The following is a 55,887-nucleotide window of genomic DNA, read 5'->3' as shown; positions in this document are numbered from 1 at the left end:
CCAGGTCCGGCGGTGTTGTGGTGGAGAACATCATGTCCAATGAGACCCGCGACGGCTTCTTCCAGGCCATTGCGCGGATGGGCGCAGGTCTCGGCGCCGAAGAGATCGGTGACGGCGCGGGAGAGCGTCTGATCGACCTCCAGGCCGCCACAAGCCCGCTCAAGGGCTGCGAGGTGCCTGAAACGCTCGTTGCTTCCATGATCGATGAATTCCCGATCCTCGCCGTTGTCGCCGCCTTCGCGAAGGGCGAAACCCGCGTCACCGGCGCCGATGAGCTGCGTGTGAAGGAAAGCGACCGGATCAGCGCCATTGTCGCCATGCTGCGCGTAAATGGCGTCGAGGTCGAGGAGCACGAAGATGGCTTCACCGTTATGGGCTGCGATGGCCCGCCCCCCGGCGGTGGTCTGGTCGAAACCCGCCACGACCACCGTATCGCGATGAGCGCGCTCGTCATGGGCACGGCAAGCCAGAAGCCCGTCTCCATCGACAATGCCGCCATGATCGCCACCTCCTATCCCGATTTCATGGATCATATGCGTGAACTCGGCGCGGATATCCGCGAAAGCTGAGCTGGCTGGAGAGAGAATTGTTGGCACCTCGCGCGGCCTGCCCGCGTTAGGCTGTCAGCAAATCAAGGGAGGCCCTCATGAAGGGAAGGATCGACCTCTACCGGGGCGACATCCTCGATATCGACTGCGATGCCATCGTGAACGCCGCAAACAGCTCGCTCATGGGCGGGGGCGGCGTCGATGGCGCCATCCATCGCGGCGCAGGCCCGCAGCTCAAGGAAGCGTGCAAACCGCTTGCGCCCTGCCCCACAGGCGAGGTGCGGGTGACCGAAGGGTTCGGTCTGGCGCCGCGGCTCATCTTCCACACGGTCGGCCCCGTCTGGCGGGGCGGCGATCAGGGCGAGGCGGAGCTTCTGAAAGCCTGCTATCGCCACGCGCTGGAAGAGCTTGTCGCCCGGGACCTCTCCTCGATTGCCTTTCCGGCCATTTCCACCGGCGTCTATGCCTATCCGGCCAATGAAGCCGCCGGCATTGCCGTCAACACCTGCCGGGACTTTGCTGAAACGCATGACGTGGAAATCACACTCGCCGCCTTTGACGACGCGAATGCCAAAGCAATCGAAGCCGCGCTGGGGCAGCCCTAGCCGGCAAGCGCCTCGACCTGTTCGCGGTGGGGTACAAGGTCCAGCCCCTGCGCAGCAAGCCAGTCGGGATTGTAATAGGTGTCGAGATAACGCTCGCCCCCATCGCAGATGAGCGTGGCAACACTTCCCTCGCGCCCGCCCTCCCGCATCTCCGCCATCAGATGCAGCGCGGCCCAGACATTGGTACCCGTCGAGGCACCGCACCTGCGCCCCAGAACACCTTCCAGCCACTGCATCGTGGCAAGGGAGGCGGCGTCCGGCACCTGCATCATCCGGTCGATCACGCGCGGCTGGAAGGACGCCTCGACACGCGGCCGCCCGATCCCCTCGATCCGGGAGCGGGCATCAAGGCGGAGGCTACGGTCACCTGAAACGTAATAGTCATAAAAGACAGAGTTTTCCGGATCCGCGACGCAAAGCTGTGTCTTGCCGGAAAGGTCGCCGCGATAGCGGATGAACCGGCCAATCGTTGCCGATGTCCCGCCCGTCCCGGCGCTCATCACCACCCAGTCGGGAATGGAATGCTCTTCCAGCGCCAGCTGCGCGAACAGGCTCTCGGCGATATTATTGTTGCCGCGCCAGTCGGTGGCCCGTTCGGCAAAGGTGAACTGGTCCATATAATGGCCGCCGGTTTCACGGGCGATCCGTTCGGCCTCGTCATAGATCTGCGAAGCGGGCACGGCGCGGGTCTCGCCGCCATAAAAGGCAATCTGGTCGATCTTCTTCTGGGCGGTCCCTTCCGGCACCACGGCAATGAAGCGCAGGCCGAGCAGCTTGGCGAAATAGGCTTCGGAAACCGCCGTCGACCCGGAGGAGCTTTCCACGACCACCGTGTCTGGCCCGATGGCGCCATTACAGATGCCATAGAGATAGAGTGAGCGCGCCAGCCGGTGCTTCAGGCTGCCGGACGGATGGATGGACTCGTCTTTCAGATAAAGGACCTGGCCTGGAAAGCCTGGCAGGTCGACCCGGATGAGATGGGTATCCGAAGACCGGTTGAAGTCGGCGTTCAGCCGCCGGACCGCCTCGCACACCCATTGGCGCTCTGCGCAAAGATCCTCCATGCCGCCCTCCTCTTTACCAGCCTTGAGACCAGCCGCCTCAATGGCAGGCGTGTGCCCACCTTGGCAAGGCTGGTTGACGCTTTGGGTGCCATGCAGCATCTCTGCGCGCCATGATTATCGCAATCGACGGAACGCTCGCCTCCGGCAAGGGCACAATCGCCAAATGGCTGGCGGCCCATTACGGCCTGCCGCATATGGACACGGGCCGGCTCTATCGCGCGACGGGTGTGGCGGCCCTTCAGGCCGGCATCGACCTCGCCGACGAAGCCGCGCTCGCCGATCTTGCCGCCGGTCTGGAGCCTGAGCGTTTTGTGGAAAGCGAGCTGCGCACCGCTGCAGCCGGCGCCGCCGCCTCGCAGGTCGCCGCCCTGCCCAAGGTGCGCGCCGCCCTGCTCGACCTGCAGCGCCGCTTTGCCCACCAGCCCGCCGGCGCTGTCCTCGACGGGCGCGACATCGGAACCGTCGTCTGCCCGGAGGCGCATGCAAAGCTCTGGGTCGATGCCGATGTGGAGGTGCGCGCCGCGCGCCGTCACAAGGAACTGCAGGCAGCCGGCGACCCCATCACGCTGGAGGAACTCACCCGCCAGCTGCATGAGCGCGACACCCGCGACCGCAGCCGGAAGGACGCCCCCATGAAGGCCGCCGCAGACGCGATCTTGATCGATACGACTGATCTGACTATAGACGCGGCTGTGGATAAGGCACGGGCCGCCGTCGAAGAGATGCTGGCCCGTTCAGAGTAGCAGGTTCTGGCGCTTCAGGGCGTCAAATCCAAAAACCCGCCTCGGCCCTGTCCTGATCAATCCTGACCTTGCGCTCACGCCAGCAATCCCGCTTGCGCGTCTTAAACCCGTACGGGTCAGTTCTGGAGTAATTATGTCAACTGAAACCATGAACCCGAGCACCGACGACTTCGCAGCAATGTTCGAAGACTCGACGGCTGCTTCTACCCTGCAGGAAGGCCGCGTGGTCCCTGCAACGGTCGTTGCCGTGAACAATGACCAGCTCATCCTCGACGTCGGCCTGAAGGTCGAAGGCCGTGTCGCCATGAAGGAATTCATGCTCGAAGACGAGCAGCCAAAGCCAGGCGATATCGTCGAGGTCTTCCTCGAGCGTATCGAGAACCTGATGGGCGAAGCCGTTCTCTCGCGCGACAAGGCACGCCGCGAAGAGAGCTGGATCAAGCTCGAAGACAGCTACAACAAGGACGAGCCTGTCAAAGGCGCGATCTCTGGCCGCGTGAAGGGCGGTTTCACCGTCGATCTCGGCGGCGTCAACGCCTTCCTTCCCGGCTCCCAGGTCGATATCCGTCCGGTCCGCGACGTTGGCCCGCTCATGGGCGAAGTTCAGCCCTTCGCGATCCTCAAGCTCGACCGTGCCCGTGGCAACATCGTTGTCTCGCGCCGTGCGATCCTCGAAGAGAGCCGTGCAGAACAGCGCGCTGAAATCGTCGAAGCGATGAATGAAGGCGATGTCCGCGAAGGCGTCGTGAAGAACATCACCGATTACGGTGCATTCGTCGATCTCGGCGGCATCGACGGCCTTCTGCACGTCACCGACATGAGCTGGAAGCGCATCAACCACCCGAGCCAGGTCGTCAATGTCGGCGACACGGTGAAGGTCCAGATCATCAAGGTGAACGAAGAGACCCAGCGTATCTCGCTCGGCATGAAACAGCTCGAAGCCGATCCGTGGGAAGGCATCGACAGCAAGTATCTCGTCGGCACCCGCCTGCCGGGCACCGTCACGAACATCACCGACTATGGTGCGTTCGTTGAGCTGGAAGATGGCGTCGAAGGCCTCATCCACGTTTCCGAGATGAGCTGGACCAAGAAGAACGTCCATCCGGGCAAGATCGTGTCGACCTCTCAGGAAGTCATGGTCGAGGTTCTCGATGTCGACGCCGAAAAGCGCCGCATCTCGCTTGGCCTCAAGCAGACCCAGGACAATCCGTGGTCGGCTTTCCTCGGCGAGCATCCTCCGGGCACCGAAGTCGAAGGCGAAGTTCGTGGCATCACGGAATTCGGTCTCTTCATCGGTCTCGGCCCAGAGCTCGACGGCATGGTTCACATCAACGACATCTCCTGGGATGTGCCGGGTGAACAGGCCATCGCCAACTTCAACAAGGGCGATCATGTCCGCGCCAAGGTGCTGGACGTCGATACCGAGAAAGAGCGTATCTCCCTCGGCATCAAGCAGCTCTCTGGCGACCCGATGTCCGATCTCGACGTGCGCCGCGGCGACACGGTGACCTGTACGGTCTCCGAAGTCACCTCGGGCGGTATCGAGGTTCAGTTCGGCGATCCGGCCATGACGGCCTTCATCCGCCGTTCGGATCTCTCGCGCGACCGCTCCGAGCAGCGCCCCGAGCGTTTCTCTGTCGGCGACAAGATCGACGCCAAGGTCACCCAGATGGACAAGGCTTCGCGCCGCGTCTCCGTCTCGATCAAGGCGCTCGAAATCTCCGAGGAGCAGGAAGCCGTCAAGCAGTACGGCTCCGCAGACAGCGGTGCCTCGCTCGGCGACATTCTTGGGGCCGCACTCGCTTCCGGCGACGACAAGGAGACCTCCAACAAGGTCACCGAGACCCCGGACGAGTCCGAAGAAGACGAGAAATAGGGCTTATTCGAAGCTTAAATATTGGTAATTCCGGCGAAATCGGAAGAAACCTGACATTGTTTGGGGCGGAGCCACTGGCTTCCGCCCCAAATTTCATTTACAAACAAAGCCATGCTCAGGTCAGAACTGATTGCCCGTCTGGCAGAAGAATATTCGCATCTCAAACACGATGATCTTGAGAAGATTGTCGCGGTGATCCTTGATGAGATCGCCGAGGCACTCGCTGAGGGTAATCGGGTTGAGCTTCGCGGCTTCGGGGCCTTCTCGGTCCGCGAGCGCAAGCCTCGCGTGGGCCGGAACCCGCGCACTGGCGAAAAGGTCGAGGTCAGGGCCAAGCGTGTCCCCTTCTTCCGTCCAGGCAAGGAGTTGCGCGCCCGGGTCAATGGCGGCGACGACCCCGAGGCTCGGTAGACACCCTCGCGGGGGAACCTTCCCGATTACAAAAAGTTGACGCGTGGATCGAAGGCGGGAATATCCCCCTACGCAAAACGCCTGCGCGGCAAAGTCTGGAAGGAGCCGTCAATGTTCAAGGAATTCAAGGAATTCGCCATGCGGGGGAACCTGGTCGATCTGGCCGTGGGTTTCATTCTCGGTGGCGCATTCTCAACCATCGTCAAATCGCTTGTGAATGACATCGTAATGCCGCCCCTCGGCCTTGTCCTCGGCGGTGTGGACTTTGCCGACCTTATCTACCCGCTGGACGGCAACACCTATGAATCGCTGGAGGCAGCCAATGAAGCCGGCGCCCCGGTCATCGCCTATGGCCTCTTCATCAACAATGTCATCTCCTTCCTCATCATGGCGCTGGCGCTCTTCTTCCTCGTGAAGGGCATCAACAGCATGAAGCGCAAACAGGAAGAGGCTCCGGCCGAAGTGCCTCCGCCGCCACGTCAGGAAATCCTGCTGGAAGAGATCCGCAACCTGCTCGCCAAACAGCAAGGCTGATCGCGGGTCCATCTCTCGGACAAATAAAAAGGGCGGCTACAGACGGGCCGCCCTTTCTCGTTTCTGCTGGCCGAAGCGCCGCCTAGTACTCGTAGATTTCCCAGCCGGTCATCTCGATCGTATAGGCCGCATCGGCAAGGTCCGTGTCCTGGCGCGCCGTGCGCAGCGTGCCCTCGATCCAGACCGCCTGCGACAGGTCCCGCAGCTTGATCTTGTCTTCTGTTTTGACAAACACCGTCTGGTTCGGCGGCGGTGGCGGCGCGTGCAGGCAGGCGCCATAATAGGGCACCAGCAGGAATTCCGAAATCTGGGCCTCAGAGCCATAGTCGAACGGCACCGTATAGCCCGGCAGGCGTACTTTCATGCCGTCCATATCCTCGACGACATTGAACGTGCCGATCTGGATGGCCTGGTCGGCCGCAGAGCCTTCGGCGATCCCGCCGCCGGAATAGAGCCGTGCCATCTGCGCCTGATACATCTCGGCAATGCGCTCTTCCTCGCCCTCCGGCATCAGCTCTTCCCAGCCAATCTCGGTGACGCCGCGCGCGGCAAGCTCCTCGTCACGTGCTGCCTGCTGGGCAATTGAATTGTCCTCAGGCTCGGGCACCCGGTCGCCAACCTGCGGCTCCTCGGATTTGGTCTGTGTGGCTGGCTCTTCCGCCGCAGGCGTTTCAGGCTGCGGCTGGGCTGCGTCACTCGTTTCGCCAGTGCAGGCCGCAAGGACCAGAATACTGACAGCTGAAAGGAAAGGATGGATTTGTTTCATACGCCTAAAATAGCGCCCCATGCATCGCGCTGCCACAAGCAACTTCACGAAAGGGCGCTTTGCCTCCTGACTGACTAGAGCTTCACCGTAAGACCATCGGCCAGTGAACGGCGCAGCGCCATTACCGCCGGTATTGTGCCAATGAGCGTGGCGGCGGCAAAAACAGCCAGAACCGTCCAGCCATCAATGGCCGAGAGGCCAAGCCCGCCAATACCGATCCCATAGGCTGAGGACAGTAACGGACCGGCAACAAGCAGCCCGATTTGAACCAGCAGCACCCCGGCGACAGCGCCGAGCAGGCCGAGCAGCGCCGCTTCTGCCACCATGAGGAAAAAGATATGTCCCGGCCGCGCCCCGGTCGCGCGCAGGATCGCCATTTCGCGACGGCGCTCATTCAGGCTGGTCAGGATACTGGTGAGGACGGAGACCAGCCCGACCGCGATCACAAAGACTGACACGGCGATGAGCGCGCGCTCCACAATGCCCGTCACCTGCCACAACTCGCCCAGCGCCATGCCCGGAATAATCGCCAGCAGGGGCTCACCTGATTGCGTGTTCAGGGCGCGCTGCGTGCGCAGCAATGTGCCGCGCCGCTCCAGCCCCACAAAGACGGCCGTCACAGATTTCGGCGTCAGATCGAACCCGCGGATCATTTCCTCGCTGATCGTGTCGGCAAAGGGGCTGCGTGTGCCGCTTTCCCAGCCGACATGGATCGCGGTTATGCCCTCCAGAGAGACGTGGATGGAGCGATCCACCGGCGTACCCGTCGGGGCCAGAATTCCGCTGACGACGAAAGGGCGGTTCTCATGGTCGGTCAGGCCGCCCGCGCCCAGTCCATGTGTCAGGACAACCTCACTGCCCACCTCATAGCCAAGCTCCCTTGCGACATCGGCGCCAAGGACGGCCTCATAGATATCCGTGAACAGCTTGCCCTCGGCCAGGCGGAGCTTCGTGCCGTCGCCATGGCGATAGTGTTCGAAATAGGAGTCGTTCGTGCCGACCACACGAAATCCGCGATGGCTGTCACCAAGGGAAATCGGCACTGTCCAGGCAACATCGTCGCGGTCCGCTATCGACTGATAGGTGTCCCAGCTTATCTCCGCCGTGGCGCTGCCCAGCCTGAAAACAGAATAAAGGAGCAGATTGATCTGGCCCGTCGGCGCCCCGACGATCAGGTCCGTGCCGGAAATCGTGTTCTCAAAACCGGCGCGCGCGCCATTGCGAACCTTGTCGACCCCCAGAAAGAGCGACACCGACAGGGCGACCGCCAGTATGGTCAGAAGCGCAGAGCCGCGCCGGTTCATCAGGCTGCGCCAGGCGAGACCCAGAATGGACAAGCCCATCAGACGCCTCCTTTCGCACGGTTGATCTCTTTCAGGTCGACGCTTCTGTCGAAATGTCCTGCCAGCGAGCCATCATGGCTGACGAAGAGAAGGGCAGAGCCGGACCGGGCCGCCTCTTCATTCAGAAGCTCGATAAACCGGTCGCGGGCTTCCGCATCGAGGGCTGAGGTCGGCTCATCCGCGATCACGATATCCGGGCCGCCGATCAGCGCCCGCGCCACCGCAACGCGCTGCTGCTGGCCGACCGAAAGCTCGGTCACGGGCCTCTCCAGCATCTTCGGATCGCTGAGACCCAGACGCGACAGGAGCCGCTCTGCCTCGCGCGTCATGCCATCGCCGCCGCCCGCCGCCTTGCGCCGCGCGGAAGAAAAACGGCATGGCAGCGTCACATTCTGGACCAGCGACAGATAAGGCACGAGGTTGAACATCTGGAAGATGACGCCCAGCCTGTCGGCCCGCAGGGCATCACGCTTTGGCCCGCTCAGCTGCGTCATGTCATGCCCCAGCACCTCGACCTTCCCGGCTTGCGGTTCGAGCACGCCCGCAATCAGGCCCAGAAGGGTCGACTTGCCGGACCCGCTCGGCCCGCGCAGGAAGACGCGTTCGCCGGGCAGGACGCTGTACTCGGCAATATCGAGCAGCGCCGGGCCGTCGTCCCAGGCAAAGCGCAGATCGCGAATGTCTATAACGGGCATGCTGGACAAGACCGGACCCTACTGGATTTTGAGTTCGGGGGAAGCAGCGCTGAGCTCGGTAGCCATCTGCTGGGTGTCGGAAACAAATACCGCTTCAATACTCAGGAGCGCCGGATACTGATCGAAGCCGCCAAACCGGACCCCTTCGAGCCCGCCGGCATTCTCGCAATCGAAATCATAGTCCAGCTGCATTTCTCCATGGCCGGAGACCAGCCGCGTGCCCGTAGACGTGGAAACGATTTCACAGCCCGCATCGCCCTGCAGGCTGATGATGGTCTCATCATTCCTGAAGTCTTCAAGCATAGCTTCGATCCTGGCTTCATCCTCGGCATTTTGCGGATCCTCCGGCGCGCCGAGCGAAGACAATGGCGCCTCGAACGACACACTCAGCATGCTGTCCTGCAGGGTCACAGCCAGCATGGCATGACCGTGCTCATGGCTCTCCAGCCGGCCACCTTCAGCAGCCTCATGCGCATGATCGTCGTCCGCCTCCTCATGGTCGCCACTGGCTTCACCGGTCTCTGCCGGCGCTGTATCCGGCATGTCATTCGATGCCGGCCCGGCCGCATCCTGTTCAGCCGCCTCTGGCGATGGGGCTTCGCTATTGTCTCCGTCCGGTCCGCCGCAGGCAGAAGCAAGGGCCGCGCAGGCGAGAAGGAGGATGCTTTCACTGCGATATTTCATGGGAGTCCCTTTTCTGCGCGCTCCAGCCGGTGTAATGGCACGTCTCTTCAAAATGAGATAATATTACATCTCAAACAGCAGTCCCGCCTTTTTTGCAAGGCCCCGCGCCCGGAATGGGCCAGTTTTCTCAGGAAGATCTAATATCATGTGGTCATTCCTCCAGGCGCCGCTTTTCTTCGGCCTGATCGCCGCGCTGGTCACAACGGCCGGCTTGGTGATTGTCGCCCAGCGCGCCTCATGGAGTGAGCGTAACGCCACCATTCTGGGCCTCGCCGCCGCCGGCATGCTTTCAACGCTCGCCTTCGTGCACATCATTCCAGAAGCGTTTCACCTTTCCGGCCGGGCAGGGCTCTGGCTCGCGACCGGCTTCTTCGGCGGCCTGCTTCTGCACAATGGTGTCGGCCTGCTCACAGCGGCGGGGCGGGCACGGCTGCCTGCAACGGCGGCCGTCACCCCCATCTTCGCCATCGCCTTTCACTCCTTCCTCGACGGTGTGATCTATTCGGTGACCTTCGCCACCAGTTTCACCTCAGGCGTCTACGCGTCGATGAGCCTCATCCTTCATGAGTTTCCCGAAGGCGTCATCGCCTTTGCCATCCTCAAGCGCGGCGGCCTCAGCAACACAAAGGCCTTCTGGCTTGCCTTCCTCGCCGCCGCCGCCACAACCCCAGCGGGGGCGCTTGCATCTGCGCCCATCCTCTATCTGCTCGACCCGGATATACTCGGTGCGCTATTTGCAATGTCTGCCGGCCTGCTTGTCTTTGTCGCGACCGGTCCGCTGATGGCGCCGCTGCGTGAACTGAGGCCCGTGCCCGGTCTTGGCGCCCTTGGCGCGGGGGTCTTGACTGCCACGCTTCTCCTCGTGGCCCCGATACATAACAACCATCACCATCTTCACGATCATGCGCGCCCGAACTTCCAGAACCTCTCCGCGCCGGCCGAAAAATAAACACCGCAGAAACACCGCCCAGACACCGTCCATGCACCGTCCCGGCACCGTGTTTGCACCCCTCTCGCCGGATTAGCAGAGGGCGGCCAGATGCGGGACAGAATAGGAAGATACGCCAGCGCCCTCCTCGTCTCCGCCATCGCCACCCTCTGCGGTTTCGCCCGGCAGGGCGTCGATGCACGCACAGCCGAAGCCCTGCTCATCGTCTTCTCGGAAGGCAGTCATATCGGTCAGGACCCAGCGGAAAGTCTGGCCCGGCGCACGTCCAGGCTATTGACCCGTCAGGGCCGGCAGGCTGATTAAGGGCGGGAAAAAAGGCGGAGTTTCCCCAACAGCCCATGCCCCCTGTCCTACGTGTTCCGCTTTTGCTGACCGGCGCAATCCTCATCTGCGCCCCGCTCATCGTCTATGGTCTCGACTCTATAATCGGCCTCGGACGCCTTGATCCGCTGACACTTTCCACCCTGCTCGGCACGCTCGGCGCCGGACTGCTTGGCTTCAGCCATGGCGACCGGTGGGGGCACTTCCTCCTCGCCCTGATCGGGGGATTAATCCTTGTTATCCTGCAGGTTTACGGGATCGCATTTCTGGTGCTTGCGACAGGTTTCTAGGCCCTGCGGAAGGCAAACCGCCCATAGCCGGCATAGGAAACCAGCATGGAAAGTACCGAGGCAATCCCGGTCGCAAGGACGGGCGGGCACGCCGGCACGAGAAGCAGGATGGCCGCATAGATCAGATAGTTGAGCCCCGCCACACCAAGCGCGACCAGAACATAACGCGCCCCTTCGGACGTCTGACTGCCTGTGCTGGCCCCGAAGGTGAAAGCCCGGTTGAGACGCCAGGTGACGAGCATGGCCAGCGCGATGGAAACGATACGCGCAACAAAAGGCCCGGTGCCAGCGGAGATCAGTAGAAGCAGCGTCCCGGCATCCACCAGAAAGCCCACGCCACCGACAGCGGCGAAGCGCAGGAATTTTGCAATCAGACCCTGGTGGGTCACGCCGTCCAGTCCGGCGCGGGATAACTCAGGAAGACCGACCGTTTCGCCTCCACCCGGGCGCGCGCCAGACTGTCCAGGATGAGCCCGCACACCGCAGACACGGTCGCGATGATCACAAGTCCCATCGACAGGATGGCGGTCGGGAAACGCGGCACCAGTCCCGTTTCCAGATAGGTGGAAAAGAGGGGCGCGGAGAGGCCAAGCGCGACCAGCGTGAGGCCAAGCCCGATCGCGCCGAAAAAGGCCGCCGGCCGGGTTTCCTTGGCGAGCACCATGAACATGCCGAGGATACGCAGGCCATCCCGGAAGGTGCGCAGCTTGGAGGCTGAATCCTCATGCCGCACCCCATAAGAGGTTGCCCGCTCCAGCGTCGGAATGCCGATCTGGCAGGAATGGACGGACATCTCCGTCTCGATCTCGAATCCACCGGATACAGCCGGGAAGGATTTCACGAAACGGCGGGAAAAAACGCGGTAGCCAGAGAAGATATCGGTAAACTGGCGCCCGAACATTGTGTTGAAAAGCCGGTTGAAGATCTGGTTGCCGAACGCGTGCCCGCCGCGCCCGGCATCCTTGGTAACATTGGCGCGCGTACCGACCACCATGTCGACATTATTCTTTTTCAGAAGCTCGATCAGGACGGGTGAAAACGATGCGTCATAGGTGCCGTCGCCATCGGCCATCACATAGATATCGGCCTCGACATCGGCGAAGATGCGGCGCACGACATGCCCCTTCCCCTGCCGGATTTCCGTGCGGACAATGGCGCCTGCGTCCCTCGCAATCTGCGCTGTGCCGTCGGTCGAGTTGTTGTCGAACACATAGATATCGGCGCCTGGCAACGCGGCGCGAAAGTCGGCGATCACGCGGGCGATGGTCGAGGCTTCATTGTAGCAGGGCAGTGTCACGGCGATGCGCGCTTCAGAAGCCTGCGCAAGCGGCCCGGAATTGATCGTTTCGACAGCCGCGCGCTTCATTGCGTCACCTTTCTGTAACCACAATCAACGCATATCAGGACGTGGTGAACAGCTGGTTACGCCAGCCAAGGCTTCAGACGAGACGTAATGCAACCTTCCCGACCTTCGCGTGAGACACCGCTCTGGCCGCTTGTGCTGCTTGGGGCGCTCGCCGTGCTCATATTTGCCCTTCAGGCTGGTCCCGCGCTTGGCGGAGACCTGCGCGGCAATGACGACATGATGCGCATGCAGCAGGTCCGCGACCTGATGACAGGCGAGCGCGGCTGGTACGATGTCAGCCAGCGCCGCCTCCTCACCCCCGAAGGCGGCGCCATGCACTGGTCACGCCTGCCGGATCTTTTCATCGCCGGCATTGTCTTCCTGCTTCAGCCGCTGATCGGTACGCGCATGGCCGAAGGGGTCGCCGCGACCCTCTGGCCGCTCGGCCAGCTCGCCTGGACCCTTGGCGCGGTTGCTCTCTGCCTGCGTCGTCTCGGGGCCAATCTTGCAGGCCAGATGGCCGGGCTGTTTTTCTTCTGCATTTCATTCGCCGTCTTCAACGTCATACCCGGCCGCATCGATCATCACGGGCTTGGACTCGCGCTGACCCTCACCGGCTTTGCCGCGCTTCTGTCACCGGAAAGATCGTCCCGGTCCGCGATCATCGCGGGTCTCTGTATTCCGCTCATGCTGAGTGTGGCGATAGAGAACCTGCCCGCTGCCGGATTGCTTCTGGGGGCTTTCGGTCTGGCCTGGATCGTGCGCGGCGAGACAGAAACGAACCGGATCCGCGTGGCCGGATCGACGCTCGTTGTAGGCGCCCTACTGACCTATGTTTTCGACGCGCCCGGTGCGGGCGGCGTGCGGGCCGTCTGCGATGCCTATGGCCAGTCCCATTTCGTCGCCCTTCTTGTGGCGGGGGCCGGCCTCTTCGCCATATCGACCGTCATGCCGCATGCCCGGGAATGGCAGAACCGGCTTATCCTCATGGCCGTGGCCGGTATTGCCGCGCTGGTCTCATTCATTGCGATCAATCCGTCCTGCCTTGGCGATCCATATTCCGGCATCGCCGAAACGATACGCTCTGGCTGGCTGAGAGGGGTCGGCGAGGCCCGCAGTGCGCCCACTGTCTTTGCCGACAATCTGCCTCTGGCGATCTTCTATTTCGGCTTCGGCGGCGCCGGGGTCGCCGCGTCGGTATATGCGGCCGTGAAGGCACCTACGGGCGGTCGCTTGCCCCGCATCTTTCTTCTCGGCTTCTGTCTCGCCGGTTTCGCCCTCTCTCTCTGGCAGCTGCGTGCGGCCATGCTTTCGCATAGCTTCGCCGCGATCGCAGGCGGGCTCGTAACCGGTCTTGCCTTCAGCCACTGGTACACACGCCGGGGCTCGCAGGCGGCGCTCATCTTCGTGCTGACGGCCCTTCTCGTATCTCCGGTCGGCTGGCGCCTGCCCCGCCTGATCGCTGCCGACGATGCGTCCAGCGAAACGAAAACCGACTGCACATCAGCAGCCGCCTTCGCCCAGATTGGCGCGGCGCCGCGCATGGTGGTCTTTACACCCATCGATCTCGGCGCGCCGCTGATCTATCACACCCGCCATTATGCGACCGCAGCACCTTATCATCGCAATCCAGAAGCGCTGGGGCGGGCCCTCAACATCTATACCGGCCCCGTCGATGTTGCGCGCGAGAAGATGGCCCGCACGGGCGCGACCCACCTTCTCTACTGTCCGGGACTGAATGAGCTGGAAACCTATGCCGAGCGGGCCCCTGACAGTTTCGCCGCCGCGCTGGAGCGCGGTGACATTCCCAACTGGCTGGTCCCCATGACACCGCCGGGGGACCGGCAGGGCGATCCGGTCCTCTACACCATTGCCTTCGACCGCAATTGACCTCGGCGGCACTTTGCGGCAACGGAGGGCATGTCAAAACTCGATACACCAGAACAGGTCGTCGACGCGCTAGAAAAGCTCTATGCAGACGCTGTCGAGACCCTCACCAACTGCCTTGATGCCTATCTGAAGGATGGGACGCCCCCCTCCGGGGAGCTTCGCACCTCGCGAGCCTTCTGTTATCCGGCGCTGATCCTTCGCTACGACCCTGAAGGTCCGCCGCCGCCTATCTCCCGGGCCTTCGGCAAGATGTCTGAAGCGGGCACCTATATCGCGACCATCACGCGGCCCGACTATTTCAGGCCATACCTCATCGAACAGCTCACGCCCCTGATGCGGGACTATCCGGTCGAGGTCGAGGTTCGCCCCTCTGGCTCTGAAATCCCCTATGCCTATGTCTGGGACAAGGCGGAATCCGGCGGCCTCGATGAGGTGAGCCCGGCCGAGCTTGCCCGCTGGTTCCCGTCTCCCGCCCTCAGCTCGATTGGGGACGAGGTCGCGGACGGCCAGCTCTATTCGCCGGGCGACACACGCCCGCTGGCCCTGTTCGACGGGCCGCGCACGGACTTTTCCCTGAAGCGCCTGCAGCACTATTCCGGCACGCCGGTCGAAGACATGCAGCGCTATGTCCTGTTCACCAATTACCATCGCTATGTGGACGCCTTCTGTGACTGGGCGCTGGAACAGCTTGGCGACGAGAACTCACGCTATACCGGGCTCTCCGTCGCCGGCGGGTTGAAGATCGATGGGAATACGCCGGACGCGAAATCGGCCATCGATGCAGCCCCCTGGCGCCGTTTCCAGATGCCGGCCTATCACCTGATGGCTGAAGACCGCACCGGCATTACGCTGGTCAATATCGGCGTCGGTCCGTCCAATGCGAAGACGATCACCGATCACCTGGCTGTGCTGCGGCCTGAGTGCTGGCTGATGGTCGGCCATTGCGGCGGCCTTCGCCATTCCCAGCAGATCGGCGACTATGTCCTCGCCCATGCCTATCTGCGCGATGATCATGTGCTGGACGGCGTGCTGTCGCCAGACATTCCGGTACCGCCTATCGCCGAAGTTCAGGTGGCTCTGCAGCAGGCCGCCGCGGATGTCACAGGCGAGCAGGGCGACAGGCTGAAGAAACGTCTTCGCACCGGCACGGTCGTCACGACCGATGACCGCAACTGGGAGCTTCGCTTCACAGAGACCGCGCAGCGGTTCAACCAGTCGCGCGCGATCGCCATCGACATGGAAAGCGCCACCATCGCGGCCAATGGCTACCGCCTGCGGGTGCCTTATGGCGTGCTGCTCTGCGTCTCCGACAAGCCGTTGCATGGGGAAATCAAACTCCCGGGCGCGGCCAACCGCTTCTATGAGCGGGCCATTGGCGAACATATCCGGATCGGCATCGAGACGCTGGAGCGGCTTGCCCGCGACGGCGGGGCGGCCCTGCATTCTCGCAAGCTGCGCGCCTTTGACGAGCCGCCTTTCCGCTAGGGTGCGGGTGGACGCCATGGGCCGATCAGCCTAGCTGAGACCTGAGGAAACCGCACGCAGAGGGCAGGTAATATGGATAACCGGGTCAAACCGCTTGAGGGCGTTCGAAACTTCCGCGACTTTGGCGGCTATGAAGGCGTTGATGGCGCGCGGATCAGGTCCGGCAAGCTCTACCGCTCGGGTCATTTCGGCGAGGCGTCCGACAATGACCTTGCCGCCATCGACCTGTTCAACATCACGCTCCAGGCCGACCTTCGCCGCCCGGATGAGCGCGAGCGCCATGGCGACAAATGGCCGGTAAAGGGCGTGCACCAGCTCTATTCCGATCTTGGCCGCGAAACCGATGCCCCGCATGTGAATTTCCTGCGCCAGGTCGCCATCGATGCCGACAGTTCGCGCGGCTGGATGCGGGACTATTATATCAACGCCCCCTATCGCCCCGCTTTGGTGGAGACCTACACCGCCTGGTTCGATCGCCTCGCGGGGCTCGATGCCGACAAGGCGGCGCTCGTCAACTGCGCAGCCGGCAAGGACCGGACCGGCATTCTCTGCGCGCTGACACATCACGCCCTCGGCGTGTCGATGGACGACATCTTCATCGACTATGAGCTGACCAATACAGCGGCCAGTGTCGAAGACCGGCTCCCCGAAGCGGCCGCCTATTTCAACGACATGCTGTCGAAGAATTTCGACGATGCCGTCTACCAGCCATTTGTCGGCGTCGACCGGGAATTTCTTGAAGCCGCGATCGCCGCCATCAAGGACGAATCCGGCGATCTCGACACCTATCTTGCCACAACGCTCGGCGTCGATGCGGCCAAGCGCGAGACGATCCGCAAAAAGCTGCTCGTCTGAGCCCCGCTGCCGCGACGGCAGCGACAAGCACCGCTTTTCAAATCCGGATTTTTGGCAGAGGCTGGCCCGAGAGCATCATAAAAGATGCCATCGGGAGGAGCCGAAATGACAAGTCAAGCAACGCCGCCGCCAGCTGAAACACTGGTAGCCGAACCTCGGATCGACCTCGGGGGCGCCCTCGACCGGCGCGGCTTTGCATGGGCAATCTTCGAATGGGCCCGCAACCCCTATTACATCCTGGTGATCATCTATCTGTTTGCGCCCTATTTTGCGGGAATCATCGGGGCCAATCTGATCGCCAGCGGCGCTGTCGATGGTCTGGACGGGGCAGCCCAGCGGGCCGCAGCCAATGCCGAAGGCCAGGCCACGATCTCGTCTCTGGTGAAATATGCGGGCTTTATCGCCGCCTTCACCGCCCCCTTCCTTGGTGCAGCGCTTGACCGCGGCGGGCGGCGCAAGCCGCTCCTTGTCGTCTTCCTCGCCCTGGTCGCGGCGATGTCCTTCTCGCTCTGGTGGATCAAGCCCGACGGCAGCGGCATGCCGATCTGGATGGGGATGAGCGCCCTCGTGATCGCCGCGCTCGGTTACACCTATTCAGAGGTGACGCACAATTCGATGCTGAATGTGAATGGGCGGGCGAGTTCCCTGCCAGCTATTTCCGGGCTTGGCCTCGCTCTGGGCAATCTTGCCGGCGCCATCCTGATGCTTTTCATCGTGCTCGCCTTTGCCATGCCGGCTCTGGTCGGCTGGCCGTTTGAGGCCCCGCTTTTCGGGATCAATGTTGCCAATGGCGAACATCAGCGTCTGGTCGGCCCGCTCTGCGCGGTGTGGCTTGTCGTCTTCTCCATCCCCTTCTTTCTCTATTCCGACGATGGCGGCACGCGCGGTGCCAACTGGATGGCGGCCGCGAAAAATGGCGCGGCCGGCCTCTTCAGGACCATGCGCAACGCGTCCGACAACAAGGAAATCCTGAAATATCTCGGCGCCCGCATGCTCTATGCCGACGGGATGCAGGCCCTGCTGGCGCTCGGCGGCGTATTTATCGGCCTTTATCTGGAATGGAATGTGGTCGAGCTCTCAGCCTATGCGATCCTTGCCTCTTTCTTTGCATTTGGCGGCGGGATCGTTGGCGGGTGGCTCGACGGGCTGGTCGGGCCGAAGCGCGCGCTGATGATCGAAATTACCGGCATGATCGCGACCCTGGCCTTCCAGCTTTCGATCACACCGAATGCCATCCTCTACGGCCTCGTCCCCGGTTTCGAGATCTGGGACGGGCCGATCTTCAATACACTGTCGGATGTCGTGTATCTCAGCACGGCCGTCTTCATTGCGGTCACCGCCACGGCCAGCATCTCCTCCAGCCGCTCCATGCTGGTCCACCTCGCCCCCAGCGACCGGGTGGGTGAGTTCTTCGGCCTCTATGCCATTGCGGGCACGGTGACCGTCTGGCTCGGCCCGCTTCTGGTGGAACTTTTCACCAAATGGTCAGGCGACCAGCGTGTTGGCATGAGTGCGATCGGCCTGCTCTTCGTGCTCGGCCTCATGGTGCTGACGACCGTGCACTCGCCGCATCACCCTGCCGTCGACAAGGACAGCTAGCTCGTCTCACGGCCGACGCGGTCGGTACGGCGCGGGCGAAGATAGAACTCGTCGGAAAGCGTCTTCGTCGTGGAGAAGAAATAGCCGAGCCTGGAATTGTAGTCATATTCCACCTCGGCAAAGATCACCGATCCGTTTTCCGGAACGATGCCCTCTGGCACGACCATGACTTCATCTTCGGTGTAAGGCGTCATGTTCCGCCCTTCGCTCCAGGCGACCTTCGTTGTGCCGTCATCATCGTAGAGGCTCGACACACGCATGCGCGCTCCGGAGATCGGATTGGGCTGGAAGATCATCCGCGTCGCTTCGAAGACATCATCCATCTCCGCATCGCTTATCGTCGCCGAACGCGCGACCAGATCCCCGAGCGAAGAGGCAGAACTCGTCACCTTGCGGTCGAGAATCATCATGAAGGAAAGCTCGATACAGGCGAAATAGATAAGGACCATCACCGGCGCGATCAGCGCGAACTCAATCGCCGAGACACCCTTGTCCTCAGACCGGAACCGGCGGACAGCATCCAGAATACGACGCATCTCTAGTCTCCGAAGGGCTCGTTGCGGAAAACGACGGTCGACTGGAGAAGCCGGCGGTTGCCGCTGAGATTGGCCAGCGGCGCGCTCAGGAGCGGCGTCATCAGGTCCCATTCATAGAAGGCGCGCACAACGACGATGTCGTTTGATCCGCCCGGGTCGAACCCGAAGTCTTCGGTATCCAGATTGCCATCCTCATCGATGGCGGATGGATTGGAGGTCGAGGCAAAGTCGTCAAAGGTCTTCACATCGAGCTGAACCTTGCCTTCGCAGGCGAAGAGATCGAATACCTCGGCACATAGCACTTTCTCAAAGGCGGCCTTGTCAAAGTCCTCAGTGGCCTGCAGCTGGCCGGTGCGAATGCCCCGGGCTGCCTCGTTAAGGCCGTGCTCCAGGACCGATGACATGATGAAGATCACGCAGATCTCCAGAAGGCCGAAAATCAGGAAGAAAAACGGCATGGCAATCATCGCGAACTCGACAGCCGCGACGCCCCGCCTGTCGCCCGCCCATGCGCGCAAGCGCTGCATCAGCCTGGGGGCCAGAAGACCGGGACAGATGGGTGAGAACATGAAACTACCTGATAGCAACGTGAAATGGCGGAAACCGACATCACCTGTGCTAGCCGGTTGTAGTTTCAACCGCGTTCAGCGGGTCTGTGAAATTTGAAACGTCGCGGCTGCCCTGCGCGCGGTCCATCTCAGCGTCCTGCCTTTACCTCGCCATGATGATTGACCACATAGAAGGCGAAGAGCGGCCTATTGAGGTAGAGCGATGAGCCACAATCCGGTCAGGCCCTGGCGGTCGATAGACAGGCGCAAGTCCCGAAAGATCAAGGTCGGTCCGGTCGAGGTCGGCGGGGACGCCCCCATTGCCGTTCAGACCATGACCAACACGCCGACAGAGGATGCAGCCGCAACGATTGCCCAGATCGAGCGCTGCGCCGAAGCGGGGGCTGACATTGTGCGCGTCTCCTGCCCCACGATGGAAGCCACAGCGGCCATGCCGGAAATCTGCCGGAACAGCCCAGTGCCGATCGTCGCTGACATCCATTTCCACTACAAGCGCGGCATTGAGGCAGCGGACGCAGGTGCCGCCTGCCTGCGGATCAATCCCGGCAATATCGGCAGCCAGGAGCGCGTCAAGGAAGTCGTCAATGCGGCGCGCGCCAATGGCTGCTCTATACGTATCGGCGTGAATGGCGGCTCGCTGGAGCGCCATCTGCTGGAAAAATATGGCGAGCCCTGCCCGGACGCGATGGTGGAAAGCGCGCTCGACCATGCGCGGATCCTCGATGATCTGGGCTTTCACGACTACAAGATTTCGGTGAAGGCGTCAGACATGTTCCTGACCGTGGCAGCCTATCAGCAGCTTGCCGAGGCTACCGATGCACCGCTGCACCTTGGTATTACGGAAGCCGGCGGCCTGCGCACCGGCACCGTCAAATCCTCCATCGGCATGGGCAATCTGCTTTGGATGGGGATTGGCGACACGATCCGTGTCTCGCTCTCGGCAGACCCGGTCGAGGAGGTGAAGGTCGGTTTCGACATGCTGAAATCGCTCGGCCTGCGCACCCGCGGCGTGAATATCATCGCCTGCCCCTCCTGTGCGCGTCAGGGCTTTGACGTCATCAAGACGGTGGAGACGCTGGAAGACCGGCTCGCACACATCTCAGAACCCATCTCGCTGTCGATTATCGGCTGTGTCGTCAACGGCCCCGGCGAGGCGGCGATGACCGATCTCGGCTTTACCGGCGGCGGCAAGGAAAGCGGCAAGATGTATGTCTCCGGGCGCCCGGATCACAACGTCTCCAATGCCGACATGGTCGAACACATTGTCGAGCTGGTCGAGAAGAAGGCCGAGCGACTGAAAGCCCAGCGCGAGGCGGATGAAACTGTCGCTGCCGAGTAGGCTCAGACCTCAGTCGTAAAAGCACCTTTCAGTGCCATCGCCCTGATTATAGCAGCGTGGCTCGTTCGACGTCGGCGGGCGATAGGCTGGCTGCGGCATCGTCCCCTGATAGCCAGCATTATACCCGCTATCCTGATCCGAGTACGTGCCATTGAAAGTCTGGCTGCCGCCCCCGGTATAAGGGTTTCTGCCTGACGGAATATTTTCCAGCACGGGAAATCTGTTGGCTTCTGTTCATCTTCACTGCGCTAGGAACATTGGCCGAAACGCAGGCTGAGTGGGACGACAGGACATGCGCAAGATTATGCAGGTGGGGATCGCTGCGATGGCGCTCAGCGCAGCGGCCTGCACGACAGGCGAGCTTGAGGCGATTTCGCAGGGGCTGGCGCAGGCCTCCTACGATCTCCAGCAGACCAATTACAATTCTGCCGGCTATTATGGCTCGCCCTATCAGAGCCCCTACCGGATCGGCGGCACGGGCGATCTTCGCACCGGCTACAATCAATGCGTCAATTCGGGCACGCTCTACCAGTGCGACACCAATGGTGACGGCTATGCCGACATGTTCGGCGATACGTCGGACGGGTCGATGACATCCTCCAGCCTCAAGGTAAATGGCAAGGGGGAGGGCTTTACCTGGGACGCAGACTGCAATTGCTGGCAGCGTGAGCCCGCCTACGACACGAACCAGCGCGATGATTATCACCGTTGCCACCGCTACCATGATTGAGCGGCACCCCTTCAGAAGGCCGAATTCGAGACTCGTCTAGGGCTCAGCGGTCCTGAATCTTTCGCATGCCGATTGATCGACAAGCTGCATTGCGGCCCCGTGGGTGGCCTCATCAGGCGCCAGACGCCGGATCAGCGCGATCCCCCTTCCCCCCATGGCAAGCGCTTGCCGGGTGGTGTCGTTCGGCCTCTCGCCCGGCGCATGGACGATCACCCCGTTGAAATCGCTGCCCTTCTGAAGGCTGGCAACGAAGACATTGTTCGTCCGGGCATCGAAAATCGAAAGCGAGCCATAAGTGTCCGAAACCGGTGCCGTCAGCAGGACCGGCCCGTCAGCGACGTCGAAACGGCAGATGGCATAGGCAAGATCTGGCGATGGGCGAACAATGGTCTGGCTCTTCGGCGTCATACGGTCAGCTGCGACCCATCGGTACATCCCCACACCGCGCTCGACCATCCTGTCCTGCGCGGCCGCCATGATCCGGGTCGGGATCGAGTTGAGAATGGCGAGATGGCCGATCAGGGCCATGACAAGAAAAGTGGCGGCGGCGGCGGTCCAGTGCATCAGGCAGCCTCGTCGCAATAAAGCTCATCGACCACCGGTGGCTGGAGCGTGGCCTGAGGGTGTTCCAGCAGGGCATCGGAGGGCAGATATAGACGCAGGGTCAGATCGAAGCGTCCGGCATTGCGGCTCGACACCCACAGCTCATCGGGATGGCCGTTCTGGTCCCGGCTGACACGAAAGCTCCAGGCACCGCCTGTGCCCGTTCGCGCCGCATCAGTCGCGTCGAAGGAAAGGGCCCCGTCCTCATTCATGGGCAGACGGCTGTCACGGTCATAGAGCGTGATTGACCACCAGTCGGACGGCATGGTCCCGCCCGTGACCTGATAGATGCAACGGTCGCTAAGACGTTTGCCATCCTTGTCGCGGGCCGTGGTGAAATAGACCGCCTCTTCCCTGCGCAGCGCTAGCAGGCCGAACCGGGCGACGCGGGCGCGAACATAGGGGTTGGCGGCCTCCGCGCCGATGGACCAGTCGCTGGTCCACCCATTTATTCGGACAGCATCTCCCAGCTGAGGCCCCGACCGCGTCAAGCCGCCCATCCAGAGAGCGGACGCCCCGCCTGCGCTGAGCCCCAGACATCCCGACAAGAGAAGAAACAGGAAGAGTTTCATCCCGCCTGCCATACGACGCGACCCCGGAGGGACGAAAGGGCATGGAAACAGATCGTCCCGCCCACCGCGGAGCCAGACCTCAGGCGACAGTCGAAGATGCCCGTTCTCCCTGTCCACTTACCTGTTTGGCAGACGCCGTTTCGCTGTTAGGGATTTGGCATCGACCCGGAGGGCGTCCTGCGTGAAAATCATTCTTGGAGTTGCCGGCTGGACGTTTCGACTGATTGTGCTCGCCATCCTTCTCTTCCTGATGACGAACTGCACCATGCTCGGCCTGAACTATGCGAGCCTGGAAGTCGGCAACAAGCCGGACGCGCGCCCTGAGATCGACGCCGCCTCGCTTGCAGAATGGGAGGCTGGGCGCGAAGGGCTGGTGCAGACATTTGAGGCGCTGGTCTATGGGCCGTGGCCGGAGGGGCAGGATGTCCAGCTTGTCGGCCGGCGAATGGTGGATGACACGCTGGCCGGCGGGCGCGGCACGCTTGAGGAGCTGAAGATACGGGTCGGGTCCGGCAAGGGCGCACGCAGCTTTCACGTCGCGCTTGCCCTGCCGAAGAGCGATCGCCCGGTCCCTCTCATTATCAGCCAGACCTTTGCCAGCAATTGCGGCGCCTTTCCCGGTGCACCGCTGACCGCCCCGGATGGCGGTGATTGCGCAGATCATGAGGGCGTGCCCGGCTTCATCGAGGCGATCTTCGGGGAGTTCATCGCGCTTGTGCCCATCGAGCAGTATTTCGCCCATGGCTATGGCTATGCGACCTGGCAGGCGGGCGAATTCATTCCTGACCGCCAGGAAGAGGCGAGAGCCATTATGGAGGCCATGGCGGGCGAAGGCGTCACCGCACCGACCGGTACACTTGCGGGATGGGCCTTCGGCTTTTCAGCCATTATCGATGTGCTTGAAGATGATCCGGCCATCGACAGCGCTCGCGTCGCGGTTCTCGGCCATTCGCGCCACGCCAAGTCGGCAATGGTTGCGGCGGTTCATGACAGGCGGATTGCGGCTGTGGTGTCGCACCAGTCTGGCTTTGGCGGAGCCGCCTCATCACGGTCGCAAACCGGAGAAACCGTAGAACGGATGGTCGACGGCGCCGACCTCTTGGGCTTTCTTCAGATGCCGGGTTATCCGCACTGGTTCGCGCCGGCCTTTGCAGATTATGCAGGTCGGACCGAAGACCTCCCCGTCGACCAGCACCAGTTCATCGCCCTCGTCGCGCCAACGCCGATGCTGCTCGGCAATGGAAGGCGTGATGTCTGGTCCGATCCCAACTCGACCTATCGCATGGCTGAGGCGGCGGACCGCGTCTATGAACTCTATGGCACGGATGGGCTGGACCAGTCCGGCATGCAGGATTTCGATCCGGCCGCGCGTCTGAGCTATTTCCTGCGGCCAGGCGGGCACTCGATCACCCAGCGCGATATCGACGCTTTCCTTGCTTTCCTCGACGCCGCCCTGCCGCGGGGAAATGAGATGCCGGACCGGGCGAATGAGGATAGTCTTTCCCCATAACAAAATGAGGGAGGGCACTCATGCTATTTCAAACCGAAGACCTTTTGCCAGTTCTGGCGCTCATTGTCTGGACGCTTGTCATGTTCGTCTGGATGTATGCCACACGCCTGCCAGCCTTTCAGAAGGCCGGCATCGAGCCCAATGAGGCGCGCCATCCCGACGCCGGTTATAATGCGAGAATCCCCGCCAGCGTCCGGTCCGTCGCCGACAATTACAACCATCTGCACGAGCAGCCGACGCTGTTCTACGCGCTCGTCTTCTTTGCCGCGCTCACAGGCGGCGGCGATAATGTCTTCATGTATCTTGCCTGGGCCTATGTGATTCTGCGTGTGATTCACTCCTTCATACAGGTCCTGTCCTCAAAGGTGGAACAGCGCTTCCTTGTCTTCGCGCTCAGCACGCTTGTTCTCATGGCCATGGCACTCAAGGAAGTTCTGCGCCTGTTGCTTTAGGCAAAGCTGCGGGTGAACGGCGGCAGGGTGCTTCCCCCGCCACACATTCCGGGATAGATGCGGGCCCATGGCATCTATCCCTCACTCCCGGCTTGAACAGGTCATCGACCGTTTTGACGAAGTTGAAGCGCGTATGGGCGCGACGACGGACAGCGACGAGATCGTGGCGCTGTCGAAAGAACATGCTGACCTGAAACCCGTCGCCGACAAGGCCAAACTCCTCCTCGACCTTCGCACAGAACTGAAGGACGCCGAGGCGATGATGGACGGGCCTGACAAGGAAATGGCCGAACTCGCCAGCGACGAATATTACGACATCAAGGAGCGCCTGCCCGCCCTGGAGAAAGAGGTCCAGCTTCTGCTCATTCCCAAGGATGTCGACGACAAGGCTGACATCGTTCTGGAAGTGCGCGCCGGCACGGGCGGCGACGAAGCAGCCCTTTTCGCGGGCGACCTGTTCCGCATGTATTCGCGCTATGCCCAGCTTCAGGGCTGGAAGGTGGAGGTCATCTCCGTTTCCGAAGGCGATGTCGGCGGCTATAAGGAAATCATCGCAACCATTTCAGGCGACGGCGTCTTCGGCCGGCTGAAATGGGAAAGCGGTGTGCACCGGGTCCAGCGCGTGCCGGAAACAGAAAGCGGCGGGCGCATTCATACATCGGCCGCAACCGTGGCCGTCCTGCCCGCGCCTGAAAATATTGAGATCGAAGTGCGCCAGGAAGACATCCGGATCGACACGATGCGCTCCTCCGGCGCTGGCGGCCAGCACGTCAATACAACGGACTCGGCCGTTCGCATCACCCACCTGCCGACCGGGATCGTGACGACGAGCTCTGAAAAGTCCCAGCACGTGAACCGTGAAAAGGCGATGGAGCAGCTGAAGATCCGCCTCTATGAGCGCGAGCGCGAGGAGAAGGACTCCGCACGCGCCGAGGCGCGCAAGGACCAGATCGGCTCCGGCGACCGGTCCCAGAAGGTGCGCACCTATAATTTCCCGGAAAACCGTGTCTCCGACCACCGGATCAATCTGACGCTCTATTCGCTCGACAAGATCATTGCCGGCGACAAGCTGGACGAGGTGATCACCTCGCTCATCGCAGAAGACCAGGCCCGCAAGCTGGCGGCGATGGACGAGAATGCATGAGGCGCGGACCTTCCAGACACAGCTCACCATCGCGGCCGCGAGGCTGAAATCGGTCGGCCTGGAGCGTCCGGGCCGGGAGGCGCGCCACCTGATGCAGCATGTCTGCGGGCTGACGGCCACGCAGCTCATCAATTGCGAGAACGACCTGATGAGCGATGGTCAAAGCGAGGCGTTCTTTGACGCCGTCGAACGGCGGGCCTGCGGAGAACCTTATGAATACCTCACCGGGGAAGCCTGGTTCTGTGGGCTCGCCTTTGCCTGCACACCGGACACGCTGATCCCGCGCGGCGACAGCGAGGTCGTGGTCGACGAGGCTCTGGCGCGTCTGCCTCTTGGCCGCGAAGCGAAGGTCGCAGATCTCGGCACCGGAACCGGGTGTCTTCTGATCGCGCTGATGAAACAGCAACCGGGCCTCTCAGGCGTTGGCATCGACCGCTCGGCTGGCGCGGTTGAGGTGGCCCGACGGAACGTCCGAACACACGGGCTGGAGGCGCGCGCTGCCATGCTGGCCCTCGGCTGGGCCGAATGGGAGGGCTGGGACGAGATGGATCTCATCATCTCCAACCCGCCCTATATCCGAAGCGATGTCATCGGGACGCTCGATACCAGCGTCAAGGCGTATGAGCCCCACAGCGCGCTCGACGGGGGCACAAGCGGGCTCGACGCCTATCGCGAGATCATTTCCCTGGCCGCAAGACATATGAAGAAGGACGCATGGCTGGTCTTCGAAATCGGGTTCGATCAGGCAGACGAGGTGCGGAAACTGCTTGAAATGGCGGGGTTTGAGGCCATTTCCGTGGCTCAGGATACCGGCCAGCGTGACAGGGTTGTAACCGCCCGGCGCTGATCCACAGCTAGGGGCTTGGCGAAGCGGGAAATGCACGCTAAGGCTGGTGTCGGGCAGGAGGCTGATGACATTATCACAGCCCCGCCACGAGTAAGCGCAACATCACCGAGATAACCCAAACCGGGATGAGACGCACAGGGTCTGGATAACGGACATAATGGGATCAGGAATTTAGCGTATGCAACGCAAGCGCGGACGCGGCCGCCGTTCAGGTGGCAACAACAATAATCCGAACCGTCACTATGAGAGCACCGGCCCCGACGTGAAAATTCGCGGGTCCGCGCAGCAGATTCTGGACAAGTACCAGCAATATGCGCGCGACGCGATGACCGCAGGCGACCGGGTGAAAGCCGAGGCGCATTATCAGCATGCCGAGCATTATGCGCGCATCGTTGCGAGCTTCCAGAAGGACAAGCCGCGCAACAAGAATGACGATAATGATTCCGACGACAATGATGACAATTCGTCGGACAATGAATCGGATAATCGCGGCGACAACTCCTCCAATGACCGCAATGACAACCGCTCCGACAACAAGTCGGACAGGAAGTCCGGCAAGGACAAGTCTGACAACAACGACAATCAGAATGAGTCGGGCGGTAATGACGAGAAAAAGCCGCGCCGCGGCCGCAAGCCCAAGCAGCAGAGTGAAGATGATCCGATGAAGGTCATCGACGCGGACGCAGGCGACGACAAGTCATCCGCCTCCAGTGACGAAAAGGCGGAAGCCAAGCCCAAACGGCGCACCTATCGCAAGAAAGCCGATCAGGACGCCGAACAGGGTGAGGAAGCGGCCGGCGTCATGTCGACCCTCGCTCGCGGACGTCGTCGCAAGGCAGACGCGGAAGAGACCACTGGCGATGATGCCGGTTCGTCGAAGACGGAGAAAACAGCGGCCGAATAGAGGCTGCTGCGAGGGCCGCTTACGCGACCTGACATATCTTCTGGCTGCCACTCGCCGTTTGCAGAAGCGTCGGGGCCGGACGGCCAAGATAGTAACCCTGCACCATATTGCAGCCGATCTCGGCAAGGCAGTCGAGCGTTGCCTGATCCTCAACGCCTTCTGCCACCGTCTTCAGGCCAAGCCGCTCGGCCATCAGCAGCGTTGAGGCGACGATGTCGAGCGAGCGGCGCTCCGATGTCATCCGGCTGACAAAGGAATGGTCGATCTTCAAACTGTCGAACGGGAATTTGTGGAGCAGCGCCAGAGACGAAAAGCCAGTGCCGAAATCGTCCAGGGCGATCTGCACGCCGGCCTGACGAAGCTTGCGAAGCGCAGCGGCCGCCAGTTTCTCATTTGCGATCATCGCCGTCTCGGTAACTTCCACCTCAATGTCTTCCGGTCGCAGGCCCTGACGGTCAATTTCCCGCAGGAGCCGCTCGGGCAAGCTCGCATTATGCAGCTGTCTGGCTGACACATTGAAAGCCAGCCGGGTCCGGACTTCGGCCCTTCTCACGCCATTGCATGCCTTGGCGAAGACCAGCCAGAACAGGTCATCGATCAGGCCTTCGCGCTCTGCCAGCGCGATAAAGTTATCAGGCCGGCCAAGCGGGTCGCCACCAGAAGGCCAGCGCGCCAGGACTTCGTGCACGATGGGCTGGCGGGTCGTCAGGTCCACGATGGGCTGAAAATAGGGTTCAATCTCCTGTTCGCCGACCGCTGCCGTAAGGGCCTGCAGCTGTGCGCGGCGGCTGGTCGAGCCTGCATCGACCGACCGGTCATACTTGCGCAGCCCACCACCTTCACGCTTCGCGCGGAGCATCGCCATGTCGGCCGCCTGAAGCAGGTCGTTCGAGAGCGTCGCATTGTCCGGGTAGAGCGCCAATCCGAGCGAGGCCCCTATACGAAGGTAGCGGCCGTCAAACTCGAAACTTTCCGTGATGGCCCCGTGCAGTTTCCGCGCATAGATCTCGGGCGCTTCGGCAGAGGCGGATTTCGGCAGGATGACAGCAAACTCATCCCCGCCGAAACGCGCGCAGGTGACCCCCTCTTCAAGCTCCCCCAGACGCCTTGCGACTGTGCGCAGCGCTTCATCCCCCGCTAGGTGACCATAGACGTCGTTCAGCGTCTTGAAGCCGTCCAGATCAATGAAGATGAGCGCGAAAGGCGCTTCGTCCTCAATGAGCTCGTCGATATTCCGCACCATGGGCGCCCGGTTGAACAGGCCGGTCAGCGGGTCACGGTGGGAGGCGTTGATGGCCTCGCGTTCGGCGGCGCGGCGCACACTTACTTCCTGTCCAAGCTGCTCATTGGCGATGACCAGCTGCTCACGGCTCGAAGAGAGGTCCGCCAGCAGGATTTTCTGGGCATCCAGAAGCGCCTTCATCACAGCCCGGCCGTTGCTGATCCCGCGATAATGGCCCTCATCATCGGTGAGGACAAATATGTCCTGGACCTCATGTTCGCCCGTGAGGAACTGGGCCCGGACGAAATCCTCGAAGGGTTCGTTGACAGGGACGATCAGCGGCTCGGCCTGCATGAGGCTGGCAACCGGCCTGTTCTCATAGAGGGCGCGGCCAAAACGCTGGGAGAGCTGGAGCAGAAAGTCGCTGCGCGGGATAAGGCCGACAGGCTTCATCTCATTGTCGACGACCACGACGGCACGCAAAAGCGGCATGTTCCGGAAAATTTCATCGACAGACTTGCACAGCTCCTCATCAGTAACGACCGGAGCCCGCTCAATCTCGATTTCCGCAGCCAGCATACCGCAACCCCTACGCCTTGAGACGCAAGGGCATAACAGCTCTTTCTTAAAGGTCGATCAACGCCAGTGTCTTGAAACTGTTACATAAAACCGCCTCCTGCATCAATTGCAGCAGGAGGCGGCAGGTCTACTCGTACGGTTTATCCGGCCGCGACGGTGCGGCGCTGCTTGTCGAACATCGACCAGACACCCTCATCGCCATGCCAGTCGCCGCGCGTTGCGCCCTTGGAGTATTCGGTCGCGCGCGCTTCGAAGAAGTTGGCATGTTCGACGCCATTCAGGATCTCGGTCAGCCACGGAATCGGGTGCTTCTCGACCCCATAGATCGGGTCCAGCTTGAGCTGGCCCATGCGCCAGTCGGCGATGTAGCGGATATACTGCTTGATGTCCTCAGGCGTCATGCCCTGGACCTCGCCGGCCTCGAAAGCGAGTTCGATGAACTTGTCTTCCAGCGCGACCGTTGTCTTGCAGCAATCGGCGATGTCATCCTTTACCGCCTTGGTCAGTGCGCCCGTCTCCTCCGCAAAGGTGTGGAACATCTTCATCATGCCTTCGCAGTGCAGCGACTCGTCGCGCACCGACCAGGACACGATTTGCCCCATCCCCTTCATCTTGTTGAAGCGCGGGAAGTTCATCAGCATCGCAAAGGACGCAAAGAGCTGCAGGCCTTCGGTGAAGCCGCCAAAGACAGCCATGGAGGTCAGGATATCGCGCTCGGTCTCCACGCCGAACTGGCCGAGGAAGTCGTGCTTGGCCGCCATCTCCTCATATTCCATGAAGGCGGAGAACTCCGAATCCGGCATGCCGATCGTCTCAAGCAGCAGCGCGTAGGCCGCGATATGCACGGTCTCCATATTGGAGAAAGAGGCAAGCATCATGCGCACTTCAACCGGTTTGAAGAGCGGCATGTAGTTTTCCATATAGTTGGCGCCGACTTCGACATCCGACTGGGTGAAGAAGCGGAAGATCTGCGTCAGCAGATTACGCTCCTTGTCGGTGAGCTTGTTTGACCAGTCCTTGCAGTCCTCGCCGAGCGGGACTTCTTCCGGCAGCCAGTGGACCTGCTGCTGGATCTTCCAGAAATCATACGCCCACGGATAGCGGAAAGGCTTGTACGCCTTGCTCGGCGTGAGAAGTCCCGGGATGTGTACGGTTCCGTCTGCCATAGGTCTGCCCCTTCTATCGTGAACACTATATATAGTGCCAAATGCGCCGCTTGCGCGCAAGATATATACATCAGACCAAGGTCATTTTCCACAAGGAATGGGTAACTGTGGACAATTGCCGCGCCTATCCGCGCAACACCCTAATAGGCAATGGAAATTGAGACCGCGCCGAAGCGCTGGGGCCCATCCTGGCGCTGGAACTCCTCTGTCCGGTGGACATAGGTGAAGGCGATCTGGACATTGCTGATATGCACGGCGGCGCCTGCCTGCGCATCGGCGACCAGCTTGTTCCTGTCAGAGACTCGCGGGCTGTCGCGCCAAGCATTGCCATCCAGGAACATGTCCCTCAGAACCACACGGCCTTCCACCCCGGCAAAGAGGTAGGCTCCCAGAAGCTGTCCCGGTGAGAAGGTGCCGGCGCCTGAAAGGGCCGGACGGATGCGGGGCGGGCCGAAATCCGACCCAAGATCCCAGCCGATCCGACCCGTGACGCCAGCTGCGCCATAGGTGCGCACATTGCCAAGCGCCGCCCCGGCATGAATGCCGTAGTCGGTTTCAAGCCCAAGCGGCAGATGGGGGCCTTCATAAAGCGCCATTCTCTGGGCGATCACCTCGATTCCCGGCTCATTGCGAAGCTGGGAGTCCCAACCCTTTGGCTTGGCCTCATCGATCAGATCGTGCCAGTTGGTCTGCACGAACTCACCAAGCGCCAGCGGCCCGACAACACCGAGATTAACCTGCAGGATATCCTGAATATTCTCGTCGCTCGCCACCACCGTGCCCGACATGTAGAGCCAGCCCGCATAGGGCCGGTCATCGGGGTCCGGGATCCTCACTGAGGTATCAGCAGGCGTGAAGATGGCGTGCGACAGGGCAATCCCCTGACGCAGCTTGCGGCGCTCAAGGTCCAGAACCGGCACGTTCCGCGCCGCCCAGTCGAGAGCGGGGTGCACACGATCTTCAGGTGAGACACGCTCGATTCGAATGCCATTGGTGTAATTTCTGTCGGTTCCGCCGAAAAGATCGTTCTCCGATGTCACCGACCAGACCCCGCGGGTGTGCGAGCGCGTCCCGGTCTTCTCTCTATCGGGTTGCGGCTCCTGCGCCAGCGCGGGAAACGCGCCCCAGACCGAGACGAGAACGAGGAAGAGAGCACAGACTGCACGCATGAAAAGACCGCTGGCTGGAGGACACGTCGGCCGAATAGCGCAGCGGACGTGGGGGCGTCAGCTTAAAATCACGAAAAGAAGGCAGAAATTCAGCGCTTGCTCGCGCAATGGCGGTCGCGTCTAGCGGCGGAGCGTGAAGCTCACGCCGGCAAAGTCCTCGGCGGCCTTCTGACCATTAAGCCCGCGCTCATTATATTCCACTTCGCGGTGGATATAGCTCAACGAGAGCTGGCCGCTACCCCTGGTGAACGACACGCCTGCCTGCATGTCGCCGACTGTAACCTGGTTGCGAAGGCCCATGCGATTGGTGAGATTGCGCTCCCCATCGGGTTCATAGACAAGCGCTTCGCCGTCCGCCCCGGCAAACAGGTACCAGCTGCCAGCATAGGCGCCCATGTCGCGCTTGTCGAAATTCTGGCCGATACGAATTTCACCGCCGACGCTGCGCTGTTTGAAGGGGCCATCCTTGGAGACGCTCATCCGGGGCACAACGCCCACATCGAAACCGAAACCAGTGGATTCCGTTGGCGCGGAGATCGCGACCTGCGCATCGAAGTCTCTGATCTGACGGACAGGCTGCACGACCGAGGCAGCCGCGCGCATACGCTGGGAACTGATCGCGGCAGGCGAGGTCGGCACGCGCGTCCGGTCGTTAAACGTCCGAACGCCAACGGCTTCATACGACCGCAGGCCGGAATTGTGATCCGGCTGATGCAGGGCGAGCTCCGGCGCGTTCATTGTGTCGGCCTGACGAAAGGAGAAATTCGTCTCAGCCGCCAGGCGCGGCGGGCCCGCCTTGTCCTCAGTCTGCCCCAGCCGGTAGTCGATTTCACCCGCCAGGGAGTCGTTCTGCGCGCCTTGGGCCTGTGAACAGCCCTGGCACCCAAGAATTAGAAGGGATGAAATCGCAACGATCATCATCAAACCTTTCCCCACGGCCCACTCAATCTGAGAGGGCACTAACCCCGTTTAGCCTACCATACCGATAACGGACTTCACAGGATGTTTCCGAAAAATCATTAAATCTACAAGCAGAAAAAGCGATACACGCATAACTTGTTCCCGGGCCAAGCGGATTTTTTCTGAACGGACTGTAGTGCGCGCTACAGATACAGCTGGCGGCCCCCCGCACCTGAACATAGCGCTTGAGAGCCCGGATATTTTTGTTATCAGGTAACAATATGGCATGGTTCCGGTCTCCTTTCCTAGGCAAAGCTCTTCTGGCGGCCCTGTTTCTATGGGTTCAGGGCGCCGCGCTTTACGATGCTGCTGCGCACGGCGATGCCCCGCACCAGCACTACGGCGTTGCCTGCGATCTGGGCCATGCGGTCGCCCCGCAGGCTGTGCCTCTGCCAACGACACCCGCCCTGCCCAGGCCCCCGCTTGCCTTCACTGTCACGCAGCAACCCTCCCTCGACTTCAGACCCTGGTCGCGTCCCCCCGGCCGCGCCCCACCCCCACGAAGTCCCCCTTTCCTCAACCGGTAGACACTGACGCTGCCCGGCCTGCGGAGCACCGCGCTTCCGGCTGGGCGATATACCTGTTGATTGAGGGGAATACCCAGACATGACTTCCAGAATCCTGCGCCGCACGCTTGCGGCGACCCTGCTCATGGGCGCCAGCCCTATCGCCTTCGCCCAGAACGCTGCCTCAGCGCCCGAGACCGACGCACCCGAACGCCTTTCGACGGTCATCGTCTCCGGTGTCGGGCCGCAACGCGACACCGATGAGATGATCGGCAACGCTTCGGTTGTCACCCGCGACCAGATTGTCGAGACACTCCAGGCCTCGCTCGGCAACACGCTCGACAGCGAGCCCGGCGTCTCCACGACGCATTTTGGCCAGGCGGCCAGCCGGCCTGTCCTTAGGGGCCTCGGCGCCGAGCGCGTTCTGGTGCTGACCAATGGCATTGGTGTGATTGACGCGTCCGCAGCATCGCCGGACCACCAGGTCGCCTCCGACGGTATCGATGCGGAGAAAATCGAGATCCTTCGCGGCCCGGCGGCCCTTGCCTATGGCGGCCAGGCGATTGGCGGTGTTGTGAACGTCATCGACGGCCTAATTGTCGAGGAACTGCCGGACGAGCCGGTCTCCGGCGAGGCCTATGGCGCCCTCAACGGCGTCAGCGATGGAGAAGAAGGCGCCGTCAAGGGCCGCTTCACAACCGGGCCTTTCGTGCTGTCGCTCTCTGCCTCTGCGCGCGACTTCGATGATTACGACATTCCCGGCTTTGCGGAATCCTCACGCCTTCGCGCATCTGAAGAGCATGATCATGAGCATGAAGAAGAAGAGGGCGAGGACCACGATGAGCATGAAGGCGAGGAAGTCCGCGACACACTGGAGAACTCATTTGTAGAGACCGAGTCCTTTGCCGGTGGTCTCTCATGGGTCGGTGACGGCGCCTTTGCGGGCCTCGCCATCCGCCGCCAGACCTCAACCTACGGCCTGCCGGGACATAGCCACGCGCACGGTCACGAAGGTGAAGAGCATGAAGGCGAGGACCATGAGGAGGAAGAGGGTCACGAAGAAGGGCATGAAGAAGAGCAGCCCTTCATTGATCTCGAACAGACCCGCTATGATTTCCGCGCAGGTGCCGATCTCGACTACGGCCCCTTCACCCGCATTGCCGGGAACGTCTCCATCGCCAACTATGAGCACACCGAGTTCGAGGCTCCGGGTGAGCCCGGCACGCGCTATGAGAGCGAGGGCACCGAAGGCCGGCTTGAAGTCGGAACCAGCGTCGGTGAGTGGGAAGGCGCAATTGGCCTCCAGGCACTCGACAAGACGCTGGATGCCTTTGGCGACGAAGCCTTCATCACCGAAACCGACACGACCTCTACGGGCGTCTTCCTCTATCAGACACGCGAATGGGATAATGGCTTCGGTGTCGAGGGCGGTCTTCGCTATGATGCGACCGAGCTGGACAATGCCCGCTTCGGGACCCGCGAGTTCGACCTGTTCTCCGGCTCGTTCGGCCTCCACCAGCATTGGGACAATGGCTGGTTCGTCGGCGGTCAGGTCAGCCTGACCGAGCGTGCGCCGAATGAGAGCGAACTCTTTGCAGATGGCGCCCACCTTGCCACCGAACAGTATGAAGTCGGCAATGCGGATCTGGACAAGGAGCGCGGGGTCAATTTCGAGGGCACCGTCCGCTGGCGCGGCGATAATGGCTTCGGCATCGGCGCCAACCTCTTCCACACAGAGTTTGATGGCTTCATTTACCTCACACCGGGTCAGACGCTGGAGGACGACGTCCTTGTCGACGAGATTGACGAGCTTCCGGTCTATCTCTTCGTCCAGCAGGATGCGAGCTTTACGGGCGGCGAGATCTATGCCGACTACACGCTTCAGGATGGCCCGCTGGGCGCAGACTGGCGCGCTGAGGCCAATGTCGACTTTGTCAGCTCCGACATTGATGGCGGCGGCGATGTACCCCTGCTGCCACCGACGACCTTCAATGCCTCGCTCGATGGCGACTGGGGCCTCTGGAAGGCGGGAGCAAGTGTGACCGTGGCCGGCGACCAGGATGATCCGGGCGAAGGCCAGCTGCCGACAGATGGCTACACCACGCTCGATCTGCGCGGGGCCTTCTCGCTCGCAGATGTCGGCTTTGGCAGCGAGGGCACCGAACTCTTCCTCGAAGCCCGCAACGTCACCGATGAGGAAGTCCGTTATGCGACCTCTGTGCTGAAGGACACCGTACCAGCCCCCGGCCGCAATATCCGCGGCGGTGTGAGGATTGTATTCTAGACTTGGTTATCATCACCGACCTCGCCCGCGAAGACGGGGGTCTGGTGAGCCAGGCGCTGCGCCCAGCCTTTCCGGGATCCCCGCCTTCGCGGGGATGATCGGCAAAGTTGGAACGCCCCCAACAAAAGCCCCGGCTCATCGCTGAGCCGGGGCTTTTTCTCGTGCCCCTAGGGCTGGAGACTATTGGCAGGCAATATTTTGCTAATTGCGGCTGACGGCGGGCATAACTATCAAAAGGCACCGCAACGATCAGTCCCGCTTAGAGGGCTTGTTTCCGTCTTTGACTACACGCCCCGGTGGCTCTTGCGGGCGCTGATTGGTTGTCTCAGCCGGTGGTGGCGGAGGCGGAGGCGGAGGCGGTGATTTCGGGTTTTCTGCCATGCGACAATCTCTCTAACTATTATTCACTAAGCTCAAGCCGATCTGCACTGTTCCGGCCACACCCAATGTGGCGAGCGCCAATATCATTCTCTTCTTTAGCTTATGATGATGCTCGGAGCGCCTGTCATTGATCCTTCCATTCGTAGAAGCGCAACGGACGAACTCTCTCGTCAAAAAAGACGAAAATTCGTGTTCTGCATTAGAGGTGTCGGTCTCGTACTTCCTCACCTCCGACTGATATTTGTGAAGCTCATCGGCGTGAGCTGGAAAACAGTAACCCTTATTTATCGCGACTTTCCATAGCTCATAACAAGCCGCGATAAGGAGCAGAGCCCCTACGCCGACAACACCGATCGAAAGATACTCGTACGCGTTATCGAAGCGTTCTACATTCGAGGCTAGGGTATAAAGCGCACCGCCAGTGAGCGTAATTATTCCAAGAGGCAAGCTAAGGAGCTCATTGAAACGCTCTCGCCGCTCTAGCTCATAAGCGTGCAATTCGCGAAAATAATCCTCTGGGTTCATGGCATAATAAGAACTAGTCTAGAACATCTCATAGTTGATTAGGCTTGGTTGATACTTCCCCGATTCTTTCGAAGAGTCGAATAAGGCCCCAAAAATGCAAAACCCCGGCCCCTGATGGAGCCGGGGTTTTCTACATCCCCTCAGATGTACGCCGCGCCTACTGGCAGGCGAGACATTCGTCATAGTCGGTGTTCGGCACATCCATGCCGGTGGTCTTTTCCTTGTCGGCGGCGCCCGCAAAGCTCGCGCGCTGGACCGATTTGGAGCGGCAGTAATAGAGCGACTTCAGCCCCTTTTCCCAGGCCGTCCAGTGCAGCATGTGGAGGTCCCACTTGTTGATGTCGGCCGGCAGGAAGACGTTGAGCGACTGGCTCTGGCAGATATAGGGGGTGCGGTCTGCGGCAAGCTCGATGATCCAGCGCTGGTCAAGCTCGAAGGCGGTCTTGAAGACGCCCTTCTCATGCTCATCCAGGCAATCGAGGTGCTGGACCGAGCCTTCATTCTCCAGGATGGAGGACCAGACCTCGTCTATGTTCTCGCCCTTCTGCTCCAGCACGCGCTCCAGCTGCGGGTTTTTCACCGTAAAGGAGCCTGAGAGCGTCTTGTGGGTGTAGACATTGGCCGGGATCGGCTCGATGCCCGCAGAGGTGCCGCCACAGATGATAGAGATCGACGCGGTCGGCGCCACGGCCATCTTGTGGCTGAAGCGGGCCATCATGCCAGCCTCGCGCGCATCCTCGCAGGGGCCACGCTCCTTGGCGAGCTTCACCGACGCCTGGTCGGCGCCCGCGCGGATGTGCTTGAACATCTTCTCGTTCCAGACCTTCGACATCGCGCTTTCGATCGGCACATTCATCGTCTGCAGGAAGGAGTGGAAGCCCATCAGGCCGAGGCCGACAGAGCGCTCACGCTTGGCCGAATAGACAGCCCGGGCCATCTCGTTCGGCGCGCGCTGGATGAAGTCCTCCAGCACATTGTCCAGGAAGCGGAAAATGTCTTCCAGGAAGCGCTCATCCTTGGACCATTCCATGAACTTCTCGGCATTGACCGAGGAGAGGCAGCAGACCGCCGTGCGGTCCTCGCCATTCTGGTCGACACCGGTCGGCAGGGTGATCTCCGAGCAAAGGTTCGACTGATGAACCTTCAGGCCGAGCTTGCGCTGGTGCGCCGGCATGGCATTGTTCACCGTATCGGTGAACAGAAGATAGGGCTCGCCGGTCTGGATGCGCAGCTCAAGAATCTTCTGCCAGATCTTGCGGGCATTCACCTTGCGCAGCACTTCGCCGGATTTCGGCGAGCGCAGGCCGAACTCCTCGTCATTGCGCACCGCTTCCATGAATTCATCGGTGATGTTGATGCCATGGTGCAGGTTCAGGGACTTGCGGTTGAAGTCGCCGGACGCCTTGCGGATTTCCAGGAACTCCTCGATTTCCGGGTGATGGATGTCGAGATAGCAGGCGGCCGAGCCACGGCGTAGCGAGCCCTGGCTGATGGCGAGCGTCAGGCTGTCCATCACGCGGATGAAGGGGATGATGCCGGAGGTCTGCCCATTCTGGCCGACCTTCTCACCAATAGAGCGGACATTGCCCCAATAGGTACCGATGCCGCCACCATTGGAGGCGAGCCAGACATTCTCGGTCCAGGTCTCGACGATATCGTCAAGCGAATCGCCAACCTGGTTGAGGAAGCACGAGATCGGCAGGCCACGGTCGGCCCCGCCATTCGAGAGGACGGGCGTCGCCGGCATGAACCAGAGGCGGGAAATGTAATCGTAGATACGCTGGGCGTGGTCCTGATCGTCGGCGAATGCCTTCGCGACGCGGGCGAACATGCCCTGATAGGTCTCACCAGCCAGGAGGTAGCGGTCCTCGAGGGTCTTCTTGCCAAACTCGGTCAGCAGGGCGTCGCGCGACTCGTCAATCTCGATCTCGATCTCGCTGACAACCTTGAGGTCCGGACGCATCTGCCCCTTCGGCTTGCCCCGGCGAAGAGCGGCGCTGGATTTGGTGGCAACAGTGCTCGCAGACATGGTGTCATTCCTCTCAATCGGCCCGTGATATATGGGGGTTCGGCTCCCAAAGCGCCATATGCGGTGCTTCTGCCCAGTCCCAATACTAGATATAGTGTTCCTAAGGTTAAGGCTTGGTCAATGGGGAGTCTGCCGGTTTTGATCTCATTGTCGTGGAATTCCTGTGGTGAATGGTGGGTATCCTGTCCGCAACCCCCGTCACACAAAGCGTTCAGCGGCTGGCTGTTATTTTCGTTTCGCATGCGGAAAGTTTTGCGGGCCCGGCCCTCATCGAGTCAGGCCCCGCCCGGTCTTTCCGCAAGACGATAAGTGCGGGACCGATAAAACACGTTCGACGGTTCGAATCAGGGGGCTGAAGACACCTCAGGCTCGGCATCGGGAAACAACCGCGCGATGGACTGATTCCACTCATAGAGAGCCGGCCAATTATTGCCGCCATTCGGCATGATACCGAGCCTCACGATCACGAGATCTTTTGACGGCACGACCCAGATGGTCTGGCCCTCATGGCCCTGCGCGGAAAAGGCATCAAAGGGCGGTGTGGTGGCGGCCTGGCCCTCCGGCACCGGATCAGGGTCCGCGCCCAGCCACCAGCCCGCCCCATAGACATTGGCCTTCGTCGAGGCCGGGTCACGGCGGGAGAAATCCACCCAGCCTTCCGGCAGGAGGCGCTCACCCTGCCACACTCCACCGCGGAGATATAGATAACCGAACTTGGCAAAGTCGCGCGCCGACGCCCAGACAAGCGACCCGCCGAGGAAAGTCCCGGCCGCATCGAACTCCGGGACGGCCTCCATGCCGATTGGCTCGAAGAGCATCTCATCCATCGTGCGGGCAAAACCGGCTTCATCCTCTGCGCCGGTCACCTCCTGCAGCGCCCTTGCGATCAGGTGAAAGCCCGCTGTCGAGTAATTCCATACCGCTCCCGGATCGTGCGCGAGTTCGAACTCATCCACTATATGTTGTGCCACATCGAACCGGCCCGGCCCGTACATCATCTGGACGACATCGTTATCCATGAGACCTGTCGAGCCGATTTCCAGATAGTCGAGCCCGTCCGTCATGGTCAGCCACTGGCGCCAGGTGATCTCGCTCCGCGGGTCATCCGCAGCGAAAGGGCTCGGCATCGGGGTGTCGATATCCTCAATGAGACCCAGCATTACCGCGCGGCCCGCAAGCGCCGACGTGATCGACTTGGCCATGGACCAGGAGACCTGTTTCGTGTCCGGCCCGAAATTCTCAGCATAGGCTTCAAAGACGAGGCGGCCCTCATGAATGATCACGATGGCCCGCGTCTTGCCCATTTCCTGGCCCTGATCCCGGTTCATCGCCTCCTGGACGAGAAGCTGAAGGTCGTCACGCGTCTCCTCAGGCAGCTCACCTTCCGGCCAGCTCTCCGTCGGCCATGCCAGCCCCTCCGGTTGCGTGGGCAACGGGACGAGGTCCTGCGCCGAAGCCTGCAGGCCCATCGCGCAGAGAACAGAAACGAGGAGAGACTTGAACAACATCGGCGCGCTCCGTAACGATCAGACCTATAGCTTTAGAGGCAGAGCATGAAACTCGTCAAAGCCGCGATCGTCATCATCATCATGCTGGGCGTCGCCGCCATTCTTGCCTGGCAGTTCCTGATCAAGGACCAGGTCGACCTCGCCCGTGTTGCGACGCCCTATGGCGCCAAGATGGTCTGCTCTTGCCGCTTCGTCGCAGAGCGTCCGATGGAAAGCTGCATGCAGGATTTCACGGAGGATGTGAGCGCCGTCAGCTTCACCGAGAAAGAGAACGCGATCCGCGCCAGTGTTCTGGGCGGCATCGTCAGCGCGACAGCGGTCTACAAAAACGGTCTTGGCTGCACCTTGGTGAAGCCGGACCGCTAGACCACCCTTACGGGGCTGGCGGCGGCGTCAGCTCTGTGACGTCCCCATCGAACGCCTCGCGGTAACGCGGCTTCAACTCTGCCTCAAAGACAGACGCCGGCACCCCGATTTCGTAAGCGCCCTCCGCATAGGAGCCCACCATGTAAGGCGCGAAATGATAGATCATGCCGCCTGCGAGATCGTCGCTGCCCCCTGGGGCCACGGTGAAGTTCTCATAGACGCTGGCATTCTCCTCAAAGGCTGGCCGCACCCAGGTATCGAGAATCTGCTCATCGCTGGCATCGAAGCCATTCAGGCGCTCGCGCTTGGCTTCCATCAGCTTGGGTTGAAGCGAGGCACGCATGATCTGGCGCGCCTCTTCGGGATCGGCGAAGAGATCCGCAAAGCCGACCTCGGTGCCCTTTTTGCTATCCCAGTTCAGCACCTCAAAGGTGTAGTTTGGATGGGCCCCGCCCGTATAGGCCGCGAACACGCCAAGGAAGGAGCGCAGCATGCCATCCTCAGGGCCAACCTGTTCCCAGCTCACGGTCAGGGAATGCGGCTTGAAGTCATAGTCGCCATTCTCCGCCGCGCGCCGGTCATTCTGGGCGGCCTCAAGGAAGCCGGCCTGCCCTGCATTTACGCGCTCGCGAAGGGTCTTCGCCAATGCCTCATCAAGCTCGTCCAGATTGGCGGGCAGGCTGATGTCGATCGAAGCAGCCTGGCTGCCATTGACGATGGCGATCCCCTCGCCCGGGCTGGAAAAGCCGTTTCCGGCCGGCTGCTCAGGCCGGGGAAGCGCAGAAACGCGGACGCTTTCGGCCTCTTCAGCCTGTTCTGCGCCACAGGCTGCAAGCAGGAGGGCGCCGAAGGCGATCAAATAGCTCTGCTTCATCCCCACCATTCCCATTCTGGATAATAGACAAGTCTATAGACTGAGCAGTTCCGGATCGCCACCCTGTGCCGTCACGTCGACTGTCACCACACGCTCTGTGCCAAAACGCAGCATATAGTGAGGCCCGCCCGCCTTGGGGCCGGTGCCAGAAAGGCCTTCCCCACCGAAGGGCTGCACGCCAACCACAGCGCCGGTCATCGACCGGTTCACATAGGTATTGCCGGCATGGACAGCCTGACGGACCTTCCCGGCGAAGCTTTCCAGACGCGAATGCACGCCGAGGGTCAGCCCATAGCCCTTGGCCTCCAGCTGCGCCCCGACCTCTGCGATATTGTCGGGATCGTAGCGCAGGACATGCAGGACCGGGCCGAAGGTCTCCTTCTCGATCTGGTCGATGGAGGACAGCTCGATGATGGCGGGGCCGAAGAAGTGCCCGCCCTGCGGTGCCTCAAGCGTTTTGATAAGCTCTGCCTCGCCCTTCATGCGCGCGAGATAATCGTTCAGCATTCCGCAGGCTTCGCCATCGATGACCGGACCGATATCGGTATCCGCCTCCCCGGGGTCGCCGATCTGCAGCTCGTCCATCGCCCCTTTCAGCCCTTCCAGCAGGAAGTCAGCGGTTGCGCGCGGCAGGAAAAGAAGCCGCAGCGCCGAGCAGCGCTGTCCGGCTGAGCCGAAGGCGGAGACAAGGACATCGTCGATCACCTGTTCGCGCAGGGCCGTGGTATCGACGAACATGCCATTCAGCCCGCCCGTTTCGGCGATGAGCGGGATGATCGCGCCCTCCCGCTCTGCCAGCGTCCGGTTGATGAGACGCGCCGTGTCGGTCCCGCCGGTAAAGCAGACACCCTTCACGCGCGGATCACGGGTCAGATAGGCGCCGACCGTTTCGCCCCGCCCGGGCAGAAGGTGCAGCGCATCGCCCGGCAGGCCGGCCGACTGGAAGATACGGACCGCTTCATAGGCAATGATCGGCGCCTGTTCGGCGGGCTTGGCAATGACGGTGTTGCCTGCCCCAAGCGCCGCGGTGATCTGGCCGGTAAAAATCGCCAGCGGGAAATTCCAGGGCGAGATACAGGCAAAGACGCCGCGGCCATGAAGCGAAATATGATTGGTCTCGCCGGCCGGCCCCGGAAGGCGGGTCGCCCCTTCAAAATGCTCTTCGGCCTGGATTGCATAGTAGCGGCAAAAGTCGACCGCCTCGCGCACTTCCGCGATACCGTCGCCAAATGTCTTGCCCGCCTCTTCGGCCATCAGGGCGACAAGCCGGTCCATATTGGACTCAAGCGCATCGCCCATATCGGAAAGGATTTTTGCCCGCTTTGCACCGCCCAGCGCGTCCCATTCGCCTTGAAAAGCGACCGCTGCATTCAGGGCGGCATCCGCATCGGATTCGCTGGCCTCAAGGACGGTGCCAAGGCGGCGGGAGGTATCGGCCGGTGCGAAGACCTCCGCGCCCCCCTCTGTCTTCGGCTTACCGGAAATGATCGGGCCGGAAACGAGCGCGCTGCCCTGACGCAGCTGCTCCACATTCTCTTCCAGAACCTTGCGCTCGCTTGCCTGCGAGAGGTCAACACCAATCGAATTGCGCCGCATCGGCCCATAGAGGCGCGGCGGGGTTGGAATACGCGGATGGCGGCGGGGGCCTGCCTCAACCTTGGCAATCGGATCGTCCACCACCTTCTCGACCGGGACATCCGGGTCGAGGAAGGAATGGACGAAGCTCGTATTCGCGCCATTCTCCAGCAGGCGCCGGACCAGATAGGGCAGCAAATCCTTATGTGCCCCGACCGGCGCATAGACGCGCACCTTGTCGGCCTTGTCGGCAGCGCCATACAGCGGCTCGCCCATGCCATGCAGGCGCTGGAACTCATAATTTGTGACGCCTTCGGACTCGGCCATCATCAGAATGGTCGCGAGCGAATGGGCATTATGCGTCGCAAATTGCGGATAGATGCGCGGACTCGCCTGCAGCAGCGCATGCGCGCAGGAGAGGTAGTTGATGTCGGTACCGGGCTTGGTGGTGAAGACCGGGAAGTTCACCATACCCTCTTCCTGGGCATGCTTGATTTCGGTGTCCCAATAGGCGCCCTTCACCAGCCGCACCATGATCCGCATATCCGTCTCGCCGGCGAGGCGTGACAGTTTCTCGATCACCTCAAGCGCCCGCTTCTGATAGGCTTGGACCGCAAGGCCCAGCCCTGCCCAGCCCTTCAGGGAAGGCTCCCGCATGAGACGCTCCAGAATCTCAAGCGAGATGACCAGCCGGTCGGCTTCTTCAGCATCCAGGCAGAGATTGATATTGGCCTTGGCCGCCGCCTCACAAAGCGCCAGCAGGCGGGGATAGAGCTCGGCATGCACGCGCGCTTCATTGACCGCCTCATAGCGCGGATGAAGGGCCGACAGTTTGACGGAAATGCCGTTCTTTTCTTCGGGCGCGAAAGACGCATCGCCATCAGCGGCGACCGCCTCGATGGCCTGCATGTAGGAGGTGAAATACCGCTCGGCATCTTCCTTGGTGCGGGCCCCTTCACCCAGCATGTCGAAACTGAAATTGGCCGCCTCGCCCGCCTTTACCTTTTTGCGCCCGCGCTTCAGGGCTTCGTCAACGGTCCGGCCGAGCACGAATTGCTCGCCCATGATCCGCATTGCCTGCATCATGGCCGTGCGGATGACCGGCTCACCGCTTTCGCGGATCAGATTCGACAGGAAGGTGGATGGGCCTTTCTTCGCGTCGCTTGGCGGACCGATGACCCGGCCGGTCAGCATCAGCCCCCAGGTGGAGGCGTTGACCAGCCAGCTATCGGACTGGCCGGAATGCGAGCCCCAGTCCCCGGAGCGGATTTTTTCAGCGATGAGATCGTCGCGCGTCTCGGCATCCGGCACGCGCAGCAAGGCCTCTGCAAGGCACATGAGCGCAAGCCCCTCGGCATTGGAAAGCCCGAATTCTTCGAGAAAACTCTCCATCATCCCTTTCGGCCGGCCAGCTGCCCGCGCAGAGCTGACAAGCTCCCGTCCGCGCCGGACCGCAGCCGTGCGGGCGCGCTCATCAAGCGGCAAGGCTTTCAGAAGGTCGGCGACCAGGGCTTCCTCATCGGCGAATTTCAGGCGATCAAGGCTATCCCATCCGGCCTCTGCTTGCTTGAGCGTGTCTGGCATTCTTTTGCTCCCTTGATCGTCCGTCGTGCGTTGTCATTGTATCGCAAACCACCCGCCGGGTTTACGCTGGAGAACATGCCTCTAAAAGTGGGCGGTGGCAGAAAAAGCGGCAAGGAGTCCAGATGCGTATCATGCTTATCACCGATGCCTGGGAACCTCAGGTCAATGGTGTGGTCAGGACCATGAAACGCGTCATCGCCGAGTGCGAGGAGATGGGCCATGAATGGGAGATTGTCTCACCCGCAGACGATTTCCTGACCATGCCGCTTCCCACCTATAGCGAAATCCAGCTTGCACTTTTTGCCCGCAGTCGCATTTCCGAACGCTTCGAGAATTTTCAGCCCGACGCGGTACATATCGCGACCGAAGGCACCCTGGGGCTTGCCGGGCGGGCCATGTGCCTGAAGGAGAAACACCCCTTCTCCACCTCCTACCACACCCGCTTTCCTGAATATGTCTCGGCGCGTTTTCCGGTGCCGACCTCGTGGGGCTACAGCTATGTGCGCTGGTTTCACAAATATTCCGGCAAGGTGATGGTCGCGACGCCCTCCATGCGCGCCGAGCTTGAAGAACACGGCTTCAACAATGTCGTCTCCTGGACGCGCGGTGTCGATATCGACCTCTTCAACCCGTCGCGCCGGATAGAAGAAGGCCAGCCGGGCGACCCGTTCGAAGGTCTGCCGCGCCCCATCTTCCTGAATGTCGGGCGTGTTGCGGTGGAGAAGAATATAGAGGCCTTTGCCGAGCTTGATCTGCCGGGCACCAAGGTCATCGTCGGCGAAGGCCCGCAGCTGGCAGAGCTGAAGCGCAAATATCCGAAGGTGAAATTCCTCGGCGCCCGCTTCAATGAAGATCTCGCCACCTGTTTTGCGAGCGCGGATGTCTTCTGCTTTCCAAGCCTCACCGACACGTTCGGCCTTGTCATCCTCGAAGCCATGGCCGCGGGCACGCCTGTGGCGGCCTTCGATGCGCCGGGCCCGCGCGACATTATCCCGGGCTCCAATTCCGGCGTCATCAGCGACGACCTTGCCCAGGCCTGCAAGGACTGCCTCAACCTCGACCGCCAGACCACGCGCGCCTATGCTGAAGGCTATAGCTGGCGCGCCTGCGCCGAAGCCTTCATCGAGAATCTCGATCCGCTTCCTGTGCCCGAGCGCAAGCGCTTCTGGCAGAAGATCAGGTTGCGTCGGCGCAAGAAGAAATTCCCCGACACGAAAATCGGGTGAGTACCGCGCCTGACATAGACACGCTGAAACGCCTGATAGGCCAGCAGCTGCCAGAGCTTGCAGGCAAGCCTTTCTCACGCGTGCGCGCTGCAGGCACAGACAATCTCATCTTCCGCATCGGTGAAAGCCATTGCCTTCGGGTCCCCCGCGGCCATGAAGGCATACCCTCGCTCGCCTATCGCGAACCGGCTGCCATGCGAAACCTGAAGGATTTGCCGCTACAGACACCGCAGCTTGTCGATCATGGTCTGACGGACACGCCGCAGGGCTGGCCCTGGCTCGTCTGTACCTGGCTTGCGGGCGAAAGCGCCGAAACCGGCGGTCATGCGCTGACTGAGATGGATGCGAGACGCCTCGCCCTTTTCCTGCTCGACCTCCAGGGCCAGAAACGGGATTTCGCGGCAGAACCGAATATCGACAATCACTGGCGCGGCTGTCCGCTATCGCATCGAGACAGCCCGACGCGCAGCGCGATTGGTGAGGTCGCTGAAGACTTCGATGTCATCGCGCTGGCCGCGATCTGGAATGCCGCATTGGAAGCTCCCCCCTGCCCGGAGCGCGACCGGACATGGATCCATGGCGACCTTCACGCGGGCAATCTTCTGGTACGCGAAGGTGAGCTTTCTGGCGTAATCGACTGGGGGCTTTCTGGCCTCGGCGACCCGGCCTGTGACCTCATGGCAGGGTTCACCCTGTTTGAGGGGGCGGTCCAGGAGGTATTCTGGCAGGCGTCCGGCATCACGGAGACCGTCTGGCGCCGCGCGCGCGGCTGGGCGCTGTCGACCGGCGTCATCGCCTATGCCCACTATCGAGGGACAAAGACGCCGATCGAGAAGCGCAGCCGGAAACTCCTCGAGGAGCTGTCCTTCAGCGTCTAGCTCTCTGCCGATTCGATCGTCTCAAGAGCCAGCGCCTTGCGGCGCACCTCTTCGCGCTGGTCTTCCTGCAATGGGATCAGCCCTTTCTCGACAAGATAGCCTGTCGGGCCCCAGGCATCCTCCTGCGTGAACTCGGAAATGAAATCGACAAGACCGGGCACAAGATTCACATTCTGCCTCTTCACATAGAAGAACATGGAGCGCGAAATGCCATACTCGCCGCTCGCAATCTCCTCGAAGGTCGGGTCGTGGCCCTCGATATGCGCGCCTTTCAGCCGGTCAAGGTTCTGTTCCAGGAAGGAATAGCCCATGATCCCGATACTGTCGGGGTTCTTCATGAGCGTCTGGACAATCGCCGTGTCGTTTTCACCGGAGTCGATCCATTTGCCATCCATCCGGATCGTGGTGGCGCGGCGCGCGAACTCTTCCTTGTCCGTCTCGGCCAGCGCCGCCAGTTCGGGGATTTCCTCTGCGCCGCCCTCCATGGCAAGTTCGGCGAAGGCATCGCGCGTGCCGGAAGTCGGCGGCGGTCCGGAAACAAGGATCGGCATATCGGGCAGGTGGTCGGCCACATCCTTCCAGGTCTCGTTGGGGTTCTTCTCCCAGCCGCCCTCACCGTCCGGCAGTTCTTCGGCCAGCGCGCGGTAAATCTCTTCCTTTGAAAGGTCGAGCGTCGGAGAGGCCTTGGCGTTCGCCAGCACGATGCCGTCATACCCGATCTTCACCTCAACGATTTCGGTGACGCCAGAGCGTTCACAGAGGGCAAGTTCCGAAGCCTTGATGGGGCGGGACGCATTGCTGATCGAGGGTTCCTTGGGGCCGATCCCCCGGCAGAAAGCCTGAAAGCCCCCGCCCGTCCCGGTCGTCTCGACGATGGGTGTCGGATATTCAGAGACCGCGCCGAATTGCTCGGCAACCGTCGTGGAAAAAGGGGCCACCGTCGACGAGCCGACAATCCTGATCTTTTCATCCGGCGAGGCCGCGAACACCTGAAGCTCTCCAGAGCTTGCGTCGATCTCGGAAAGATCGGTCTGCGGTGAACAGGCAACGGCAAGGAGGCCTGCGGTCAGGGCCAGGAGCATGTTGCGCATGGAATCGTCCTTGAAGGTCGGCAATCGGGTTCAGACTGCCCCTTTATCGAAGTTTTGTGACAATGGGATGGAAGTTACTGCAACCGGTCAGGTCTGAACCAGCACAGCCGGTTGCAGCGCGCCGAATCCGAACCTCTCACACACTTTCAGCAGCCTTTCATGCCCGCCTCCAGTGTCGGTCACATAAAGCCGTCCGCCCTCGCGTGACGTCGCAGGGCCCGCATGTGACTGTCCTGACAATACACGCAAAGTCTGACGGGCAATCGCAGCCCCGGAATCGATAAAGCGCACCCCTGCCGGGGCAGCGGCTGCAAGCTGCTCCGCCACCAGCGGAAAATGCGTGCAGGCCAGCACGATCGTATCGATCTTCTCGCCGGATTTTGCCTCAAAGATGGGGCGCAGCGTGTCAGCAAATCCTTGCGGGTCATGCGGCTCGCCCGCCGCCACCGCCTCGGCTAGCCTCACAAGCTCCACACTCCCATGCAGGATCACGGTCACGTCGCTCGCAAATTCCTCGATGAGCCGGGCCGTATAGGCGCGCCGGATCGTTCCGGGGGTTGCCAGCAGGCCGATGACACTGCTTCTGGTCTGGGCTGCGGCTGGCTTGATTGCCGGCACCGTCCCGATGACCGGAATGTCGAGGCGGGCGCGCACCTCGTCCAGCGCGAGTGTACTGGCGGTGTTGCAGGCGATGACGAAAACATCCGGTCTGGCCTGCGCGGTCAGGGCTGCTGCAACCTCAGGAAGGCGGGCCCGCAGGGCCTCGTCGCTCTTGTCGCCATAGGGGAAGAAGCCGGTATCGGCGGCATAATCGACAGCCAGACCGGGGGCCATCTCCCGGATTTCCCGCGCGACCGTCAGCCCGCCCATGCCGGAATCGAAGACCAGCACGCGGCCCGTCTCCGGGACGTCCGGCGGTGTATCTGTCTGGTCCGGCTCTCTCATCTTGCCTCCACTCCTGCCGCATAGGGCAGTTTGAAGGCGGCGTGAATATGACCTCGCAAGGGCAGTTCATAGCCCCTTCGCGCGCCCTGGCTTGATATAAGGCCGGAAACAGCTTATGTTGCAGTGCAGCATAACCAGAAGGTCAAACCCCATGTCGACAGAACAAGCACCGGTCAATGCGTTCCAGATCTGGACGGAGTCGGTTTCGGCATGGCGCGACCTCAGCCGCAGCGCGGGCGAAGCGTGGATGGATGCTCTCATGTCCATGAACCCCGGCCCGGACGACGCCGCCCCTGAAGCGGCCACGCGGGACCTTTTCCGAAAGCTTGCTGACCTCAATCTTCAACACTGGGAAAACGCCGCCAAGGTGATTGAGGCCATGCCGGCCTGGATGCGCTGGCCCCAGACTGTGCCGGGCGACATGCTGACTGACTGGTTCGACCGTATGCGCCGCGAAACGCCTGCGCAAGCTTTCACGCCCTTCATGCTCAAAGCCACGCCAGCATCTCCGCCAGAAGAGGCGCCTGTCGCCAATGCCCCGCGCCAGCCCTCTGGTCTTGCCGCGCCCGAAGGCGACGCGGACGATCTTACCCGTATCAAGGGAATCGGCCCGAAGCTCTCAAAGACGCTGAACGAGCTTGGCATCTATCATTTCCGTCAGATCGCCGGCTGGCAGAGCGATGAGGCGGACTGGGTCGATGATTATCTGTCCTTCAAGGGCCGTGTGATGCGCGAGCAGTGGATCGAGCAGGCCCAGAAATTCGCTTCGAACGGCGCGCTGCACTAGCGCTGAAGCTTTCAGGCCGCTTATCCCGGCCCGAAATCGCCCGGCAACTGTGCATCGTTGCGTGAGTCCGGGCGCGGCAGGGAAAGATCACTGCAGATCTGTTTCAGCGCTGTCTTCAGCCCTTCTTCGACCGTCGGGTGATAGAAGGGATTGTCCAGCAGCTCACTCGCCGTAGCGCCATGCTCTATCGCCCAGACCAGAATATGCGCCAGGTGCTCAGCATCGGGCCCCACAAGGCAGGCCCCGGTCAGCGTCCCGCAGCCCGTTCTGGCGTATATCTCGCAGACGCCCGAATTGCGGCCCATCGCCTTGGCCCGGCCCTGATCGGCATAGTCGACACGCCCTACCACAGTCTCTTTTCCCTGCGGCTCGCCAAGGACGGCCATGTTTGGCTGGGTGAACATGATCTGGAAGCGTGCTGTCCGCGCAAACGCCTTCACATCGGGGAAACCGGCCGCATTGGCGCCCGCAATCGTCCCCTCTTTTGAAGCTTCGTGCAGGATCGGGCGATCGTGATTGGCATCGCCCGCGATGAAGATTGGCGCATCGCCACATTGCAGTGTCTCGCGGTCGAACTCTGGTGTGCCATGATCATCCAGGGGCAGCCCGGTCTTCTCAAGATCGAGACCATCCAGCAGGGGCGCGCGGCCGGCTGCGACCAGAAGGCGCTCAAAATGCGCCGTGCGGGTATGTCCTTCCTCCTGCCAGGAAAGCTGGACACCCTCTTCAGTCTTCGAGGGCTGCGGCTCCACGCCGAGATGGAAAACAAGCTCATTCTCTAGGGCGGTGCGCAGAGATGTTTCAGGTTCACCTTCCGGCATTCCCGCGATCTGCTCGCTCATGTCGAAAACCTCGACCTTCACGCCGAGGCGCGAGAGCGCCTGCGCCATTTCCAGACCGAGCGCACCGGCGCCGATCACCCCGATGGAGGCGGGCAGGGCCTGAAGCTCGAACAGGGTTTCATTGGTCAGGACCGCCTCGCCAAGCTCGTCAAAGCCGGGCGGCAGGACGCTGGCAGAGCCTGTGGCAATGACAATCGTCTTCGCCTCCACCTGCTGGCCATCGCTGAGCCCCAGCCTGTTGGCCGACAGGAATTTTGCAGAGGCCTTGACCGCGACCCCGTCCGGCAGATCGTCAATCTGGTCGCGCACCCCGGCGGCGAAACTGTCGCGCAGCCGCCGCACGCGTTGCATCACAGCTGGCCCGTCCACCTTGGAGATCGCTGCGTGAATGCCGAACTCGTCTGCCTTACGGACGCCATGGGCGGCCTCGCCCGCCGCGATCAGTAGCTTCGATGGCATACACCCGACCGTGGCGCAGGTGGTCCCGGCAAAATAAGGGTCGATCAGGGCCGTGCTGGCACCGTTTTGGCGGGCCCGCCGCTCTGCCGCGAGGCCTGCGGTACCCGCCCCGATAATCGCAACATCTCTTATTATTTCGGCCAGAACGCTCTCCCTTTGTGTCAGGCCCTCTACAGCGATGCAGACCGGAAGGGGTTCCAGTTCCGCTTCCGCCGGTGCGGCTGCGTTCTCTCAATCGGCCCTTTCGCAACAGCTTCCCGCACGAATTTGAGTTTCTTGCGAACCTTGGGCGCGATGACAAAGGGATAGATATCAGCCAGCCCCATAGACCGGTTGATATGATTGAGCGCGAGGCCGAGCGAGGCCCCCGCCGAAATGACGCTTTCGCTGTCAGCTGCCCGATAGGCATCGGGCACATCGGCGCCAGGCGCTTTGAGCCTGGCAGCATTCGCGCTGTCGAGCATGTCTGTCAGGTGAACGATATGGGCAAAGCTTTCGGCCCAGTCCTCATGCGGATGGCTGGAGGCATAGCCCGTGATATGACGGGTTTGCCAGTCTTGCGGCGGCCCCTGCTCGTAATGGCGCGAAAGGGCAGCCCCGTAATCTGCGCGTTCGTCGCCGAACAATTTGCGGAATGCGTCTGCAAACTTCGCGTCCTGAACCAGCCGGAAGAAGACATAGTGACCGAGCTCATGGCGGAAATGCCCGGTCAAGGTGCGGTATCGCTCGCTCAGCCTCTCGCGGCGCTCGACCCGGCGCGCGGGATCGGCTTCGGTCACATTGATCGTGATAAGCCCGTCGGCATGCCCCATCGTGACAGGCGCATGGCCGGTTGAGGTGTGCTCCGACAGGAGGTGAAACCGCGGCTTCTGGCCTGCATCATTCGCCTTCAGCCAGCCCCATTGGCCCAGATTGACCAGCACCCAGCGCTTGGCCGCCTCGGTGTCGGCCCAAAGCGGGATATTCGTCGTGACAAGCGAATCCGGGACGATCTCCGTCATCGCGCAGGCGCGGCAATAGGTGCCCGGGCCTGCTTCGGCATGCCAGTTGCAATCGATCTGCTCGCGATTGGCACACGGCACATCCAGTTGTTCGAACGCTTCCGCTTCCGGATCGAAGCTGACACTTGTGCCGCAGGCGCAAGTGAGATTATCGAAATAGAGGGGACCGTTACAGGTGGGGCAGGTGAAGATCTTCATTTTTTCACATCCGGACATGGCAGTGATCGCCATCCGCAATAACGCCGTCGGCATTTGCCGCGTTCCGGTCTGCCGGAGACGCAACTGACATGCTCTTCCTCCGGCCCGGTCCTGCGAAGACAGCCGTCGTCCTTCTGGTCGGCATCGGGCTGGCCGTGCCCGCCACATGGATCCAGCTGCAGCTGCTCATTCCGGAACTCCTGAGACCCAGCGGCGGCGTCGAAGCGGCCATATTCATCTGGCAGTATCTGCGCGACCTTCACGCGGGCCCTGCCTTTCTGGCCATACCGGGCCTGGTCTTCCTCGGCCTTGTGATCCTCCCTGCCATAAAGCTGGTGAGAGAAGATGGCGGGCGCGGGTCGGGTGTCCTCGTCATTCTCGCCGGGGCGGGGCTGCTGGCCCTTCTTGCGTTGCCGGAAGCTTTTCTCGCAGCGGCTCTCGCGGGTGAGATTCATGGGCTGATTGCCCTCACAAGTGCGCTTCTCTTTGCCAGTGGGCTTGCCTTCTTCGTGACCGGCTCAAGCCGCCTGCTGGCGCTCGCCTATCTGTCATGGGCGCTCATCGCGGCGGTGAGTTTCATCGATCTGACGTTCCTTGCCCGCAGTGAGGAGACGCAGCCCGGCACCTGGCTCGATGTCGCCGCAACCCATGCCGGAGGGGCGTCCATCCTGCTGTCCACCTTCGCCTTGCTTGAGGCTCGCGCCCATCAACGGGGCCTTCGCCAGTCCGGCATAATCGGCGCGCTTCTGGCCTTCATCATCTGTGTTTCGGCAAGCGCGATGGTGATCTTCCAGTACCGCCTTGGCGTCGCAGACGTCCCACGGTCATTTGCGGGCGACCGGCCCGACATTGCCGTCGACATGTATATCGCTGGCGCTGGCGCCTTTACGCTGGTTGGCGCGACCCTCGCCGGCCTGCTACGACACTTCCTTCTGATGAGGCCTCGGCCGCCCGAGGCTCATCAGGCCTAGAGCCCAGGAGACCTCACCCGTGAACAAAAGTCGCGCTCCGATCCTTATCCTGCGCGGCGTTCTAGCCGCTCTGGTACTCGTCGCCTTTGCGCTTCCAATTGTGGTTGTTCAGGGGGAACTGCTCCGCCCCGGCATCGATATGGGCGGCGGCCGGCAGGAAGCGATTCAGGCATGGCAGCGCTGGCGCAGTCTTCATGCCGGGCTCGCTGCCCCATTGTTGACCTGTGCCCTGACCGGCGCCTGCCTCTTTTCGCTGGTCCGGGCCTGCCTCGCGGATCGCCAGCGGATCATGGCGGTCGCCATCAGCTTCCTTGTTGCCGCCGGCCTGTGCGGAGGCGCCCTCCTGAGCCTTTCAGAGCAGACGGGTTCTGCCGCGCCCGCCATTGCCATCACGGCAGCCTTTTTGCTGGCCCTGTCAGCCGCCGCAATTGGCGCTGCAAAGGGGCGGAGACTGGAGATGATGATCCTGGCAGCCCCGGCCGTCGCCGTCTGGCTATGGGGCGGCCTGCTTGCGTTGGTAGAGGCAAGTGCCGGCGTCGATGCAATATTATCCGACACCTGGTATCCGACAGGCCGCGCGCACGCCTATGGCCTCTCTATCATCCTGTCCGGCTTGACCATACTGGCAACCGGCGCCGCTATCGCGGGCCGGGTCCACTCGATCACACTCAATCTCGCGCTCATGGTCGGCATCAGCGTCGCAGGCATCTGGATGATCCTTCAGCAGCTGGCGCTCGGCATGCAGGGCATGCCGGCCCGCTATATGGATTACGCCGACGCCTTTTCGGAGACCCACGCCTCGGCAGGCGCTGCCGGCTTTGCCCTTTTGGCACTGGCGAGCCTTGCCGCGCTCCGCTTCCTGTTTCTCGGCCGCAAGGCGCCCGGCCCACAAGAAATGTTCTGAACCCTCTAGCCCAGCACCTCATAGAGGTCTGTGCGCCGGTCCCGGAAAAAGCCCCAGGCAGCGCGGTGGCGGTCGAGGAAATCGAGATCGAACTCGGCCAGGATGACCCCTTCCTCATCGCGGCCAAGCTCATCGGCAATCTCGCCGGCATGGTCGGCGATGAAGCTGGTGCCATAGAAAATCTGGCCCTCTTCATTGCCGGTCCGGTTCGCCGCAACGACGGGGATCACGTTGGAAACGGCGTGGCCCTGCATGGCCCTGCGCCAGCGCGCTGCCGTGTCGAGGTCAGCGTCATGCGGCTCTGAGCCGATGGCGGTGGGATAAAAGAGAATATCTGCGCCCATGAGCGTCATCGCGCGCGCGGCTTCCGGGAACCACTGGTCCCAGCAGATACCGACGCCGATCCGTCCCTTCATCGTGTCCCAGACGCGAAAGCCTGTATTGCCGGGGCGGAAGTAGAACTTCTCCATATAACCCGGCCCATCGGGGATGTGGCTCTTGCGATAGACGCCCAGCGGGGTGCCGTCGGCATCGATGATGACGATGGAATTGTAGTATTCCGGACCGTCCTTCTCATAGATCGAGACGGGAATGACCACGCCCAGCTCGCCTGCAAGCTCTGAGAGCTGCTCAACGGCGGGGTGTTCGGTCCAGGGATAGGCCGTGCGGAAGAATTTCTCGTCCTGCACCTTGCAGAAATAATGGTCACAGAAGAGCTCTGACGGCAGGATGATCTCGGCGCCCTTGGCCGCGGCCTCACGCACCAGCGTCTTCACCTTGTCGATATTGGCCTGCATGTCCTGGCTGAACGAGGCCTGTAGCGCGGCGACTTTCACGGTTCTGCTCATGTCGAGAGACCTCCGTCTGTTTGGGGGACCTGCTGGGTCATGCAGTGGAAGCTGCCGCCGCCCGACAGGATGTGACGCGATGGCAGGGCGATCACCTCATGGTCCGGCATCAGCGCCTGCAATTCTGCCTCGGCAAGCTTGGCATGCTTCTCCTCATAGACGGGCAGGATGACCCGGCCATTGGAGATGAGGAAATTCATATGGCTCGCCGGCATGACCTCGCCATCCTCATCGAGGATGCGGCCCGGCGAAGGAATGGTGGAGACCTGAAGCTCGGCCGCCCGCAGCGTCTCCTCGATCTCGCGCAGGACGTCAGCGTTCGGATCATCCTTTCCGGACGGTGTCTGACAGACAACATGGCCCGGCGCGATGAAGCGCGCGATATTGTCGACATGGCCATCTGTATGGTCACCCGCAAGCCCGTCGCCCAGCCAGACAATCCGTTTGGCGTTGAAGGCGAGCTTCAGATTCTCTTCGGCCTTTTCCCGCCCCCAGTCCGGATTGCGATTGGGGTTGAGAACGCACTGGCGCGTCGTGATCAGCGTGCCTTCGCCATCCTGCTCGACCGCGCCGCCTTCGAGGACGAAGGGCAGGCGTTTCAGCGGATGGCCTTCCATGCGTGCAATTGCGGCGGCGGTCTCAGTGTCGCCTTCCAGCTCATACTTGCCGCCCCAGCCATTGAACTCGAACCCGAGCCCTTCGAGCTTGTTCAGATATTTGACGAAGACCGGGCCGATATCGCGCAGCCAGATATCGCCCATCGGCGCCTCGAACATCTCGGCCCGCTCCCCGACAAGGTCAGCCGCTTCGGCGCGTGAGGCGGGGTCGCCAATGACGAGCTTCACCCGCACGACAGGCGCCAGCGCCTCGATGAGGGCAGCAATCTCGCGCTGGGCGCCTTCATAGTCTTCAGCCCAGGCATCCTTCAGATGCGGCCAGCCTGCCCAGACGGCGGACTGCGGCGCCCATTCGGCCGGTGTGTATACAATGGTCGTGTCGGTCATGGAGCGCGATTTGCCATAGGTTTAGGCAAAGAAAAAGGGCGGCCCGCATGGAGCCGCCCTTTCGCGATAATAGTCTCGTCAGAGCCTAGAAGTCGTACTTCACACCGAAGCGGACAGCCCAGACAGACAGGTTGTTCGTCTTGCTCTCTGGATTGGCGTCGTTGAACGAGCTGTAGATGTACTGGCCCGTGACCGGGTCGATCTCGGCCTGAACGATCTCGGTCGTCTGCGGGAAGCCAGCCTGATAGTAGGCGCCCCATTCGTCGTTGAGGAAGTTGCCGACGTTTTCCATCACAGCGAAGACCTTGGTGCGGTGACCCTGGAAGGCACCCGGCAGCTCCTGCTCGAGACGCAGGTCGAAGCGGTTGTTCCACTGGCCTTCACCGGAGTTACGCTCGGCAATGCGGCCGCGTGAGAGATCCTGACCGTCCGTGTAACGGAAGAAGGCATCCCAATCGACCGAGGAAGCCGCGTAGTTGATGAGCGGGTCGGTCGAGCCATCGGTCGGAACATAGACCAGGGCGCGGCCGAACGTGTCATCGCCGAACGGCGAGGAACCGGCATAGGTGAAGGAGAACGGACGGGCCTGGTAGGCTTGGCCGAACAGCGTTGCGCGGGTTGCGTATTCACCGAAGAATTTCTTCTCCCAGCTGACGCGGGCCGTGAAACGGTGCGGGACCTGATAGTTCGACGTTGCAACCATTGGATCGTTAGGATCCACGACTGCGACGTTCGACCAGTTCGAATAAGCCACCGACGAGGTCATCGGGTTGACGTCTTCTGCATTCACATAGGC

Annotated in this window: 53 protein-coding genes (2 of these 53 cut by a window edge); 27 read left to right on the top strand and 26 right to left on the bottom strand. The window is 61.6% G+C overall.

Features of this window, described 5'->3' with window-relative positions:
• Nucleotides 1–569: the final stretch of a 3-phosphoshikimate 1-carboxyvinyltransferase gene (aroA, locus tag ABNU55_RS05565; protein ID WP_348764254.1), read on the top strand. Its footprint begins 754 nt before the window's first position; only the last 569 of its 1,323 coding nucleotides appear in the window; its start codon lies off the left edge, out of view; its stop codon occupies nt 567–569.
• A 77-nt stretch (nt 570–646) separates the two neighbouring features.
• Nucleotides 647–1,153: a macro domain-containing protein gene (locus tag ABNU55_RS05560; RefSeq protein ID WP_348764253.1), complete on the top strand. Its 507-nt coding sequence runs from the start codon at nt 647–649 to the stop codon at nt 1,151–1,153.
• Here ABNU55_RS05560 and ABNU55_RS05555 read toward each other — a convergent pair.
• Complete coding sequence (locus ABNU55_RS05555) at nt 1,150–2,217, bottom strand: PLP-dependent cysteine synthase family protein (protein ID WP_348764252.1); 1,068 nt, start codon at nt 2,215–2,217, stop codon at nt 1,150–1,152. The two genes, ABNU55_RS05560 and ABNU55_RS05555, sit on opposite strands and share 4 nt — an antisense overlap.
• A 110-nt stretch (nt 2,218–2,327) precedes the next feature.
• Between ABNU55_RS05555 and cmk the strand changes: the two genes are divergently transcribed.
• The 4 genes from cmk to mscL all read left to right on the top strand — a co-directional run bounded on the left by cmk (nt 2,328) and on the right by mscL (nt 5,781).
• The gene (gene cmk / locus ABNU55_RS05550) at nt 2,328–2,960 is read left to right on the top strand and encodes a (d)CMP kinase (RefSeq protein ID WP_348764251.1); all 633 of its coding nucleotides are present in this window, start codon (nt 2,328–2,330) and stop codon (nt 2,958–2,960) included.
• A gap of 133 nt (nt 2,961–3,093) precedes the next feature.
• Nucleotides 3,094–4,836 carry a 30S ribosomal protein S1 gene (gene rpsA, locus ABNU55_RS05545; RefSeq protein WP_290750507.1) on the top strand — a complete coding sequence of 581 codons (1,743 nt, stop codon included), beginning with the start codon at nt 3,094–3,096 and terminating at the stop codon, nt 4,834–4,836.
• A gap of 111 nt (nt 4,837–4,947) precedes the next feature.
• On the top strand, nt 4,948–5,247 hold the full coding sequence (locus ABNU55_RS05540; RefSeq protein ID WP_290750504.1) for an integration host factor subunit beta: 300 nt from the start codon (nt 4,948–4,950) through the stop codon (nt 5,245–5,247).
• A 111-nt stretch (nt 5,248–5,358) separates the two neighbouring features.
• Nucleotides 5,359–5,781 carry a large conductance mechanosensitive channel protein MscL gene (gene mscL, locus ABNU55_RS05535; RefSeq protein WP_290750502.1) on the top strand — a complete coding sequence of 141 codons (423 nt, stop codon included), beginning with the start codon at nt 5,359–5,361 and terminating at the stop codon, nt 5,779–5,781.
• Between the two features lie 82 nt (nt 5,782–5,863).
• Here the strand turns inward: mscL and ABNU55_RS05530 are convergent, their stop codons facing one another.
• The 4 genes from ABNU55_RS05530 to ABNU55_RS05515 form a co-directional block, all read right to left on the bottom strand.
• A complete protein-coding gene (locus tag ABNU55_RS05530; protein WP_290750499.1) occupies nt 5,864–6,547 on the bottom strand; it encodes a DUF3299 domain-containing protein in 684 nt (227 codons plus the stop codon).
• 74 nt (nt 6,548–6,621) lie between these two features.
• The gene (locus ABNU55_RS05525; protein ID WP_290750497.1) at nt 6,622–7,890 is read right to left on the bottom strand and encodes an FtsX-like permease family protein; all 1,269 of its coding nucleotides are present in this window, start codon (nt 7,888–7,890) and stop codon (nt 6,622–6,624) included.
• Nucleotides 7,890–8,585 (bottom strand): ABC transporter ATP-binding protein, encoded by a 696-nt coding sequence (locus tag ABNU55_RS05520; protein WP_290750517.1) that lies wholly within the window; start codon nt 8,583–8,585, stop codon nt 7,890–7,892. The genes ABNU55_RS05525 and ABNU55_RS05520 overlap by 1 nt, the downstream gene beginning before the upstream one ends.
• A gap of 18 nt (nt 8,586–8,603) precedes the next feature.
• A complete protein-coding gene (locus ABNU55_RS05515) occupies nt 8,604–9,269 on the bottom strand; it encodes a DUF2796 domain-containing protein (RefSeq protein ID WP_290750495.1) in 666 nt (221 codons plus the stop codon).
• Between the two features lie 145 nt (nt 9,270–9,414).
• On the opposite strand from ABNU55_RS05515, the gene ABNU55_RS05510 reads away from it, so the two are divergent.
• The 3 genes from ABNU55_RS05510 (at nt 9,415) to ABNU55_RS05500 (ending at nt 10,829) form a co-directional block, all read left to right on the top strand.
• The gene (locus ABNU55_RS05510; RefSeq protein ID WP_290750493.1) at nt 9,415–10,218 is read left to right on the top strand and encodes a ZIP family metal transporter; all 804 of its coding nucleotides are present in this window, start codon (nt 9,415–9,417) and stop codon (nt 10,216–10,218) included.
• Nucleotides 10,219–10,308: 90 nt separating this feature from the next.
• The gene (locus ABNU55_RS05505; protein ID WP_290750490.1) at nt 10,309–10,521 is read left to right on the top strand and encodes a hypothetical protein; all 213 of its coding nucleotides are present in this window, start codon (nt 10,309–10,311) and stop codon (nt 10,519–10,521) included.
• Nucleotides 10,522–10,556: 35 nt separating this feature from the next.
• The gene (locus ABNU55_RS05500; protein ID WP_290750487.1) at nt 10,557–10,829 is read left to right on the top strand and encodes a hypothetical protein; all 273 of its coding nucleotides are present in this window, start codon (nt 10,557–10,559) and stop codon (nt 10,827–10,829) included.
• Here ABNU55_RS05500 and ABNU55_RS05495 read toward each other — a convergent pair.
• Both ABNU55_RS05495 and ABNU55_RS05490 read right to left on the bottom strand, forming a co-directional pair.
• Nucleotides 10,826–11,200: a GtrA family protein gene (locus tag ABNU55_RS05495; RefSeq protein ID WP_348764265.1), complete on the bottom strand. Its 375-nt coding sequence runs from the start codon at nt 11,198–11,200 to the stop codon at nt 10,826–10,828. The two genes, ABNU55_RS05500 and ABNU55_RS05495, sit on opposite strands and share 4 nt — an antisense overlap.
• A 14-nt stretch (nt 11,201–11,214) precedes the next feature.
• Complete coding sequence (locus ABNU55_RS05490; RefSeq protein ID WP_290750482.1) at nt 11,215–12,195, bottom strand: glycosyltransferase; 981 nt, start codon at nt 12,193–12,195, stop codon at nt 11,215–11,217.
• 87 nt (nt 12,196–12,282) lie between these two features.
• Between ABNU55_RS05490 and ABNU55_RS05485 the strand changes: the two genes are divergently transcribed.
• The 4 genes from ABNU55_RS05485 (at nt 12,283) to ABNU55_RS05470 (ending at nt 18,003) form a co-directional block, all read left to right on the top strand.
• Entirely contained in the window at nt 12,283–14,064 is a 1,782-nt protein-coding gene (locus ABNU55_RS05485) for a hypothetical protein (protein ID WP_290750479.1), read from the top strand.
• Nucleotides 14,065–14,094: 30 nt separating this feature from the next.
• Nucleotides 14,095–15,549 carry an AMP nucleosidase gene (locus ABNU55_RS05480; RefSeq protein ID WP_290750477.1) on the top strand — a complete coding sequence of 485 codons (1,455 nt, stop codon included), beginning with the start codon at nt 14,095–14,097 and terminating at the stop codon, nt 15,547–15,549.
• Between the two features lie 72 nt (nt 15,550–15,621).
• Nucleotides 15,622–16,404: a tyrosine-protein phosphatase gene (locus tag ABNU55_RS05475; RefSeq protein WP_290750474.1), complete on the top strand. Its 783-nt coding sequence runs from the start codon at nt 15,622–15,624 to the stop codon at nt 16,402–16,404.
• A gap of 105 nt (nt 16,405–16,509) precedes the next feature.
• Nucleotides 16,510–18,003 carry an MFS transporter gene (locus tag ABNU55_RS05470; protein ID WP_290750472.1) on the top strand — a complete coding sequence of 498 codons (1,494 nt, stop codon included), beginning with the start codon at nt 16,510–16,512 and terminating at the stop codon, nt 18,001–18,003.
• On the opposite strand, the gene ABNU55_RS05465 is transcribed toward ABNU55_RS05470, so the two are convergent.
• Together ABNU55_RS05465 and ABNU55_RS05460 are read right to left on the bottom strand one after the other, a co-directional pair.
• Complete coding sequence (locus tag ABNU55_RS05465; RefSeq protein ID WP_290750470.1) at nt 18,000–18,539, bottom strand: TadE/TadG family type IV pilus assembly protein; 540 nt, start codon at nt 18,537–18,539, stop codon at nt 18,000–18,002. The genes ABNU55_RS05470 and ABNU55_RS05465 overlap by 4 nt on opposite strands.
• A gap of 2 nt (nt 18,540–18,541) precedes the next feature.
• Entirely contained in the window at nt 18,542–19,108 is a 567-nt protein-coding gene (locus ABNU55_RS05460; RefSeq protein ID WP_290750467.1) for a TadE/TadG family type IV pilus assembly protein, read from the bottom strand.
• Nucleotides 19,109–19,310: 202 nt separating this feature from the next.
• Between ABNU55_RS05460 and ispG the strand changes: the two genes are divergently transcribed.
• Together ispG and ABNU55_RS05450 are read left to right on the top strand one after the other, a co-directional pair.
• Nucleotides 19,311–20,447: a flavodoxin-dependent (E)-4-hydroxy-3-methylbut-2-enyl-diphosphate synthase gene (gene ispG, locus ABNU55_RS05455; RefSeq protein WP_290750464.1), complete on the top strand. Its 1,137-nt coding sequence runs from the start codon at nt 19,311–19,313 to the stop codon at nt 20,445–20,447.
• 292 nt (nt 20,448–20,739) lie between these two features.
• Nucleotides 20,740–21,177 (top strand): hypothetical protein, encoded by a 438-nt coding sequence (locus ABNU55_RS05450; RefSeq protein ID WP_290750461.1) that lies wholly within the window; start codon nt 20,740–20,742, stop codon nt 21,175–21,177.
• Nucleotides 21,178–21,213: 36 nt separating this feature from the next.
• On the opposite strand, the gene ABNU55_RS05445 is transcribed toward ABNU55_RS05450, so the two are convergent.
• A complete protein-coding gene (locus ABNU55_RS05445) occupies nt 21,214–21,741 on the bottom strand; it encodes a DUF1254 domain-containing protein (RefSeq protein WP_290750459.1) in 528 nt (175 codons plus the stop codon).
• The gene (locus ABNU55_RS05440; RefSeq protein WP_290750457.1) at nt 21,741–22,352 is read right to left on the bottom strand and encodes a DUF1214 domain-containing protein; all 612 of its coding nucleotides are present in this window, start codon (nt 22,350–22,352) and stop codon (nt 21,741–21,743) included. The genes ABNU55_RS05445 and ABNU55_RS05440 overlap by 1 nt, the downstream gene beginning before the upstream one ends.
• Before the next feature lie 181 nt (nt 22,353–22,533).
• On the opposite strand from ABNU55_RS05440, the gene ABNU55_RS05435 reads away from it, so the two are divergent.
• The 5 genes from ABNU55_RS05435 to ABNU55_RS05415 all read left to right on the top strand — a co-directional run bounded on the left by ABNU55_RS05435 (nt 22,534) and on the right by ABNU55_RS05415 (nt 27,209).
• Nucleotides 22,534–23,862 (top strand): hypothetical protein, encoded by a 1,329-nt coding sequence (locus ABNU55_RS05435; RefSeq protein ID WP_290750454.1) that lies wholly within the window; start codon nt 22,534–22,536, stop codon nt 23,860–23,862.
• A 20-nt stretch (nt 23,863–23,882) separates the two neighbouring features.
• Entirely contained in the window at nt 23,883–24,314 is a 432-nt protein-coding gene (locus ABNU55_RS05430) for an MAPEG family protein (RefSeq protein ID WP_290750452.1), read from the top strand.
• A gap of 67 nt (nt 24,315–24,381) precedes the next feature.
• On the top strand, nt 24,382–25,458 hold the full coding sequence (gene prfA / locus ABNU55_RS05425; protein ID WP_290750449.1) for a peptide chain release factor 1: 1,077 nt from the start codon (nt 24,382–24,384) through the stop codon (nt 25,456–25,458).
• Nucleotides 25,451–26,305 carry a peptide chain release factor N(5)-glutamine methyltransferase gene (gene prmC / locus ABNU55_RS05420; RefSeq protein WP_290750446.1) on the top strand — a complete coding sequence of 285 codons (855 nt, stop codon included), beginning with the start codon at nt 25,451–25,453 and terminating at the stop codon, nt 26,303–26,305. Before prfA ends, prmC begins: the two co-directional genes overlap by 8 nt.
• 178 nt (nt 26,306–26,483) lie before the next feature.
• On the top strand, nt 26,484–27,209 hold the full coding sequence (locus tag ABNU55_RS05415; RefSeq protein ID WP_290750443.1) for a DUF4167 domain-containing protein: 726 nt from the start codon (nt 26,484–26,486) through the stop codon (nt 27,207–27,209).
• 19 nt (nt 27,210–27,228) lie between these two features.
• Here the strand turns inward: ABNU55_RS05415 and ABNU55_RS05410 are convergent, their stop codons facing one another.
• From ABNU55_RS05410 to ABNU55_RS05395, 4 genes are all read right to left on the bottom strand, one after another.
• Nucleotides 27,229–29,010 (bottom strand): EAL domain-containing protein, encoded by a 1,782-nt coding sequence (locus tag ABNU55_RS05410; RefSeq protein WP_290750441.1) that lies wholly within the window; start codon nt 29,008–29,010, stop codon nt 27,229–27,231.
• A gap of 140 nt (nt 29,011–29,150) precedes the next feature.
• The gene (locus ABNU55_RS05405; protein WP_290750438.1) at nt 29,151–30,176 is read right to left on the bottom strand and encodes a ribonucleotide-diphosphate reductase subunit beta; all 1,026 of its coding nucleotides are present in this window, start codon (nt 30,174–30,176) and stop codon (nt 29,151–29,153) included.
• A 140-nt stretch (nt 30,177–30,316) separates the two neighbouring features.
• Entirely contained in the window at nt 30,317–31,345 is a 1,029-nt protein-coding gene (locus ABNU55_RS05400; protein WP_290750435.1) for a lipid A deacylase LpxR family protein, read from the bottom strand.
• A gap of 120 nt (nt 31,346–31,465) precedes the next feature.
• Entirely contained in the window at nt 31,466–32,266 is an 801-nt protein-coding gene (locus ABNU55_RS05395) for a lipid A-modifier LpxR family protein (RefSeq protein ID WP_290750433.1), read from the bottom strand.
• 645 nt (nt 32,267–32,911) lie between these two features.
• Here ABNU55_RS05395 and ABNU55_RS05390 point away from each other — a divergent pair.
• Nucleotides 32,912–35,095, top strand: coding sequence for a TonB-dependent receptor (locus ABNU55_RS05390; protein WP_290750429.1), 2,184 nt, complete (start codon nt 32,912–32,914; stop codon nt 35,093–35,095).
• A gap of 1,063 nt (nt 35,096–36,158) precedes the next feature.
• On the opposite strand, the gene ABNU55_RS05385 is transcribed toward ABNU55_RS05390, so the two are convergent.
• The gene (locus ABNU55_RS05385; RefSeq protein ID WP_348764264.1) at nt 36,159–37,964 is read right to left on the bottom strand and encodes a ribonucleoside-diphosphate reductase subunit alpha; all 1,806 of its coding nucleotides are present in this window, start codon (nt 37,962–37,964) and stop codon (nt 36,159–36,161) included.
• A gap of 410 nt (nt 37,965–38,374) precedes the next feature.
• Entirely contained in the window at nt 38,375–39,538 is a 1,164-nt protein-coding gene (locus tag ABNU55_RS05380) for a serine hydrolase (protein WP_290750425.1), read from the bottom strand.
• Nucleotides 39,539–39,583: 45 nt separating this feature from the next.
• Between ABNU55_RS05380 and ABNU55_RS05375 the strand changes: the two genes are divergently transcribed.
• Complete coding sequence (locus ABNU55_RS05375) at nt 39,584–39,904, top strand: hypothetical protein (RefSeq protein ID WP_290750422.1); 321 nt, start codon at nt 39,584–39,586, stop codon at nt 39,902–39,904.
• Nucleotides 39,905–39,911: 7 nt separating this feature from the next.
• Here the strand turns inward: ABNU55_RS05375 and ABNU55_RS05370 are convergent, their stop codons facing one another.
• Together ABNU55_RS05370 and putA are read right to left on the bottom strand one after the other, a co-directional pair.
• Nucleotides 39,912–40,778, bottom strand: a complete 867-nt coding sequence (locus ABNU55_RS05370) for a DUF3298 and DUF4163 domain-containing protein (RefSeq protein WP_290750420.1) — start codon at nt 40,776–40,778, stop codon at nt 39,912–39,914.
• Between the two features lie 33 nt (nt 40,779–40,811).
• On the bottom strand, nt 40,812–43,937 hold the full coding sequence (gene putA, locus ABNU55_RS05365; RefSeq protein WP_290750417.1) for a bifunctional proline dehydrogenase/L-glutamate gamma-semialdehyde dehydrogenase PutA: 3,126 nt from the start codon (nt 43,935–43,937) through the stop codon (nt 40,812–40,814).
• A 122-nt stretch (nt 43,938–44,059) separates the two neighbouring features.
• Here putA and ABNU55_RS05360 point away from each other — a divergent pair, with 122 nt between their 5' ends.
• Both ABNU55_RS05360 and ABNU55_RS05355 read left to right on the top strand, forming a co-directional pair.
• Nucleotides 44,060–45,163, top strand: a complete 1,104-nt coding sequence (locus ABNU55_RS05360) for a glycosyltransferase family 1 protein (protein WP_290750415.1) — start codon at nt 44,060–44,062, stop codon at nt 45,161–45,163.
• Complete coding sequence (locus ABNU55_RS05355) at nt 45,160–46,041, top strand: phosphotransferase (protein ID WP_290750413.1); 882 nt, start codon at nt 45,160–45,162, stop codon at nt 46,039–46,041. Before ABNU55_RS05360 ends, ABNU55_RS05355 begins: the two co-directional genes overlap by 4 nt.
• Here ABNU55_RS05355 and ABNU55_RS05350 read toward each other — a convergent pair.
• Together ABNU55_RS05350 and murI are read right to left on the bottom strand one after the other, a co-directional pair.
• Nucleotides 46,038–47,132, bottom strand: coding sequence for a substrate-binding domain-containing protein (locus tag ABNU55_RS05350; protein ID WP_290750410.1), 1,095 nt, complete (start codon nt 47,130–47,132; stop codon nt 46,038–46,040). The genes ABNU55_RS05355 and ABNU55_RS05350 overlap by 4 nt on opposite strands.
• Before the next feature lie 87 nt (nt 47,133–47,219).
• Nucleotides 47,220–48,077 (bottom strand): glutamate racemase, encoded by an 858-nt coding sequence (gene murI / locus ABNU55_RS05345; protein WP_290750406.1) that lies wholly within the window; start codon nt 48,075–48,077, stop codon nt 47,220–47,222.
• Nucleotides 48,078–48,228: 151 nt separating this feature from the next.
• Between murI and ABNU55_RS05340 the strand changes: the two genes are divergently transcribed.
• Nucleotides 48,229–48,864, top strand: a complete 636-nt coding sequence (locus tag ABNU55_RS05340; protein ID WP_290750403.1) for a hypothetical protein — start codon at nt 48,229–48,231, stop codon at nt 48,862–48,864.
• 20 nt (nt 48,865–48,884) lie between these two features.
• On the opposite strand, the gene ABNU55_RS05335 is transcribed toward ABNU55_RS05340, so the two are convergent.
• Nucleotides 48,885–50,309: a dihydrolipoyl dehydrogenase gene (locus tag ABNU55_RS05335; protein ID WP_348764263.1), complete on the bottom strand. Its 1,425-nt coding sequence runs from the start codon at nt 50,307–50,309 to the stop codon at nt 48,885–48,887.
• Nucleotides 50,310–50,335: 26 nt separating this feature from the next.
• Complete coding sequence (locus tag ABNU55_RS05330) at nt 50,336–51,364, bottom strand: putative zinc-binding metallopeptidase (protein WP_290750400.1); 1,029 nt, start codon at nt 51,362–51,364, stop codon at nt 50,336–50,338.
• Between the two features lie 89 nt (nt 51,365–51,453).
• Here ABNU55_RS05330 and ABNU55_RS05325 point away from each other — a divergent pair, with 89 nt between their 5' ends.
• On the top strand, nt 51,454–52,335 hold the full coding sequence (locus ABNU55_RS05325) for a hypothetical protein (RefSeq protein WP_290750398.1): 882 nt from the start codon (nt 51,454–51,456) through the stop codon (nt 52,333–52,335).
• Between the two features lie 19 nt (nt 52,336–52,354).
• Nucleotides 52,355–53,239 carry a hypothetical protein gene (locus tag ABNU55_RS05320; RefSeq protein ID WP_290750395.1) on the top strand — a complete coding sequence of 295 codons (885 nt, stop codon included), beginning with the start codon at nt 52,355–52,357 and terminating at the stop codon, nt 53,237–53,239.
• Nucleotides 53,240–53,244: 5 nt separating this feature from the next.
• Here the strand turns inward: ABNU55_RS05320 and aguB are convergent, their stop codons facing one another.
• The 3 genes from aguB to ABNU55_RS05305 form a co-directional block, all read right to left on the bottom strand.
• On the bottom strand, nt 53,245–54,087 hold the full coding sequence (gene aguB, locus ABNU55_RS05315) for an N-carbamoylputrescine amidase (protein ID WP_290750392.1): 843 nt from the start codon (nt 54,085–54,087) through the stop codon (nt 53,245–53,247).
• Nucleotides 54,084–55,091 carry an agmatine deiminase family protein gene (locus ABNU55_RS05310; RefSeq protein WP_290750390.1) on the bottom strand — a complete coding sequence of 336 codons (1,008 nt, stop codon included), beginning with the start codon at nt 55,089–55,091 and terminating at the stop codon, nt 54,084–54,086. Before ABNU55_RS05310 ends, aguB begins: the two co-directional genes overlap by 4 nt.
• Nucleotides 55,092–55,176: 85 nt before the next feature.
• Nucleotides 55,177–55,887, bottom strand: partial view of a TonB-dependent receptor gene (locus ABNU55_RS05305; protein ID WP_290750388.1) — the 3' end only. Its footprint extends 2,463 nt past the window's final position; only the last 711 of its 3,174 coding nucleotides appear in the window; its start codon lies off the right edge, out of view; the stop codon is at nt 55,177–55,179.

Source organism: uncultured Henriciella sp., assembly GCF_964005855.1.
Classification (GTDB): Bacteria; Pseudomonadota; Alphaproteobacteria; order Caulobacterales; family Hyphomonadaceae; genus Henriciella.
Note: the sequence above shows the minus strand (reverse complement) of the source record. Positions and strands in the feature narration are given on the sequence as shown.

What these genes read in the sequence shown, in the direction of transcription:
- ABNU55_RS05405 (WP_290750438.1), bottom strand. Translation starts at nt 30,176, where the DNA reads ATGGCAGACGGAACCGTACACATCCCGGGACTTCTCACGCCGAGCAAG.
- ABNU55_RS05395 (WP_290750433.1), bottom strand. Translation starts at nt 32,266, where the DNA reads ATGATGATCGTTGCGATTTCATCCCTTCTAATTCTTGGGTGCCAGGGC.
- ABNU55_RS05410 (WP_290750441.1), bottom strand. Translation starts at nt 29,010, where the DNA reads ATGCTGGCTGCGGAAATCGAGATTGAGCGGGCTCCGGTCGTTACTGAT.
- ABNU55_RS05460 (WP_290750467.1), bottom strand. Translation starts at nt 19,108, where the DNA reads ATGTTCTCACCCATCTGTCCCGGTCTTCTGGCCCCCAGGCTGATGCAG.
- ABNU55_RS05475 (WP_290750474.1), top strand. Translation starts at nt 15,622, where the DNA reads ATGGATAACCGGGTCAAACCGCTTGAGGGCGTTCGAAACTTCCGCGAC.
- rpsA (WP_290750507.1), top strand. Translation starts at nt 3,094, where the DNA reads ATGTCAACTGAAACCATGAACCCGAGCACCGACGACTTCGCAGCAATG.
- ABNU55_RS05500 (WP_290750487.1), top strand. Translation starts at nt 10,557, where the DNA reads ATGCCCCCTGTCCTACGTGTTCCGCTTTTGCTGACCGGCGCAATCCTC.
- ABNU55_RS05465 (WP_290750470.1), bottom strand. Translation starts at nt 18,539, where the DNA reads ATGCGTCGTATTCTGGATGCTGTCCGCCGGTTCCGGTCTGAGGACAAG.
- mscL (WP_290750502.1), top strand. Translation starts at nt 5,359, where the DNA reads ATGTTCAAGGAATTCAAGGAATTCGCCATGCGGGGGAACCTGGTCGAT.
- ABNU55_RS05430 (WP_290750452.1), top strand. Translation starts at nt 23,883, where the DNA reads ATGCTATTTCAAACCGAAGACCTTTTGCCAGTTCTGGCGCTCATTGTC.
- ABNU55_RS05400 (WP_290750435.1), bottom strand. Translation starts at nt 31,345, where the DNA reads ATGCGTGCAGTCTGTGCTCTCTTCCTCGTTCTCGTCTCGGTCTGGGGC.
- ispG (WP_290750464.1), top strand. Translation starts at nt 19,311, where the DNA reads ATGAGCCACAATCCGGTCAGGCCCTGGCGGTCGATAGACAGGCGCAAG.
- ABNU55_RS05520 (WP_290750517.1), bottom strand. Translation starts at nt 8,585, where the DNA reads ATGCCCGTTATAGACATTCGCGATCTGCGCTTTGCCTGGGACGACGGC.
- ABNU55_RS05485 (WP_290750479.1), top strand. Translation starts at nt 12,283, where the DNA reads ATGCAACCTTCCCGACCTTCGCGTGAGACACCGCTCTGGCCGCTTGTG.
- ABNU55_RS05470 (WP_290750472.1), top strand. Translation starts at nt 16,510, where the DNA reads ATGACAAGTCAAGCAACGCCGCCGCCAGCTGAAACACTGGTAGCCGAA.
- ABNU55_RS05350 (WP_290750410.1), bottom strand. Translation starts at nt 47,132, where the DNA reads ATGCGCAACATGCTCCTGGCCCTGACCGCAGGCCTCCTTGCCGTTGCC.
- prmC (WP_290750446.1), top strand. Translation starts at nt 25,451, where the DNA reads ATGCATGAGGCGCGGACCTTCCAGACACAGCTCACCATCGCGGCCGCG.
- prfA (WP_290750449.1), top strand. Translation starts at nt 24,382, where the DNA reads ATGGCATCTATCCCTCACTCCCGGCTTGAACAGGTCATCGACCGTTTT.
- ABNU55_RS05440 (WP_290750457.1), bottom strand. Translation starts at nt 22,352, where the DNA reads ATGAAACTCTTCCTGTTTCTTCTCTTGTCGGGATGTCTGGGGCTCAGC.
- ABNU55_RS05490 (WP_290750482.1), bottom strand. Translation starts at nt 12,195, where the DNA reads ATGAAGCGCGCGGCTGTCGAAACGATCAATTCCGGGCCGCTTGCGCAG.
- ABNU55_RS05480 (WP_290750477.1), top strand. Translation starts at nt 14,095, where the DNA reads ATGTCAAAACTCGATACACCAGAACAGGTCGTCGACGCGCTAGAAAAG.
- ABNU55_RS05555 (WP_348764252.1), bottom strand. Translation starts at nt 2,217, where the DNA reads ATGGAGGATCTTTGCGCAGAGCGCCAATGGGTGTGCGAGGCGGTCCGG.
- ABNU55_RS05415 (WP_290750443.1), top strand. Translation starts at nt 26,484, where the DNA reads ATGCAACGCAAGCGCGGACGCGGCCGCCGTTCAGGTGGCAACAACAAT.
- ABNU55_RS05510 (WP_290750493.1), top strand. Translation starts at nt 9,415, where the DNA reads ATGTGGTCATTCCTCCAGGCGCCGCTTTTCTTCGGCCTGATCGCCGCG.
- ABNU55_RS05360 (WP_290750415.1), top strand. Translation starts at nt 44,060, where the DNA reads ATGCGTATCATGCTTATCACCGATGCCTGGGAACCTCAGGTCAATGGT.
- ABNU55_RS05385 (WP_348764264.1), bottom strand. Translation starts at nt 37,964, where the DNA reads ATGCGTCCGGACCTCAAGGTTGTCAGCGAGATCGAGATCGAGATTGAC.
- ABNU55_RS05515 (WP_290750495.1), bottom strand. Translation starts at nt 9,269, where the DNA reads ATGAAATATCGCAGTGAAAGCATCCTCCTTCTCGCCTGCGCGGCCCTT.
- ABNU55_RS05330 (WP_290750400.1), bottom strand. Translation starts at nt 51,364, where the DNA reads ATGAAGATCTTCACCTGCCCCACCTGTAACGGTCCCCTCTATTTCGAT.
- ABNU55_RS05445 (WP_290750459.1), bottom strand. Translation starts at nt 21,741, where the DNA reads ATGCACTGGACCGCCGCCGCCGCCACTTTTCTTGTCATGGCCCTGATC.
- ABNU55_RS05540 (WP_290750504.1), top strand. Translation starts at nt 4,948, where the DNA reads ATGCTCAGGTCAGAACTGATTGCCCGTCTGGCAGAAGAATATTCGCAT.
- aguB (WP_290750392.1), bottom strand. Translation starts at nt 54,087, where the DNA reads ATGAGCAGAACCGTGAAAGTCGCCGCGCTACAGGCCTCGTTCAGCCAG.
- ABNU55_RS05340 (WP_290750403.1), top strand. Translation starts at nt 48,229, where the DNA reads ATGTCGACAGAACAAGCACCGGTCAATGCGTTCCAGATCTGGACGGAG.
- ABNU55_RS05560 (WP_348764253.1), top strand. Translation starts at nt 647, where the DNA reads ATGAAGGGAAGGATCGACCTCTACCGGGGCGACATCCTCGATATCGAC.
- ABNU55_RS05380 (WP_290750425.1), bottom strand. Translation starts at nt 39,538, where the DNA reads ATGTTGTTCAAGTCTCTCCTCGTTTCTGTTCTCTGCGCGATGGGCCTG.
- ABNU55_RS05370 (WP_290750420.1), bottom strand. Translation starts at nt 40,778, where the DNA reads ATGAAGCAGAGCTATTTGATCGCCTTCGGCGCCCTCCTGCTTGCAGCC.
- ABNU55_RS05310 (WP_290750390.1), bottom strand. Translation starts at nt 55,091, where the DNA reads ATGACCGACACGACCATTGTATACACACCGGCCGAATGGGCGCCGCAG.
- ABNU55_RS05325 (WP_290750398.1), top strand. Translation starts at nt 51,454, where the DNA reads ATGCTCTTCCTCCGGCCCGGTCCTGCGAAGACAGCCGTCGTCCTTCTG.
- putA (WP_290750417.1), bottom strand. Translation starts at nt 43,937, where the DNA reads ATGCCAGACACGCTCAAGCAAGCAGAGGCCGGATGGGATAGCCTTGAT.
- ABNU55_RS05505 (WP_290750490.1), top strand. Translation starts at nt 10,309, where the DNA reads ATGCGGGACAGAATAGGAAGATACGCCAGCGCCCTCCTCGTCTCCGCC.
- ABNU55_RS05525 (WP_290750497.1), bottom strand. Translation starts at nt 7,890, where the DNA reads ATGGGCTTGTCCATTCTGGGTCTCGCCTGGCGCAGCCTGATGAACCGG.
- cmk (WP_348764251.1), top strand. Translation starts at nt 2,328, where the DNA reads ATGATTATCGCAATCGACGGAACGCTCGCCTCCGGCAAGGGCACAATC.
- ABNU55_RS05375 (WP_290750422.1), top strand. Translation starts at nt 39,584, where the DNA reads ATGAAACTCGTCAAAGCCGCGATCGTCATCATCATCATGCTGGGCGTC.
- ABNU55_RS05530 (WP_290750499.1), bottom strand. Translation starts at nt 6,547, where the DNA reads ATGAAACAAATCCATCCTTTCCTTTCAGCTGTCAGTATTCTGGTCCTT.
- ABNU55_RS05450 (WP_290750461.1), top strand. Translation starts at nt 20,740, where the DNA reads ATGCGCAAGATTATGCAGGTGGGGATCGCTGCGATGGCGCTCAGCGCA.
- murI (WP_290750406.1), bottom strand. Translation starts at nt 48,077, where the DNA reads ATGAGAGAGCCGGACCAGACAGATACACCGCCGGACGTCCCGGAGACG.
- ABNU55_RS05390 (WP_290750429.1), top strand. Translation starts at nt 32,912, where the DNA reads ATGACTTCCAGAATCCTGCGCCGCACGCTTGCGGCGACCCTGCTCATG.